The organism is Clostridium sp. CS001 (assembly GCF_020443565.1).
GTDB lineage: Bacteria > Bacillota > Clostridia > Clostridiales > Clostridiaceae > Clostridium_AD.
On the sequence record NZ_JAIZZN010000016.1, the window covers coordinates 1 to 57,671 of the forward strand.

A 57,671-nucleotide genomic window follows, 5' to 3' on the forward strand; every position below is an offset into this window, starting at 1 on the left:
TCAGATTCCACGTCACCATGGACACCCTTGTCTTAAGCTATGCACTTGGCACTATTAACCCGTGCTGGGGACTTTCACCCTTTAGATTGCGCCCATGCTGGGCGCACAATATCAAAATCCTGTTAACAAAAAAAGTTAACAGGATTAATATCTTACAACTTATTACTATACAGTTTTTAAATTTCTTATATATACCCTAAATGAAAGTTATTCTAAAAATCTAAATACGCCAATAAATGCCATTATCGTAATATTACCCTTACTGATTTTAGCCTGACCTTCAATTTTAAAGAAAGTAAAATATGAAAGCAAACTTGGAGCTAAAGATACAAACATATATATCAGTGGAATAATAAAATAGCTATCTGAAACGGTAATACTAGACACCCAAGGTATAAGGGATGATCCCACATTGTCAGGCCTTTTTTAAATTACACTCCACATAGTCATTATGTATAAGAGCTTAAAGTAATGTCACTAAGCATCCTAGCATTCCTTTTGCACTTTCAACAGAATGTTTTTTAATTTCTTCATTAAGTTTATCTTTATTGTCTTTATATTTATCTTTAATTGATCGCATTTTTGTAGAAAGCATATGTTTGAGCGTAAGCGAGTTTATATTTTTTAGCAACTGCAATTAAAATAAATTTTAGAATTCCTTGGCAACGTGAAGCATTCCTTCAATACATACTTTTGTTATAGCATAATATAAGAAAAACCACTCAGACTTTAATTGAAATTACTTTGCCACCACAGTATTGTCTTTATAAGCATAGTCAAATTTTAAGTTTCCACTCTTAGTGGTATAAATATCTTTAACGTTTTCTTTTTTACAAATAACTGTATTAACTATATAAACAGGTATACAGGGCAATCCTTTTGCTAATATTTGCTGTGCTTCGTTATAAATTTTTATTTTATTTTCACTATCTTTTTCTTTTAATGCTCTCTCAATAGTTTTATCATAATCTAAATTCTTATATCCATAAATATTATATTTGGAATTTGCTGTCCACCGACTAAAAAACTTATAGATATCTTCGTATTCTTCATCAATTCTCGAAAATGCTATATCGTACTTACCCTTGCGTAACACTTCACTAAGTTCATCTTTTTTATAGCCAGTACAAACTATATTTATATCTAAATAATCATTTAAATCTAAATATCCTTTTACGTTTTTAGACATTTCATCTAAGTTTTCCTTAAGATTTTTAGATATTTCCTTGGCAATTTTATTGTCTAAATTTTTACTTTCATACACCATTACTATTTCTTGCTTCTTTTCACGATTATTGATCTTCAGATATTTGTTTAAATATTCTATACCCTTATTTCTATTACCATATACATCAAAAATAAGTTTACTATTACTATCAACTGTGCTGAAAGGCAAATAGTTTATAGCTGGAACAGCTAAGTCTTTTGATATGGTTTGTATAATAAATTCCTTTGATATTATCGCATTAATTACATTTCTAAAATTATTATCTTCTACAGGTCCTTTGGAATTCAGGTTAAAATTTAGATAATACATACTTTGCGTAGGTATTGCTATTGTCTTCTTTTCCATGCTAAGAGAAATGCCCTCGCTTATTGGAGGATTTACAAATACATCAACTTTTGAGTCTTCACTATACTCAGTGGTTTCAAAGTTTGCTAAGGTTTTTTCTTCATCCTTTATGGAGGTAAATAACATTTCATCGCTGACAATTTCATTTTTACGCCAATACTTTTTATTTTTTAATAAAGATATTTCCCCCTCTTTATTTATATCTTTTATAGTAAATGGACCGCTATATGCAATTTCTCTGTAATCATCTTTCCAATTTTTCATATCACTATTACATTTTCTTAAGGTAAGAATTGGGCTACTAAGAGTGTTTAAAAAGTAGTCATTTGGACTATTTAGCCTTATCTCTAAAGTCAAATCATCCTTTGCTACAATAGCAACTTTTTCAAAACCTATCTTCCCCATATTGAAATCCTTAGCTCCAAATATACAATACAACTGTTCTACGAATATATTTTCTTTTTCCGATAAAATGCTGTAAAAAAACCTTACAAAATCTATGGCTTTTATTTCTGTTCCATCACTATAATGAATGTCTTTTCTTAATTTAAAGGTATATTCAATTCCATCTTCTGTAACTTCAAATGTTTCTGCCATAGCAGGTACTATCTGTCCATTCTTATCTTCACGTACTAAGCCTTCAAACAAAGCCAATAACAAATCTTTTTCCCTAATATTATTATTGCTTAACATCAGTAAGTCTTCTGGTAATTCCCCTAAGTTATAAACTAAGTATTTCCTGGAGGTTGAAGGTTTTACTTTTTTTTCGACACATCCAGTACCTAACATTATTATAAAAACTAATATTAAACATAATATCTTTTTCATTTTTGGCCTCCAATCCATTCCCTGTATAATAAAAGTATTAACCCTTTGTATATTTAATAATCAACAATATAATAAACTCCATACTTCTTATTTATGTTAACTTTTTTTGTTTTAATTATGTTATAATATAACTATTCATTTACAGTATTATGTATTTAAGAGGTATTTAGGAGGAATTTTTTATGTTAAATTTGACTATTCAAATAATTGCTATACTCTCCATGTTAACTTTTATGTTTACCTCAATATGGGGCTTCATTTTATTAATTAAAATATATAACCAGTTAAGATATAAGAATTATTTAATGGAAAAACTCACACAAAACACCTATAGATTAACCCTAAATAATGATAATAGAGAGCCTGCCAAAAATGATACAAAAGCTCAAAGTATTTATAATCCTAATGAAAAAGAAACTCTCGAAGCATAAAAGGACGTCAATTGACGTCCTTTTATTTATCATATATTTATAATGTTCTCTTTAGAATTTCAAATCAAATTTCTTGTTTAAAGTTCGTTTGCAACGCAGGTCGGAGAAATTTCCTATCCTTTTTTTATACTATTGTGATTACATCATTTCTTCAAATTCTTTTTCTGTTAAAATCTTAATCCCTAAAGTAACCGCTTTATCATATTTTGATCCAGCCTCACTACCTACTAACACGTAGTCTGTTTTTTTACTAACACTGCCAGCTATTTTAACTCCTAGCGCCTCTAACTTGTCTTTTATTTCTGTTCTACTATACCCCTCAAGGGTCCCCGTCACAACCATAGTTTTATTCATAAATAGATTTTCTTGTACTTGCATTTCTTCATAAATAGGATTAACCCCAAGTTCTAGTAATTCCGAAATGCTTGCAATCACTTTATCTTGTTTAAAAAACTCTATTATGCTAGCTGCTACAATGTCTCCTATATCCGGAACCTTTATTAAATCTTCATAAATGGCATTCTCAATATTATCTATATTTTTGAAGCTATGAGCCAAATCCTTCGCCGTTTTCTTTCCTACGTTAGGTATGCCTAGTGCATATATAAAGGAATCTAATGAGCAGTTTTTACTACCTTCCAATGAATCTATAAGGTTCTGCGCTTTCTTTTCTCCAAATCTTTCTAAATTTAAAAGTTGTTCTTTATTTAATCTATACAAATCTGGTATAGATTTTATATCTAATTTCTCAAATAATTGCTCTGCTGTTTTTTCACTAAACCCCTCTATGTTCATAGCTTCTCGGCTACCGTAATGTACAATGCTCTTAACCATTTGTGGCATGCAAGATAGTGTATTTTCACAAAAATAGTGTACTCCGTCTCTTATTACTTCACTTCCACAACTTGGACAAGTCTTAGGTACGACTATCTCGATTGCGTTTACTAAGGTGCTTTCTACTACACCCATTATTTCTGGGATAACATCATTAGATCTACGTACAAAAACATCGCAACCTATTTTTACTCCCTTTCTTAATATGTCATCCATGTTATTCAAAGTAGCTCTTTTAACAGTTACACCTGCAAGTTCCACAGGCTCTAGTATAGCTGTAGGTGCTACCCGTCCACTTCTTCCTACATTCCATTCCACAGCAATTAGGGTTGTAGTTGCTTCCTCTGCCTCAAATTTATAGGCAATAGCCCACTTAGGGAATTTCACTGTATACCCTAATATGTCTCTAGTTTTCATATCATTTATAGCTATAACTACTCCATCAATATCATAATCCAGTTCTGATCTTATAGATTCTATATACAAAATTTCTCTTTCAATCTCTTCTAGAGTTTTACATTCTACCAAATAATCATCCATAGGTATTCCCTGCACTTTTATAAAATTCATCATTTCAATGTAAGTTTTGAAGGGGGTCCCTTCATTGTAACCAACATCATAGAAAAAAGCTGAAAGATTCCTCTTTGCAGTTTCTTTTATATTTAAATTTCTAAGTGCCCCTGCTGCTCCATTTCTAAGATTTTTAAGTGGAATATCAGCATTGTCATTATACCTTTTAAATGCTTGTTTGGTCATAATAGCTTCTCCGTGAACTTCTATTATTGCAGAATTGTCAATTTGCAGCGGTAATGTCTGTATTGTTTTTGCTTGAGCAGTAATATCTTCACCTATTTCACCTGTTCCTCTAGTAGCCGCTTTAACTAAGTATCCTTGCTCGTTATAGGTAGCATTTACTGTAAGTCCATCAAACTTTTTAGTTAAAATATAAGTAAGTGGCTCTAGCTGTGACCCGTGATTTAAATTATATTCATTCATAACTTTTATATTTCTATTATGCCATTCTTTTATTTCCGCAAAACTTTGTGCTTTATCCAAACTCCACAGTTTAGCCTGATGAGTATATTTAGAGAATTCAGGCAGTACTCCATCTCCTATCCGTTGAGATGGCGACAAAGGAAGTATTTCATCTAGCTCTTTTTCTAGCGCTACAAGCTCATCGTATTTCTCATCATATTCTTTATCAGATACAGTGGGATTATCTGACACATAATATTCATTTGCATATATGTTAAGTTCTTCCACTAGTTCCTGCATTCTTTTAGCTTTATTATTGATATTCATAAACTACACCCTTTCCTAAAAATCACGCATTAATGATAATTATATTAAATAAAATAACTAGCATATTTACTAGTTATTTTATCCAACGTAATTTATAACATTTCTAAGGGTGATTTATCTAATATTAGTTTTTTTATTCCCATATTATCAAAGGCTATTGAAACCAAAGTATCGCCATTAGAATTTGAAATTGATACAATAGTACCTATCCCAAAATTACTATGTCTAACTTTTCTTCCTACTGTAGCTTCACTTTTTATATCACCCTGACTATTTATAGTGCTACTATTCATACTCTCCTGCCATGGATTACTTCCTTTTGAAGTAATTGATATATAGTCTTTTACAGAAGCTCTGCCTTCATTACTTATTGAACTTCTCAAACTATGAGGATTATTTTCTGCATCCATATTTTTATTTTTCTTTAATACCTGCACAGTCCTGTTTTTAACTCCTCCTATGTTTTCTTTTAAAGCTGGAGATATCTCACTTATAAAATCAGACGCTGCATAGGAAACATTTCTTCCAAATACCATTCTAGTTTCTGCAGAGGTTATGAAAAGCTTCTCTTCTGCCCTTGTTATAGCAACATAACATAAACGCCTTGATTCTTCCATTTCAGTAAAGTTGTTTAGAGAAGACATACCTGGGAATATTCCATTTTCCATGCCTACCATGAATACTACTGGAAATTCTAGACCCTTTGCACTATGCACCGTCATCATTGCTGCGGTATCGTTAGATTCTTCTGCGTCATCAGTACCTGAACCTAGACTTACTCCTTCTAGAAATGCTAGAAGTGACTTATCTTCTGAAGTTCTTTCAAATTCTACAGCATCTGATACCAGTTCTTTTATATTTTCAACTCTACTTTCATCCTCTGGCTCCTTAGAAGTTTCTAATTGCTTTAAATATCCCGTATCATCTAATATAGACTTAATTAATTGCGACACAGGTACCTCATCCTTTTTAGACATAAAGCTATTCATAAGGCTTACAAACTTGCTTATAGAAGATACATTTCTAGTAGTCATAGTAGGTATGTAATCTACATCTAAAATAGCACTATATAAACATTGATCTACACTAGCTGCAAACTGTTGAATTTTTTCAATAGTTGCATCACCTATATTCCTCTTAGGCACATTTATAATTCTTCTCAAAGCAATATCATCAAGGGGATTATTTATAAGCTTTAAATAGGCCATAATGTCTTTTATTTCTTTTCTGTCGTAGAACTTTAAGCCCCCAATTATTTTATATGGAATTAAGCTTTTTCTAAAGCTTTCCTCAAATATACGAGATTGAGAATTCATCCTATATAAAATTGCAAAATCCTTATAACTTTTATTTTCTTCCTTCATAATAGACTTAATTTGACTTGCTACAAAGTTTGCCTCATCTCTGTCTGTAAAGGCTCTATATAAATTTATTTTCTCTCCGCATTCCTTTTCAGTCCTTAATGCTTTATCTTTTCTTTGAGAATTATTTCTTATTACTTCATTTGCTGCATTAAGTATATTTCCATAAGACCTATAATTTTGCTCAAGCTTAACAACCTTCGCCTTAGGATAATCTTTTTCGAAGTCTAAGATGTTGGTAACATCCGCCCCTCTCCAAGCATAGATGCATTGGTCATCATCTCCAACCACACATATATTTTCCTTTTCATCCACTAAAAGCTTGATAAGCTCATACTGAGCTTTATTTGTATCTTGATACTCATCTACCATTATGTATCTAAACTTTCTATGATAGAATTCTAAAACTTCCTTATCATTTTTGAGTAGTTCTACTGCCTTAAAAATCAAGTCGTCAAAATCTAGTGCATTATTAGCTTTTAGTCTTTTTTGATAAAGAACATATATATCAGCAATTTTATTTTTTCTAAAATCACCTTCATTTTCTTTTTTGTACCTATCTGAAGAAATAAGTTCATTTTTAGCATTTGATATTTTATTTAAAATCTCGGAATCTGTTAAATCTTTTTCATTAATATTAAGTTCCTTCATGCATTGCTTTATCAAACTCTTTTGATCATAGCTATCATAAATAGTAAAGTTTTTATTATATCCTAATTTATCTATTTCTCGCCTAAGTATCCTAACGCAACTAGAGTGAAATGTAGAAATCCACATATTATCTGCTACATTTCCTACTAAAGCACGCACTCTATCCTTCATTTCTCCAGCTGCTTTATTGGTAAAAGTTATAGCTAAAATTTGTGATGGATATATATTTAAATCTTCAATCATATGTGCAATTCTATAAGTTAGAACTCTAGTCTTCCCAGAACCTGCACCAGCTAGTATTAATAGTGGTCCGTCAACAGTTATTGCAGCCTCACACTGCTCTTTATTCAATAAATTCTTTAAATCCATGAAAACACCCCTTATACATTAAATCATCATCGACCATGCTGTTAAACATACCTATAATTATATCACAATGTGTATGAACTTAAACAACTTTAAAAATAGAGACGGCTAATTAACCTCCCCCATTTAATATTAGTCAAATTGAGTAAAGATATATTAACCGTCCCTTATATAGATGCAAAAATTATTATACTTACACCTTTATTTCTTAACTTCTAAACGTCCGAGTATAAGTTTATACCCATCATTTCCATAGTTTAATGCCCTATTAATCCTACTTATTGTGGCTGTACTTGCACCTGTAGTACTTGCTATGTCCAAATAAGTTCTCTTATCTGATAACATCTTTGCTACTTGAAGCCTTTGCTCTAAAGCCTTAATTTCATTTATAGTACAAATATCTTCAAAAAATTTGTAGCATTCTTCCTTCGTTTGCAAACTTAAAATACCATCAAAAAGATAATCCATATCTTCACTTTTTAATTTAGAACTATATTCACTCATTACCCTTCACCTCTAATAATCATAGATTACTTTAACCAATTTTATCATTTATATATCATTTATACTATCAAAACTTTTAAAACATATAAAAAAAACGCAGTTAATTTATATAAACTGCATTTAAAATAAAAATTTCTATTTAATTCATTAATGAACAATTATGTTATTTAATAAAGTTTAACGACATTTCAGTATGAAGTCGTTAATATTGCAGCACCGCAGGTGATGATTTAACTATTTAACTATGTTTAACATTACTGTGGTTATAACAAAACAAATTGCTGAAACTACTGTAACTCGTGCTAACATAGATTCAAAAGTTTTTGTTTTATTTTTCGCAAAAAAAGTATCAGAACTCCCTGCTATAAGACCACTTAATCCGTTTGATTTGCTAGGTTGCATCATAACTGAAACAATTATAGCAATTGAAGCTATAACCTGTAAAACCATTATAAAATTATGCATGTGTATACACCCCCTATTTATCGAGTACATGATTATTTTAGCATACTCTAAGATTCTTTACAATGAAATGCAAATAAAGTTTGAGAGTATAGCTTATAAAGCTATACTCTCATTTAAAATTAGTTATCTGTTAATGTTATAGAATGCTTTTAATCCTCTGTATTCAGCCATTTCCTCTAGTTCTTCTTCTATCCTTAGTAACTGATTGTACTTAGCCACTCTTTCACTTCTAGCTGGAGCACCAGTTTTAATTTGACCTGCATTCACAGCTACAACTAGGTCTGCTATAGAAGTATCTTCAGTTTCTCCTGATCTATGAGAAACTACTGCAGTATATCCTGCTCTTTCAGCCATTTCTATGGCATTTAATGTTTCAGTTAATGTACCTATTTGGTTTAATTTTATAAGAATTGAGTTTGCTGTTTTTCTTTCAATTCCCATTTTTAATCTATCAGTGTTAGTTACAAATAAGTCATCTCCAACTAATTGAACTCTATCACCTATTTTATCAGTTAAGTACTTCCAACCTGCCCAATCTTCTTCAGCCATTCCATCTTCAATAGAGATGATAGGATATTTGCTGGCAAGTTCTACATAGTAGTCAGCCATTTGTTCTGGAGTTAATATTCTTCCTTCTCCAGCTAAGTTATATTTTCCATCTTCAAAGAATTCAGAAGCTGCAGGGTCAAGAGCTATATAGATATCTTTTCCTGGAACATATCCAGCTTTTTCTATAGCTTCAATTATAATTTTTATAGCTTCTTCGTTTGATGATAAGTCTGGAGCAAATCCACCTTCATCACCAACCCCAGTTGATAAACCTTTAGCTTTTAATAAGCCTTTTAATGTATGATAAACTTCTGCACTCATTTGTAGAGCCTCTGCAAATGAAGTTGCTCCAACTGGCATAACCATAAACTCTTGTAAGTCTACATTGTTATCAGCATGGCTTCCACCATTTATAATGTTCATCATTGGAACTGGTAAAACTTTAGCGTTTACTCCTCCAATATATTGATACAATCCAAGTCCTAATGACTCAGCAGCAGCTCTAGCGCAAGCTAGTGATACTCCAAGCATTGCATTAGCCCCAAGTCTACTCTTGTTGTCTGTTCCATCAAGAGCTATCATTGCTTTATCTATAGCTATTTGATCATATACGTTCATTCCAACAATTTCTTCAGCTATTAGAGCATTTACATTTTCAACAGCTTTTAAAACTCCTTTGCCGCCATATACATCTTTGTCTCCATCTCTAAGTTCTACTGCTTCAAACATACCAGTAGATGCGCCTGATGGTACTGCTGCTCTTGCTACTGTTCCATCTTCTAAAGTAACTTCAACCTCTACAGTTGGAAATGCTCTTGAATCTAAAATTTGTCTTGCATAAACATCAATTATTTCAATAAAGTTTTTCATATTTTCATACCTCCAAAGTTTTATTATATTATTAGTGACTTGCCTGTCATTTCCTTAGGTGCCTCTAGCCCCATAGCCTCTAACATAGTAGGTGCTATATCAGCCAATATGCCGGTATCCTTTAGCCCTTTACCATGGTTTGAAACATATGTGAATGGAACTAGATTTGTAGTATGTGCTGTCATAGGTTCTCCTGAGGAGAAGTCAATCATTTGCTCAGCATTTCCATGATCTGCAGTTATAAATACAGTACCATCTTTCTCTAAAACACTCTTAACAATCTTTCCAAGACATTCATCCACAGTTTCTATAGCCTTTTTAGCAGCTTTAAAATCGCCTGTATGACCTACCATATCAGGGTTGGCAAAGTTAAGTATAATCATATCATAAAGATCTAAATCCAATCTTTTTAATAATTCTTCCGTAACTTCATAGGCACTCATTTCTGGTTTTAGATCATATGTAGCCACTTTGGGTGATGGAATAAGCGCTCTATCTTCATTTGCATTTGGAGCTTCTACTCCTCCATTAAAGAAGAAAGTAACATGAGCATACTTTTCAGTTTCAGCTATCCTTAACTGATTTTTACCCATTTTACTAACATATTCTCCTAAAGTGTTAGTGAAATTCTCTTGTGTATATGCTACATCAACATTTTCTATAGATACATCATATTGAGTAGTGCATACATAGGTTAAGTTCAAAGCTTCCCTTTTAAAGCCGTCAAATACTTTATCATTTATTGCCCTAGTAATTTCCCTAGCTCTGTCTGGTCTAAAATTAAAAAATATCACACTGTCACTATTGCTTATAGCTGCTACAGGTTTGCCTTGATCCATTATAACAGTAGGAAGCACAAACTCATCTGTCTTATTGTCATGGAAGGCACTTTTAACTGCCTCTATTGCTGATGTATTTTCTTCACCTTTAGATAAAACCATTGCATTGTATGCGAGTTCAACTCTTTCCCATCTCTTATCTCTATCCATAGCATAGTATCTACCACATACAGTAGCAATTTTTCCTACTCCAATTTCATGCATATATTCTTCAATCTCTGATATGTATTTTAGTGCTGAACCTGGTTGCACATCCCTACCATCTAAGAAAGCGTGCACATACACCTTTTTAGCACCCTTGTCACTGGCAAGCTTAATTAAAGCTTTTAAATGATCAATATGAGAGTGAACTCCTCCATCAGACAATAATCCTAAAAGATGTATTGAAGAATTTGCTTCTATTGCTTTATCTATTGCTTTATTAAAAGCGTGATTTTTAAAGAAGTCTCCTTCTTTTATTTCTTTAGTTATTCTTGTAAGCTCTTGGTATATAATTCTACCTGCACCTATATTTAAATGACCAACCTCAGAATTACCCATTTGCCCCTCTGGTAATCCTACATCAAGACCACTTGCTCTTAATTTTGTGTGTGGATATTTATCTGTTAAGATATCATAGTTTGGTTTGTTGGCTGCGTACACTGCATTTCCATCTAGATTGTTTGACAATCCAAATCCATCTAAAATCATTAGCATTACTGGTTTCTTTGACATCTTCGCTTCCTCCCACCCCTTATTTCTAATAATTAATATATATCTATATGTTAATAGTTTACTATTCCTGCAAAATCTTCTGCACTTAGACTAGCTCCCCCGATTAATCCACCATCTATATCTGATTTACCCATTTGTTCTTTTATTGTTGATGGTTTAACGGAGCCACCATATTGAATTCTAACCTTTTCTGCCACATCATGGCCAAATATATCTCCAACAGTTTTTCTTATAAATGCAATTGTTTCATTAGCCTGGTCTGCAGTTGCAGTTTTCCCTGTACCTATGGCCCAAATTGGTTCATAAGCAATAATAAGCTCTTCCACTTGCTCTCTTGTAAGTCCTTCTAAATCTAATTTCACTTGATTTTCTAAAACCTTTTCTGTAACATTTCCTTCTCTATCACTTAAGGATTCTCCTACGCAAAGTATAGGGATAATATTATGCTTATACGCAGCTTTAAGTTTTTTATTTACAGTTTCATCTGTTTCATTAAAATACTGTCTTCTTTCACTATGCCCGATTATAACATAGGTCACGCCCATTTCCTTTAACATTCCTGGTGCAACCTCACCTGTAAAAGCACCATTCTCTTCAAAATGCATATTTTGAGCCCCAACTTTTATGTTGCTTCCTTTAACTGCTTTTATTACTGCATCTAAACATAAAAACGTAGGACAAACTACAACCTCGCATTTTGCTTCTTTAACTAAAGGCTTAATCCCTTCGATTAAACTTACAGCTTCAGTTACAGTTTTATTCATCTTCCAGTTCCCTGCAATTATACCTTTTCTCATGAAAACTCCCCCTAGTATTAAGAATATTAATTGTTTCCAACCTTTTATTACTTTTGATTGGAAACAATTAATTTTTACTTTAAACTTAGATTAACATAACTTTAATTAATAATCATTAAGTTATTTATTTGTTAGAGCTTCAATTCCTGGTAGCAACTTACCTTCTAAAAATTCAAGAGAAGCTCCACCACCTGTAGATATATGTGTCATCTTATCTCCAAATCCTAATTGATTGACAGCCGCTGCACTATCTCCGCCACCTATTATAGTAGTTCCATCTACCTTAGACATTGCCTTAGCAACAGCTATTGTACCCTTAGCAAAGCTAGCAAATTCGAATACTCCCATTGGTCCATTCCAAATAATTGTTTTAGCAATACTAATAGCACCACTATATATTTCTGCTGTTTTTGGCCCAATATCAAGTCCCATATATCCATCTGGAATATTTTGATTATCTGTAACAACTGGCTCTGCCTCAGATGAAAATCTATCTGCAACAATATGATCCACTGGTAATAAGAATTTAACTCCTTTAGCCTCGGCTCTTTGCATCATATCTTTAGCATATTCCACCTTATCCTCTTCAACAAGTGAACTTCCCACAGAATAACCGCCAGCCTTTAAAAAGGTGTAAGCCATTCCTCCACCAATTATTAAAGTGTCTACCTTTTGAAGTAAATTAGCAATAACATCTATTTTATCTGAAACCTTAGCTCCACCTAAAATTGCTACAAAAGGTCTAACCGGATGCTCTACTGCTTCTCCTAAGAATTTTAATTCCTTTTGAATTAAGTAGCCACATACTGAAGTTTCAACAAACTGCGTTACACCAACTGTAGAGCAATGAGCTCTGTGAGCTGTTCCAAAAGCATCATTTACAAAGATATCTGCAAGAGAAGCTAATTCTTTTGAGTAGTTTTCTTTATTCTTAGTTTCTTCTTTTCTATATCTTGTATTTTCTAATAATAAAACGTCTCCATCTTTCATTTGCTCTATGCTTGACTTTACATTATCACTAACTACATTTGGATCTGCCGCAAAAACTACTTGTTTTCCAAGCATTTCGCTTAATCTCTTAGCAACTGGTGCTAAAGAAAATTCAGACTTTGGCTCTCCATCTGGTTTTCCAAGGTGCGAACACAAAATAACCTTTGCTCCATTCTTAACCAAGTAATTTATCGTTGGCATAGCGCCTTCTAATCTATTTACATCTGTGATCATATCGCCTTTTAATGGTACGTTAAAATCACATCTTACCAAAACCCTTTTACCTTTAACCTCAATATCTTCAATTGTTTTTTTATTAAATTGCATACTCATTCTCCTCTCATAAGGTTTATAATACAAAATTTAATATGGTTTGTTAACTTCTATAGTCTTTCTGCAACATATTTAGTTAAGTCTGCTAATCTATTTGAGTATCCTGCTTCATTATCGTACCAAGCAACAACTTTAACCATGTTGTCTCCAATAACCATAGTTGATGGTGCATCAATTATAGATGATCTTTCGTCTCCTCTAAAGTCGATTGAAACTAATGGTTCTTCGCAAAATCCTAGAATTCCTTTCATTGAAGTTTCAGAAGCATTCTTAAGTGCTGCATTAACTTCTTCTAAAGTTACATTTCTTGAAAGTTCGCAAACTAAATCAGTACATGAAACTGTTGGAGTTGGCACTCTTAATGAAAATCCGTTTAACTTTCCTTTTAATTGTGGAAGCACTAATGCTACGGCTTTTGCTGCCCCTGTTGTAGTCGGAATCATTGATTCACAAGCTGCTCTAGCACGTCTCATATCACTATGAGGAGCATCTAATAATCTTTGATCTCCAGTGTATGAATGTATTGTAGTCATAAGTCCTTTAACTATTCCAAACTCTTCATCTAAAACTTTAGCAAATGGTGCTAAACAGTTTGTTGTACATGATGCATTTGATATTATGTTATGCTTTGTTGAATCATACTTTTCTTCGTTAACGCCTAAAACTATTGTTATATCTTCATTTTTTGCTGGTGCAGATATAATAACCTTTTTAACACTACCACCTATATGAGCATTGGCTTTAGTAGCATCTGTATAGAATCCTGTTGATTCTATTATTATTTCTGCTCCTAGTGAATTCCAATCAATATCTTTAGGATCTCTTTGCGCAAATATTTTAATCTCTTTTCCGTTAACAACTATTGAACTTTCTTTAGCCTCCACAGTTCCGTTGAATTTACCATAAAGTGAATCATATTTTAAAAGATGTGCTAATGTTGCAGCGTCCGTCAAATCATTGATTCCTACAACCTGTAATTCTGTTGAATAATTTGCAACTAATGCTTTAAATACATTTCTTCCTATTCTTCCAAATCCATTAATACCTACTTTTATCATCTTGATAAAACCTCCTAATTTTTCATAAAATAATTATATGTAAATATATAATATTTTCATTAATGAATTCATTATATAGTCTACTCTATTTTCTTTATAATATTTACTATTTCCTTTGCAGTTGCTTCATCAATTATTAAAACTCTACTTGAACCATTGATTTCCGTGGCAATAATGGCTCTAGCTTTATTCTTGCCCGCCGCTACTGCAATTAATGTTTTATTATTTCTAACATCTTCACTTCTTAGTCCAATAGTAGGTGTAGAATAAATTATTTCACCAGCTTCGTTATAATAATGTCCAAAAGCTTCTCCTACAGCACCTAACTTTTCAAGTTTCAATATCACATTTTCCGGTAGCCCACGTCTTTTGGCCATCTCCTTGGCTATCCCTATCCCATGTATGAGAATTTCAGCATTTCTAATCTTATAAATTATATCCTTTATGTCTTTTTCATTTGATATAGTTTCTAATGCTGTAGTACTCAAATTATCTGGTGCATGAAGTAATTCATATTTGCCACCCAGCTTCTCTGCTAATCTTACCACTAATGTATTAGCTTGAATTTCTGCATTCCCTGTCATACCGCCTCTAGCAGGAAGCACTAAGACATCTTTATACTTATTATTGCTACTGCTTGCGAAATTTTCTACTACTTCTTTAACTGTTGCTCCACCTGTTAATGCAATTACGCTATTACCTTTAATCATATCCATAGTGTAACTTGCAGCTGTCTTTCCAATCTCTTTAAGCACACTCTTATCAATTTCTACATCTCCAGGAACAATTATAACTTGATGAAGATTTAAATGTGTCTCAATAAATCTTTCAATTTGAGACAATCCCTTGATTTCATAAATAAATATTTTTAGTTTGTTTATAATCTCTTCTCCCTCAATTGTTACAAACATTCCTGCTGCATCAATTTCAATCAGGTTCTGAGATTTTAAAAAATCTATTTCATTTCTTACTATTCTTTCACTAAGACACATATCACTTGCTAAAATTCTTCGTCCTATAGGCTGATTATAATATATAGTTCTTAATATATTATAACGTTTTTGAAGAAGATCCATTAATTCAGGTACTATTTTTTGTTGCAACTTCAATATATTCTGCACTTCCATACCTCTCTGGACATCTTAAGTCCCACTGTTATTTTTTTGTTCCCACCTATATTATAAATGAAATGCTAACTTATTTAAATTAGTATTTCATTAAAAGTTGTTAACATTGTGTTAACATACCTATAAAGCCACTTTATGCCGTTTTTCCTTCTTAAAATCTCTTTCTTTTACTAGAGCTTTTAATTTGAAGTTCTTCTCTATATTTTGCTACAGTTCTCCTTGAAATATTCATTCCTTGTTCATTTAACTTATCGCATATAATTTGATCTGATATAGGTTTACTTTGATTTTCATTATCTACCATATCCTTAATAGATTTTTTTATATTAATTGTAGATACATCCGCACCGCCGGAAACAGATGCTATTCCATTTACAAATAAATCTTTTATCTTAATTATTTTACCGCCACTTACGCTAACATATTTTTCTCTAATTGCACGGCTTATAGTAGATTCATGCATTTCTAAGTTATTAGCAATTTTTTTTAGTGTCATTGGTCTTAAGTATTCTTCACCAAAATCGAAGTATTCTTTTTGAACCACCAAAATCTCTTCTAAAACCCTATAAACAGTATTTTTTCTTTGCTCAATACTTCTAATAAGAAACATGGCACTATTAATTTTATCTTTTACGTATTCTACAGCTTCTGGATCTTCTGCACTGGTAATAATCTCTTTATACAAACTGTTTATATTCAGCTTCGGAAGTACGTCTTCATTCATGGAAATAAAATATTGATTATTTAACTTGTTGATGTAAGCATCAGGAACTATATATTTAACGGTTTCACCAGTGTAGAATCCCCTTGATGGCTTAGGCTCTAATGCTTTTATAATATCTCCATACTTTTGAACCTGTGCTACTGTAATTTTTAATTCTTTAGCTATATCATTATATTTATTTTCAGCCAATAATCCCAAATAATTATCAATGATTTTGTAGATATTTTCATCCTTCACTTCCATATTACATAGTTGGATTCTTAAACATTCACTTAAATTCCTAGCTCCAATCCCCTGTGGTTCTAAAGATTGGAAAATTTTAAGAGCTATTTCAGCATTTTCATTTGATATATTAAGCTCCTGGCATATATCTGCTAAGCTTACAGATAGATAGCCTTTAGTATCTAAGTTCTCAACCATGTACTTACATATATGTAATACTTCATCACTTTCAATAATTTCACCTATTTGCTCCATTAGATAATCTTTTAAAGATTTTTCCTCTGCAATATAATAAAAAGGAGACACCTCTTCCTTTTCAATGTTCGCTCCATAATTCTTTTCCTTATAATTATCTGTATCAAGGTATTTAATTATCTCTTTATAATCCTTCGAATCACTGAAATCCTTTTCATTATCACTGTTATTCTTTTGATCTTGAATTTGTTTTTCTTCTAATACTGGGTTCTCCTGCATCTCTTTATTCACATATTGGCCCAGTTCATATGCAGACATTTGAAGAAGTTTAATAGACATTTGCATTTCTTGCGTCATTATTAATTTTTGTTCTTGTATCAAGTTTAAGCCAAAATTAATATTCACCTTTTCCCACCTCATCTAATCATTAAAGTTATTATAACATAAATTATGGCGAAAATTTAATTGAAAATAAAAAACCTCAGCATAAGCTGAGGTTTTTGCTATTGAAATACTATCTTGATCCTTTTTCATAAGGCTTACCACTAGCACGTGGCCCTACTGTTTTTCCAACAAACCCTGCTAATGCAAGCATAGTAAGTACGTATGGGATAACAGTGTATACCTCTGAAGGCAAATTCCAGCTAAGCTTTTGTGCAAAAATATTAAATGCACTACCAAAAGCAAACAACATGCTAGCACCAAATGCTCCAAGTGGATTCCAGTTCCCGAAGATAACCGCCGCTAGAGCAATGAATCCACGCCCTGCAACCATTCCCTCCCTGTAAAGTGGAGTTATTCCAAGGGATAATGCTGCACCACCAAGTCCAGCAAGCATTCCTGATAATATAACACACAAATATCTTATTTTATAAACACTTATTCCTAAAGTATCGGCAGCTTTAGGGTGTTCCCCTACAGCTCTAATTCTTAGTCCTAAAGGTGTTTTATAAAGTACGTATTGCATTACAATCACTAAAATGATTGCAAGTACTACAAACCAGTTTAAGTCAGCAACAAACTTTCCAAGTAATGGTATGTCTTTAACTCTTTGAGGTATGTCATAAGAAAGACCTTTTACTATATCTGTTTGACCACCTTTCCCACCAAATAACTTATATATTAAGAAACTAGCGAGAGCGGTAGAAAAAAGATTTATGGCCGTACCTGAAATTACTTGATCTGCACGTAAATGTATGCTGAGTACTGCATGTATTAAACCCAAAATCCCACCAGCTGCTACACCAAAGATTATTCCAACTATTGGGCTTCCAGTGGCATAACTTCCAAACACTGCAAAGAAAGCCCCTATTACCATCATACCTTCAAGACCAATATTAACAACACCTGATTTTTCAGAGATTATACCACCCAATGCTGCAAAAATTAGAGGCGTAGCTATTCTTAATGTTTGCGCTAGCAGCGTGATTAAAACATCACTATTCATTTGCAATCGCCTCCTTCTTTTTCTTTTCAGAGAAGTATTTAACAATGTAATCCGTAGCTACAAATATAATAATTATAGCTTGTATTAAATAAACTATATCTTTTGGTATTCCATTTAGTTGAAGAGTTCTAGCACTACTATTTAGTGTTCCAAATAATAAAGCTGAGGCTATGCATCCAATAGGATTGCTCTTTGCAAGCAGTGCAACTGCTATACCGTCAAACCCATAGGAAGGTAATACCATGAAATCTTTTACATTATGAAGAACCCCTGCAACGTGTGTCGCTCCACCAACTCCTGCTATTCCACCAGAAAGTAGCATAGCGAAAACGGTATTTTTAGCTACATTGATTCCACCATATTCTGCACCATGTGGGTTTATACCAACTGCTCTTATTTCATATCCCACAGTAGTCTTCCATAGTAACCAGAATATGAAAATGGCTACGGCTATGGCAAGAAATATACTAACATTGGCTCCACTACCACTAACAAATCTAGCTAACTTTGCACTCTCTTGTATAGTTGGTGTACTTGCTTTACCTGTAACTCCAAAGCTAGTTCTTAATATAATGAAATTAGCAAAAGCCATTGCTATATAATTCATCATAATTGTATTTATAACTTCATTAGTACCTACTTTAGCCTTTAAGTACCCGGGAATTCCTCCCCATATACCACCTGCTACAAGACCTGAAATGATCATTAGCCCTATATGAACTATTGGGCTTAAACCTGGAATTGTTCCGACTACTGCTGCTGCAATCATACCAAGTATAAATTGTCCACCAACACCTATGTTAAACAATCCACATTTAAACGCTACTGCATTTGCAACCCCTGTAAATATTAATGGCGTAACCTCTGAAATTGTAACAAATGTTACCCTTGTACTACCAAATCCGCCTTTATATATAAGTCCAAATAAATCGCCCAAAGCCGGAAAATACTGCAATACCGAGTACCCTTTTGCCCACATTACGAAGAACACAGCAACAAATATAGCAACAATTATAGAAAAGAAAGGAAAGGCAAGTGCTTTAAATGCATTTTTTATAATTCCAGATTTAAATCCTTTCTTTGCTATATCAATACTCTTACTATCTTTATCTTTTACTTTACTCATATTCCTTAACTCCTTTCGGTGTTTCCTTAAGAGTACCACCAGCCATAAGTATACCTAGTTTTTGCTCTGTGGCATCTTCCCTATCTAGTATATCTACCACTTTACCATCATACATTACCGCTATTCTATCTGATAATGCTAGTATTTCGTCAAGTTCTAAGGATACTAGTAGAACTGCACGCCCTCTATCACGTTCCCCAACTAATCTTTTATGAATATATTCAATTGCACCAACGTCAAGTCCTCTTGTAGGTTGTGCCGCTATTAATAATTCTGGATCTTTTGAAATTTCTCTGGCTACTATAAGCTTTTGTTGATTACCACCTGATAGTGATAATGCTGCTACATCTGCATTAGGAGTCCTAATATCAAATTCGCTAATAAGAGTATCACAATGCTTTCTAATTTCTTTATAGTTCATAACTATACCCTTACTAAAAGGCATCTTTTTATGGATTCCCATAATTGAGTTTTCAAATAAGGAATATTCTAATATAAGTCCCCTTTTATGTCTATCTTCTGGTATATGCCCAACTCCTGATGAAATAATCTGCCTTGGCGATTTCCCATATATATTTTTACCATCTAAAGTAATATTTCCACTTTTAGGTTTTCTAAGACCAGTTAGCACCTCTAAAAATTCAGTTTGACCATTACCATCAATACCAGCCACTCCAAGGATCTCACCGCCATGCACAGATAATGTCAAGTTATTTACAGCAGGCAACCCCCTATGATCACTGGCACAAAGATTCTCAATTTTTAGTATTTCTCCCCTAATTAAAGCAGGTTTTTTATCTACTGTTAAATTAACTTTTCTGCCTACCATAAGCTCTGCTAATTCGTCTATACTGGTTTCTTTGGTATTTACGGTTCCGGTTACCTTTCCACGTCTAATTATAGTAACTCTATCACTCATACTCATAACTTCTTTTAATTTATGAGTTATTAGTATTACAGATTTTCCTTCTTTCTCAAGGTTTTTAATTATAGTTCCTAGTTCCCCAATCTCTTGTGGTGTTAAAACTGCTGTAGGCTCATCTAATATTAAAATTTCAGCACCCCTATATAATGCCTTCAATATTTCTACTTTTTGTTGTTGACCAACAGAAATGTCTTCTATAACTGCATTTGGATCAATAGCAAATCCATATCTTTCAGAAATCTCTTTAACATCGTGGATTGCTTTAACCATATCAATTTTAATTCCTTTTTTAGGTTCAATACCTAGCACAATATTTTGTGTTACAGTAAAGTTATGTACAAGCATAAAATGCTGATGAACCATTCCTATTCCCAGTTTTATTGCATCATTTGGAGTAGTTATATTCACTAAGTTACCGCTTACATAAATCTCGCCCTTTTCTTGTTGGTACAGACCATAAAGAATATTCATAAGAGTTGTTTTTCCCGCACCATTTTCACCAAGAAGGACATGTGTTTCTCCCTTTAATAATTCGAAATCTACATTGTCATTGGCAATGGTTCCTGGAAAGACTTTTGTTATGCCTTTCATCTCAATTACCTTTTCCATTTTCTTTCCTCCTTAAATCATCTTCTGCGAAGCTGCAATATTAACAACTTTGGAAGCAGATTTAGACTGCCACCAAAGTAACCTTTCTGGGCTAGGCACCTGCCACTTATAGAAGATGTCAGACTTGAAGCTTCCAAAATGTTGTTAAAAAGATTAAATCATCACCTGTGTAGGTGGAGGATTTCTTTTTGAATACTTCTAAACTATCATTATTCTTAGAAAGAGCTAGATGTATTACATCTAGCTCACATTGTATACTTAAATCGTTAATAATAAATTTATGGAAAGTTTAAACTTTTCACAAAATATTATTTTACTTCAAATGTCATAACATCTGCTCTATTTGCTGGAACAACTATTGTTCCTGCTATAACTTTTTCTTCATATTTTTTAACTTCTTCTAAAACATCTTTTGGGACATTTTTATCAGATGTTGCAGCTATTCCTACGCCTTGCTCTTTTAATCCAAGTACTATAGATACGCCACCTTTAAATTCTTTATTAACTACAGCTTTAGCTTCGTTATAAGTTGCTGTGTCAACTCTCTTCATCATACTTGAAAGTATAACATCAGCATATTCTGGTACTGTTAAAGATTGGTCCATATCAACTCCAATAGCCCAAACTGTTTTTCCACCATCTTTTAATTCTTTAGCTGCTTTAAATAAACCAATACCAACTCCGCCTGCTGCATGATAAACTATGTCGCAACCATCTTGATATAAAGATTTAGCTAACTCATATCCTTTTGCTGAATCATCAAAACTATCTGCATATTTTACAGTTGTACCTGTACTTTTACCATCTGTACTTATTAATCCTTTTGCTGCTTCTGGGTTAACTGCTTTAACACCAGCTGCAAAACCAGTTTCAAATCTATTTATTGCTTCAAAATCTTTTCCACCAATAAATCCAACTTTATTAGTTTTAGTCATTTTTCCAGCAATAACTCCCATTAAGAAAGAACCTTCCTGCTCTTTAAAAGTAATTGATGCTACGTTTGGCAAATCAACAACTGAATCTATAATTGCAAAATTTTTGTCAGTATGATTTTTAGCAACCTCTGTAGTTGCATCTGCCATTTGGAATCCAATTGCAAAAGTTAAATTTGAACCTTCTTCAATTAATGATTCTAAATTTGCTGTATAGTCTTCTTTCTTTTTAGATTCTATAGACTTGTAAGCATATCCGAATTCTTCCTTACCCTTTTTAACTCCGTCGTCTGCTGATTGATTGAATGACTTGTCATTTAATCCACCTTCATCTGTAGAAAGACCAATAGTGATATCACTTTTCGCTGCTTCCTTCTTCGTTCCACAACCTACGAACAATGTTGCAACTACAGCTACTGCCGTAAGTATTGCAACTACCTTTTTCTTATTCATAATAATTCCTCCCCATAAGTAATTAATTAAATACCTTCACTAATATATTGCTTAGCAAGTATTTATTCTACAAAAGATTTAAAAATCCTTTTTTAATTTAAATTTTTTTTAATTCTTTGCAGATTTTAAATCTTTATTCATTTGTCAAATAACGATTTCATTTAATAGTATATGACAGTTTCATTTTTATATGTGATATGAAATAGATTATATATGAATTCCTTCTTATTAGCAACTAGTTGTTAACATGAAAAACATATTTATATTTTACTAGTTTTTTTTATTCCTAAAACAAACCCCCGCAAGCAATCTAGCGAGGGTTTTGTTTTAAACTTACATTTATTAATATTTATAAGCTTCTTTAGAATTAGCCCATAAATTCAGCTTTTTTAAGAATCTCAATAGCTTTGTCAGAAACATCTTCTGGTACTAAAACTATTGGTCCTGTACATCCCATACCACTTTCAGAATAAATGCCTTCTTTCCATAATGCTTTACATGCATTCTCTAGTTCAAGTATATCTATTCCAGCAATTGAGAATGTAACCACTTTTTTAGGAGGCATTTTCACTTCTTCTTCCTCTGCCGGTTTTTCTGCTTTTTTAATAACTTTATTTATAGCATCTTTTAAACCTAATTTATTAGCTCTAGTAAATTCAGCTTTTGCTAAGCCCAAAACATTATTTTCTGCACAAATTGCGCAGTATTTTAATGCTTCTGCTATTAATGGTGCCCCTGAAGCTCTTGAAACTATGTTTACAAGTTTATTATAGTTTTCTCCAATACCAGGACCGTAACCCGCACCTACTGTTTCGTAGTTACCTCCTGTAGTGAAAGAAGCAAAAGTTTTAACTAAAATGTTACCAGTTAATGAATCACAAACCATAACATCTGGTGTTCCTGCAAGAAGGTCATTACCTCTCATAACAGCACCACCGCCAGATCTTAAAGAATCTGCAAACTTAAAATCATAGCCATTAGTTTGTACTTCTTTTAATATTCTCTCAACTTGTCTTGCTCCATCTAAATTAAGTATTCCAACAGTTGGATTTTTAATTCCGCTAGCTTTAGCTACTGCAATACCAGATATTGCATTAAGTACCATACCTTCTACTCTGTTTGTAGATGTAGTTCCTGTAGTTGTAGCTATTATCATATCTGTACCTTTAGCTGGTGTTACTATCTTTCCAACTGTAGATACTCCTATTGGAAAATCAAAATGTTGAGTTACACATCCACTTAAATTACCACTCTCTAGTAACTCAGTCATTATTTTATGGCCTTCTTCAGCAGTTTCAACTTCAATTATTTCAAAGTCTACATCCACTTTTGGTCCTATTAGAACAATTTCAAAATCATCATATTTACTTTTAGCTATTTCTGCTGCCTTTACCATTTCCTCTATACCATGCTCTGAACCGAATAAAGTTAATCCAATTCTAACGCTTTTTTGGAACTTTCCGCTTTTTATGCCGTTAGCTATGTCATTAAATACTTCAGCAATCATTTGTTTAACTCCATTTTCACTCATATCTACACCCCTTTTCTAAGCGACTAATTTAAATCTTATTTGTTCATTAAGAAATCTGCAAAATCTTTCATTGCATCGCCAACCATGGACTTAACTTCTTCTTTGCTTATTCCTGATTGATTTTCTATTGTTCCTGTATTCTTTTCAACTAAGATTGAAATTCCGTCAAATAGATTAGTCATTCTTCCCAAGAATAAACTTCCTTTACCAACTATCATGAAGTTCTTTAAAACTCCTGATTTTATGTGATCTATTCCGTGACCAACAATAGGTACTCCTGATGGTATATGACCTTGAGTTGGTGCAAATCCTGGATATCCATGTTGTTTTATAAATTCAGGTAATTCTTTTCTGTCTAATTGTCCTTTTTTAACTGCGAGTGCTCCAATCATTTTATAATTTTGTGTTGGTACATCTCCAGCTCCTGCAGGCTCAGTTATATCTGGTGTCTGCATTTCTGGTGCAAATTTATCTATGTCTGTAATTTTGAGTCCTGCTTCTGTTAATGGGTCAAGTACTAGAGCTTCCAACACTGCTTGTGGTGCTGCTCCATGTCCTATTGTATGTCTTCCTATTATGTCAGTTCTTAAAATTGGGCTAACTCCATCATTTTCTGATACAAGAATAGCAAATCCACCCAAACAATCTTCAAGTATAGGTAATCCCTTTTTAGAATGATCTTTACCATTCATACCTAGTTTTGCAGTAGCTCCACCTGCAACAACTACTACATGTTTAAATATACCTGATTTAACTAATGCAGCAGCATTTACTATTGCATGAGTTGGCGCAGCACAAAACCCTCTAACATCTAATCCTGTTGCTCCTGAAAGTCCCATAACTTCTCCTATAGATTTAGCTATATTCCCGCCACCTCTTTGGTTCATATCTCCTATAGCTTCTTCAGAACATTCTAATATGTATCCAATATCTTCTATAGGTACGTCTAAGTTACTCACTAAGTGAAGTCCAGCAAGCACTCCAGATGCTTTAACTGCTAAGTTTTCTAACATGTAATGTGCTGATAGGTTAGGGTCAAATTCATGAGCACGTCTTACGCAACCTACTAGGTTAGTTCCCTCATATAATCCTTCTGCTCCACTATTTTCAACAAGATTTTTAATTTTCTCAATATCGTCTCCAACTAATTTTTCTACTTTACTAGCTAATAGTGGGTGTTTTGATAATTTTTCTTTTACTATTTCTACAAAAGAATTCTCTAATAAAACAAGATCAAATACGTCTGATATTTTCATTAAACCATAAAACTCATCTTGTGGCATAATTTCACCAAACTTACCAAATCTATTTGAATTCTCAATATTTTTACCGTACCAAGGTCTTGGCATTTCAGCTAATTCCTCTGGAGTTATATTTCCTATATATGTTTGGTTTGGAGCATACGCTACAACCTCTTCAAATCCCCTTAAATGGTTTTTCATTTCTTTTAAATATTCAGAATCTGGATTTGCTTCTCTTTCCACCGTTTGTGTAGTTCCATTGTGTATTGTCATATCTGGTGTGTTTACTAAAATATAAGATGCTTTTTTTATAACTGGAAAATTCATAATTTGTATCCTCCTTATTTGCCTTTATGAGCACAAAATATTTATTATTTATGTGCATTAATTTAACTATGAAAATTAAATGCACAATCCACAATATAAACTTTTCTAACTAAATTTAATTTTATATTTCTATATAAATTAAGCTAAATTGTATATTGTGCATTGTGCATTACATATTGTTCATTACTCTTCATACCTTATATAAATGGATTAGGGAACCTAAAAGTCCCCTAATCCACTTATTATTTCCAAGTTTAAAATTAGTCTTCAAATACCTTTTGACCATCTACAGGTGTTTGTAGAGCCATTAATGCTTTTTCTACTAATTTTCTTCTTAATGCATACTCATCTTCTTTAGTTAACGCTGGGTCACCAAGAGGATATGGAATAGCAACTGTAGGTATAATTCTATTTGCACCAACTGTTACTGAAACCGGTGTAATAGTACACATATGAACTACAGGTAATCCTGCTCTTTCTATTTCTTTAACTAACGTTGCACCGCAACGAGTACAAGTTCCTCATGTAGATGTTAATATAACTGCAGTAACACCATCAGCGATTAATTCTCTAGCAGTATCTTCACCAAATTTCTTAGATGACGCAACTGCTGTACCATTACCTACTGTTGAGTAGAAATATCTGTGCAATGAACCTATTTTTCCTTCTTTTTCTAAATCTCTTAGAACATCTACTGGAATAACTCTATCTGGATCTTGATTAGCATATACTGGATCGTGTCCACCATGCGCTGTTTCATGAGTTTCAGAAGTTAAATCCATTATTCCTTCTATGTCGTATTTACCGATTTTAGAAGCACTTGAAGATTCAATGTGATCTGGGTTTCCTTTTGGTACTATTCCACCAGATGTAACTATTGCTATTTTAGCCTTAGTCATATCAAGTACAGGTGCCATTGGCTCAACTCTATCAAAGCTAGGCATTTTGAATTCTGTTACAAATTCTTCTCCCTTTAACTTCTTAACAAGCATGTCAACTGCTCTTTTAGAACCTCTTTCAGTAGCGAAGTAGTTCTTTCTTATACCTCTTTCGATATAATTTTCTTCACTTGGCATTCCTATTTCTTCACCTTTAGCTAATTTTAAAGCTAAAGCTGCCATTTTAGGTAGTGCCTCTCTCATACCAACTGCGCTATTTCTAGTTGAAATTATATGCACATATTTTTTATACATATCAGCACCTGGATTTTCTACATACATTCCAGTCATTACTGGTATGTTTAATTCTTCTTTTACTGCTGTAGCTATAGCACCACAAGCGATACCATATCTTCCTGCATTAAACGCTGGTCCAGCTATAAATAAATCAGGATTGTATTTTTTCACCATCTCTATTATTTCAGCTTTAGCTTCGTCTATGTTTTCTGCAAAATACGAGTCACCACAGATTATAGTAGCAACTATTTCTGCTCCATCTTTTGTAAGTAGACCGTTTAGTCCCAATCCTGGTCCTACAAAGCCTTCTCTAACTTCAGGTTTAATATCTGCTTTTTCTTCTCCGCCTATTCCAGCGTAAAATTGGTTTATATAATGTACGATTTTTAACAAGTATTTCTCCCCCCTTCTAATGGGAATTGACAATTCTTTGTCTAGACTCAAAATAACCTAGTTTAAATTGACAATCGTATAGTATTTATACTAATGCATATCACTTAATTTAACTCTATTGAATGTTATTAAACACTATATTTAGAGAATTGATCTCTAACTGATTTTACTTCTCCAATTATTTCATCTACTTCTAAAACCATTTCCATCATCCCACATTGCTCATCATATACTGACGCATCACATGCATCTTTGATTTCTGGTTCGATTACGTGGTATACTGCAAGGCCTAAAGCAATTCCAGCTAAAGGTCCAGCGAATGTTGGGTCTCCTGCTGCTACTGTTTCTGCTGAAAGTCCTGATGCTTCTGCTTCAGCTCCTCCAATAACTACTACCATGTTTTCAGCGCCATACTTTTCAGTAAGGTCTTTTACTCTTTGTTGGATCTCCAGATCCATAGCTCCTGCAGCCGTTCAGACAAAGCACTCTGTTGATGCAAATACTACCTCTGCTCCAGCAGATTTTACACAAGCCTCTATTGCAGGACCAGGTATACCGTCTCTATCTCCTATAGCAATAACTTTCTTTCCTTCTAACATTTTCATCTTCCTTTCGTGTTTATATTTTCATTATTTCCTAGTTGGTTTAATTTAATTCTAATTCTATATAATTATCATCAAAATAAACTTAATTAACTATATTAGTATCCTTTAGCTGTTAAGTAGTTAAATCCTACTTCACTAGTTGCACCAGTTATAACTTGGATTTCAGCATAGATAGATCCATCTTCTCCAAGACTTCCCATGTGTCCACCAGCTATGATATCAGCAACTTCAAGATGACCAATTACTTTCTTCATTGGAGGTAATGTAATTACTTCGTTAGCATTTCCACCAGTTACAACTGCATCACCATGAGGTGTTGAGTCAGCAAGTGATTGAGAGCTTCCATCTTGACCTGCATATTCATCAGTTAAAAGTACAGTTTTAACTCCTTTTGCAGTTATCTTATTACAATTCATAACAAGATCCGCATCTGGATTACCAAAACCTTCTTCTGAAATTATAGCAGCATCAGCTCCCATAAATTCAACTAACTTTGCAACCATACTTGAAGATCTTTCTTTATCTGCTAAGTATACATTTTCATTTGTTATTATACATCCAAGGAAGTTGAAATCCTTACCATGTCTTTCATATAAATCTTCTATTATCGGATGATTCATATGCACATAGCTTGGGTTTTTGTCACAAGCAGAAACACAGTTACCACTTACAACTGCTCCATCAAATATTTCTGTTGGGTACATAATTGTAGGTATTATTTTCTTAGCATCTACTCCATAAACATAAGTATCATGTAATAATCCTTGTGTTTGAAGCATGTATACATATACTACCTTTGGTAGCTCTGGATATTGCTTAACTTGCTCAAGTAATGGTAACGTTTCAAAAGTTTTCACTTCATCCGGCTCAACATCTTTTCCAGCAAGTCCTAGATAAACTGCAGCTTTAAATCCTACCATTCTTACAGCTTCTTCATGATTGTGTTGCAGAATGCCTTCTTTTGGCTCACAAGTAATTACTAAGTTGTTTGTTTTTGAGAAAGGTGTATATTTAGCTCCTTCTCCGCACATATCAACTATTCCTTCTTGGAATCCAACGATTTTACCAGTAGTTATAACAGCTGCTCCTTTAAGAACGTGAGTTCTCCCTGAACCTACTGTTTCAACCTTACTTATAAATCCTGGGAATATTCCACCAGTACCACTAACTTTAACTCTTGGTTCTATTACGTCTTTTACTGGAATTATTCTAACCTCTTCACCTGGTCTTGCTATATCAAATTTAATACTTGCAAGTCTTTCATCACCAGCAACCTCTTTTAATAATTCCTCTTGATTAACGTAAAGAACTCCACCCTCAACCTTTGTTTCTAGTCCAAACTGAATATCTTTAATAAATATTTTCCCAATTTCTAGACGCAAAACATTCACCTCCTATGATATATGAGTATATATATCTAATAACTTATAGATTTTTTACTATAAGCTTTAGTACCAAATTATAATGTGTTATAGTAATCTTTTATAAAATTTTCTACATCGTCTAATGAAGATATCTTATCTGGTGTTATTGTAGCAGCTTTTTCTCCACCTTTATATATAATCATTGTTGGAAGTCCTAAAACTCTTTGAGCTATAGCTGTTCTTCTTGCTCCACCAATGTTTAAGCTAGCAAATTTTATTTTGTCTGAGAATTTTTCTTCAAGACCGTGTACTCCAGGCATAAGTTCTATACAAATTTCACACTTATCGCCCCAAAAATCAACAAATACCGGTTTTTCTGATTCTAATACTTCTGCATCAAAATTGTCTTTGTTTAATTCTACCATTACTCATTACCTCCTGTTTTTTTCATTTTGTACATAAAGATTATTAATCTTTATGCCTCTTACGATTTAAATTATTGTCATTTGATTAATATTATAATCAAATTGACTACTTTATATTAATTTAAAACAAATATATGTTTTAATATAAACTAATTAAATTTTGCCTCAATGTAATGTTCAGCATGAGTAGCTGCTATTGCACCATCTGCCGCTGCTGTAATTACTTGTCTTAATAACTTCTCTCTTATATCTCCTGCTGCATATACTCCTGGTATATTGGTTCTCATTTCTTCATCAGTGATAATATCTCCTCTGTCGTTCATAGTAATCTTTCCTTTAAACAATTCTGAAATTGGAAGATATCCTACAAATACAAAACATCCATCTACTTTCAAATCACTAACTTCGCCAGTTTTAACATTTTTAAGCACTAAACCTTCTAATATCTCTTCACCCTTAGCTTCTTCAACTACTGTATCCCAAACAAACTTTATCTTTGGGTTTTTGAAAGCTTTTTCTTGAAGTGATTTAGCTGCTCTTAGTTCATCTCTTCTGTGTATTATTGTAACAGTTTCACCAAACTTAGCTAAGTATATAGCTTCAGTTATAGCTGAATCCCCACCACCTAGTACTGCAATGTCTAAATCTGTAAAGAAGTCAGCATCACAAGTTGCACAGTAAGAAACACCTTTTCCTCTTAGTTCTATTTCATTTTTGAATCCACCAAGTCTTGGATAAGCTCCTGTAGCAATTATAATTGTTTTAGCCTTATAAGTTTCTTTTTTACATTTGATAACTTTGATATCACCATCAAGTTCAACTTCAACAACTTCATCTTTAACAAATTCTGTTCCAAATTCTTCTGCTTGGTTTTTCATTCTTTTACTTAATGATGTTCCAGTACATTCTTCAATTGATCCTGGGTAATTTTCTAATTCATCAGTTGTAGTCGCTTGTCCACCAAACTTTGCTCTTTCAATTATTAAGGTACTCATTCTTGATCTCGCTGCATAAAGTCCAGCAGATAATCCCGCAGGACCTCCACCAATAATTATCGTGTCATAAATATGTTCCATAATTAAAACCTCCTCATATTTTCATGTCTTGTCTAATTTATTGCATGATATATTAAATCAGAATCTATAAGTTGAAAGTCTAATAATATTTTTTCATTCCACTGTGGCGTTTTAAAATCATTTAAAAACTTTTCCGTGGTCATAATGCTTTCTTCTATTATAGATAACGATTGAAAATCAACTTTTTCTAGTTTTTCTTTAGATATGCAAATAGTTCTATATGGTGTTTCATTTGGCTTTATACTACTCATTAAAGGATGAGTTAATAATTTATGACCTTCGTGAATATTATCTCTAACTTTCTTTAAAATATCCATCATAGTTCCTTCAATAAATATTATCTTGTACTTGCTTTCAAATTGTTCTTTTGACATTGGATTATTAGTTACAATTATTAATGGTTCTATCAATTATAAGCCTCCTTTTCTACTTTAAGGAACAAGACAATCATTGATTGTTTTCTCTTGTATCTAGTTAAGGCATATTTTATAATAACAAAAAACAGAGTATAAAAGTCCCTTATGCCTTTATACTCTGTCTCTTAACCTGAGAGATTTACTCCGTCGGTGCTATTCGCTTTCCAGAGGTATGTCCATTTTTGGTACTTTTGCCTGAGAGATTCACATTGTATGGGCTACAATACTTACTCCTACGGCTATCTTAAACTAGTTAAATCTTTTCCTACAATTATCAAGATTTAAACCATTATATTTTAAGATCATCTCCCTAAAACATCATCCATTACCATATTAAATTTATTAATTATTTATATTATATATTGTTAATCATATATCTACATTATATACTATATTTTTCACTGTAACCATACTTTTTCGAATATTGATTATTTTATTTATCTATAGCAGTGATACATATATCAAATAGTTCGTTATTTTTTTATCACTACCATTTTCGAATAAACAACTTTAGGAAAATAAAAATAAGATAATACTATAATTGCAATTTCTAATATATACTTTGTATGAGCACTACAGCCTTGAGCCTTAGTAAAAAGCAATAACTCTAATATATTTATGTGAATGTAGCTTAATAATCTTCAACATAAAAAATGCCGCAAGCTCCTTCACCAGAATGTGTTCCTACAACGCATCCAACTTCACACTCTATAAATTCCATTTCCCTCTCATTCATATGACTTCTTAATTTTTCTAGAATGCTTTTATCATTAGCTTGTAGTAGTATGCTTGTTTCTCCCTCTTTAATACCAGTTTTATCAACATTCTTTAAAATAGTCTTTATTGATTTCTGAGTTCCACGTACTTTGTCTATTACCGCCATTTCTCCATCTTTTATAGTTAAAATTAACTTTATGTCAAGAATTCCACCTATTGCTCCAACAGTTTTAGAAAGCCTACCACCTTTTACTAAGTTGTCTAATGAATCAAAAGCAAGCGCACTTTTTATGTGTGGTATTATTTCTTTAATTTTTTCTTCTATTTCAAATATGTTGTTTCCTTCTTCATTTAGTTTCGCTGCCTTTAAAACTAATAGCCCAAGGCCAGATGTAACATTATAACTATCTATTGTTATAATATCTTCTGTTTCTAGCATGTCTTTTGCTATACAGGCTGATTGATAGGTTCCGCTCATTTTTGAAGATAAATGAATAGATACTATTTTATAACCTTCATCTAAATACTTTTTATAACATTCATAGAACCTGTGTGGAATTACTTGTGTTGTAGTGGGAAATTCCTCCGTGCTTTTCATTTTGTATAAATATTCTTGTAACGTTATATCTTCGCCATCCCTATAAGTTTCATCATCTACTTTCACAAGTAAGGGCAAAACTTCTATATTATATCTTTCAATAATATCTTTGTTTAAATCGCAGGTACTATCTGTTATAATCTTAATCTTTTGCATTTAAGCCTCCTTACTTCCTTTTGGGATATATATAATTTAATGGCTAAGACTTTTATCTCATATCTGGAAATCCTATTTGTCTAAGAACCTCATATGTCATAATAGCTACTGTATTAGAAAGATTAAGTGATCTAGTTGAACTACTTACCATTGGTACTCTTATGCATCTTTCTGGATCACTATCTCGAACACTATCTGGAAGTCCTGAAGATTCTCGTCCAAATATTATAAAATCACCTTTTTTATACTTTACGTCTGAATAAAACTTTGAACTTTTTGTTGTAGAATAATAAAAGGTATCATCTTTATACTTCTCCCTAAGTGCTTCATAGGATTCATGAATTTCTACATCTAAATAAGGCCAGTAATCAAGCCCTGCTCTTTTAAGTTGTTTCTCATCTAAACTAAATCCTAGTGGCTTTATAAGGTGAAGCTTGCAGTCAGTTAGTACGCATGTTCTTCCTATATTCCCAGTGTTTTGTGGAATCTCGGGTTGAAATAAAACAATATTTAAATTCACAATTTTCCTCCTTGCCATCTTAACAATACAAAACAATTGATACTTGTATTGTTTCATGGAATAAATACTTAAAATAATATTACCTCAATTGTTGCAAATAGTAAAGATACAGGAAGTTAACACTTCTCCTTGCGCTCTCAATTTATAACAATTTCTCTATAATTTCAGCTCTTTTATATGAACTGTTTATTATTTCTTTTGGGTACCCCATATATTCTAAAAGCTTAATTGCATTTCTTGTTTTAGAGATCCCCTTTTTTATTTTATAATCGAAGCTTAAGCCACTACTAGTGTCAACATTTTCACTGAAATAATAAAAATCATAATTCTCTTTTAAGATGTCAGTAAGCTCCCTATCATGGGTAGCTACTATAGAAATAGTTTTACCATTATTCAGATATGTTAATATTTCTGCTGACATAGCAATTCTTTCTATTGGATTTGTCCCCCTAAATATTTCGTCTATAGGACAAAATACAGGAACATTCTTTTCTAAAGCTTTAATGATTCTAAGAATTGCTTCTACCTCTGCCATAAAGAAACTCTTTCCTTTTGTTAAGTCATCATTGGGGCTGATTGAGGAAACTATGTTAAAAAATGGTGCTTTGTACTCTTTAGCCAAAACAAAATAAAAACTTTGAGCCAAAATTATATTTACCCCCAGCATTCTTAAGAAAGTAGACTTCCCAGCCATATTTGTACCTGTAAGGACAATTCCATGATTTTCTATATTTATTGAATTCGAAACTGGGTTATCAATAATAGGATGAATTCCATCAGTTATATTTAAAGCAATTTCCTTTATAAACTTAGGTTTAACACATTGATGATTTAAATTATGTTTATATGCCGAAATAGAAATTAGCGCTTCTAATTCACCAACTGTATAGTAAAGATCCATTAAAACTTCTTTTTCATGTTTGATCTTATCAGATATAGCATAATATGCACTTTCTTCTAATAGAAAAATTACGGAAAGCGACTCAAATAATCCACCCCACATATTTACAACTCCTATTAATCTTGTGCCTCTTTCTATATCCTTTACTGATTTAAGTATCGCTGTTATTTTATTCTTATAATAAATAATTTCTTTATCATTTATACTAACTATTTTTCTAGCTGCCTTTATATTTTTTCTTAAATAAAATATACCATTAGACTTAATATCCTTTACTTCTCTAGTATTTATAAGCATATTAATAGAACTTAATGCAACTATTCCTAACATAAATTTCACATTTACAAATATTGAAAGAAGAATTGCTACTAATGGTAATACCTTACCAAGAAAAGTATATATGTAGTATTTAGCTTTATTTATAGTAAGGTCATTCTCCATCATATCCAAAAAGCAATTTTTAGAATCAGTATTTAAATCAAAAAAGATACATTGAAGATTTTCCCTAAGCTTACTGTTATCTTTAAATACCTGTATTAGTTTTCCTCTTTCTTTTAACTTTTCTTCCTCCATTAAAGGGTTTCTAAGCATTGAATATAAAGCCGCTTCCCCCGGACTGCTATATGTTCTATCTAGCTTTGTATACACCTTATTCATATCTAAATCGTCCCAAGTTTGATTGTCTAAAGTGTAATCACTTTTTTTACTCATATCAAATAACTTCTTAATCCTGTCAAAATTTCTTACTTTATCTATATCCCCGCTATAATCATTTCTTATTGATCTCAAAAACCTTCTGCTCATAGTTAATTACCCCTTAAGTTATTTAAAGTTATATCCTTATCTCTATTACATTATACCAACTTACGTGGATTATACCCAGTGTTTATTATGGGTTCTGTTTCCGTACTCCAAACCACATAACAATTGTAGGAATAAACGAAGATACTAAAAATACATATGCATTATTAATTTCAGATTCATATATTAGAAAAAAAGAATATCCATTATACATATTATAACGCTCCCACAAATGAGAGTTTAATAAAATATTGCTCGGACCTATCCTATCACCATTAAATGCAACTGCCCAAAGTACTATTCCTACTATTCCAGTTAAGCTAACCGATAATAAATTTTTATATTTGCTTCCTTGATTAGTTAAGCGTTTTCCTGCCAACGAATAGTATAAGTAAACTGCTACAACAATAATAATAACAGATATAAACATCATACTATAATGATATTTATTCGCAGCCTCCTCAGATGCCCACTTTGGTTGTCCCATAATGAAGAAAAAAAATATAATCAAAGAAGGTATACTTATTGCTATATGTATCAAAAGTGACTTCAGATTATTTTTAATCAAAAATTTCGCCCCTTTATTCCATATTATGAAATTTTATTTTATAAACATAGATAATATCCATAAAGTTAATCCAATCACTCCCAATAGTTTTACAAATGATACATTTTTATATTTTATTATCCGCATTTTACTTTTCATATTTTCACCCCTTTTTTTATTATACTCTTCTGCTTCTTGCTTATTTACAACCTATAAAATTATACACAATACACTATTTACGTTTACTTTGCTAAGGTTTGATTGAAGAATTTAAAGACTATATATTTTTTCTTGTATTATGATAACAAAAGTATATATTGAGCAGAATTCTTTCCCTTCGCCTTAGTAATTCTTAATTCATTTTATTTGTAGATACGTTAATAAAAGTACTCTTAAATACCATCTCTATCTCTACTGATATCGTTCCTGAATGCACATAATGTAGGTTTGAAATTTCTCCGCAGTGACTTGCAATACGAAGCGAAGGGACTATTGAAATTTCAAACTTACCCCATTATACTTCTAACACAAACTTTTCAATAACCCTTGCTACCCCGTCACAATTATTACTTTCAGTAATATATTGTGCAGCCGCCTTTACCTCTTCATCTGCATTTCCCATAGCAACTCCAAGTCCCGCAAACTTAATCATAGACAAGTCGTTTTCACTATCCCCTATACAAATGATCTGTTCCCTAGTTATTCCATAAAAATTCGCTAAAATTTCAACTGCATTTCCCTTTGAAACACACTTATTCATTGCCTCAAAATTATTAAAGCGAGAACTTACTACTTCAAACTCATCCATATTCCTTAGCGATGCCTTTATTTCCTTTATTTTTTCTATGTTTTCATCTACTCCTATACCTTTGAAAATTTCATTTTCATAAGTCTTAAACACCTCATCCCAATCTTTCACCACCACTATTTTAACTTGCTTATCCTTTGGCAGTGTTTTATTGACTTCTACATAGAAGGAAGAGGAATATACCAATTTCTCTGTAAAAACAGTATCACTGGTATAATAGTGAGGATATATATCATGTTTCCTAAACATAGCTAGAAGTTTCTTGCATTTTTCCACTCCTAAAGTAGCTTTATAAACTACCTCACCTTTGTCCTTCTCCATAATAAAAGCACCATTGGAAGCTATTACTGGTGACTTTACTCCCAAAATCTCCGAGAAAAAATCAGCTGAGGTAAAGATTCTTCCCGTACACACTGCAATTCTCACTCCTTTTTCATAAGCAAGCCTTATAGCTTTAATATTTTCCTCACTAACAATCTTTTTATCATTTAGCAAAGTACCATCCATATCTATACATATTAATTTGTATTCCATATATTTTTCTCCTCTTCTTAAGTTTTTTAGTTTAGTATATGTTACTTTAAAATACACTTTCCTACCTAATTGGTACTTAGTTTACTCATTTTCACCTAGGTATTTATTTAGCAAATACCCAGTTCTTCCTTGATATTGTTTTAAGTATTCTTCTAAAAATTTATAGTATTCTTTATTATTTAGTGATGCTACTGAATGTCTGCCATAGAATTCTTCATAAGCCCCCTGAACTAAGATTTCCATTGTTGCTCTCAATGTAGAGTCTTGTATTCCTTGCACAAACTCTAAGTCACCTTGATATTCTGCTTTAACTATATTAATAGTAGCTAATCTATAGAGGTAATAATTATATAGTGGTGCTATTTCCTTACATTCAAATAACTTATTTTGCTTTTTTACCACCTGCATGATTCTAATTAAAATAAATAATATAATTGTAGTTAATATCTTTATCTCATTAATTTGCTTATCTGAAAGTAATTTTGACTTAACTATATCACTTTTATTTGCTAGCTCTATGTCTTCTTTTTCATCTTTGGGTTTACGGATTTTATTTGTCTCCACCTCACCACTAGTGACAAAGTTTTTTTGAGCTTCGCGAAGTTCTTCTAATTTCCTTTGTAATTCTTCTGATGCGGTGGGCGATGCATCCGCTACGGTCCACATATTTGAATATGCTGAAGTTCCAAGCAATACTTCACACCAAGCATGAGCATCAGCGTTAGTCACACTATATAATGCGCCTCTTTCCTCTCTCTTGATTGGAGTTTTAAATCCCTCTACATACCTTGCTGGCACTCCTGCAATTCTACACATTACTGTCATTGCTGTATTAAAATAAGTACAATATCCCTTTTTCTCCTTAAATAAAAAATAATCAATGAATTCATCACCTTCAGGCACTACAGCAACCTGCATATCATAAACATAATTTTTAGTTAAGTAATTCTTAATATCCAGTACCTTCCCTATGCTATTTTGAGAGTTTTTTGTTATTTCGTAAACTAAGTCATATATCCTATCTGAAATATTTTCTGGAACTTGCAAATACTCACTATATTCTTTTACCATTTCAATATCTTCACCTTTTGTAGCTTCAAATCTATCTTCCTTACTAGCAACACCATGTAAAATTCTAGGTTTTGGCTGCAATAAATAATCCATCGGCACCCGGTCTTCAGTTCTTAAGAATTCACCTTCTACTAAAACCCTTTCTACGCTCTTCTTTTCAAATTCTCGCACATTTTCAATAGTATCCATTAGGTTTTCATATTCATAAAAGTCTACATTATATTCTTTTAAAACTAATTTCCCACTTAAAACTGTTGGAATTTCATCGCAAAACAATGTTCCTTCCACCCCCGATACAGCAAATGTATTGTTAGGTACAAATATTGTATTGGTTTTGAATTTTGTGTAAGGGTATATGGTGATTGTATTTTCCCTTCTATTCATAACCTCTCCATGCTCTATATTGCCTATATATTTACCACTTAGTGTTTTAGAATAATTCTCATTAGCTTTACTCCACTTACCGCCATCATAAAAATCATTAACATTACCCTTTAGATAATACGGCTTATCACTTTTCACTTTAAAAACTTCCTGATAATTTATAGAAATAGGACCACCTAATTTTTTTTCATTACCTTTATAACCGGAATTAGACAAATCATATTTACCTTTACTATCTGGGAATGTTTCAGATGCAAACTCATTGTTGAAATAATTATTAAAGGAAGTAAAGCCTTTCCCTTTATATTCCTGTGGTAATATAACTGTTAATTTAGCAATTATCAATGACACTGCAACTCCATAAATTAAAATATAGCTAAAGTTTAAAGATATCTTTACTCCTTGATCCTTGTATTCCCTAATCTTTTTTATGTAGGCCATAATAATAAACGTAAATAAAGAGATAAAAATATATGCAAATAGATAATCTTTAACCACTGCATAAGAACTAGAAAACCATAGTGAAATAACCACTGCAAGAGATATCATTAATATGAATTTCTTAGCAAATCTAAATGTTATCCACAAAATCAAAGTAGTAATTAAAGGAATTATTAACATAACTATGATTTTATATTGATAAAAATAAGTAATATCTCCTTTGTATATAAGATCATTTAAAACAATAATATTGTTCACAACGTAGTTGTGGAACATTCTATTTACAGCTTCTGCTTTCTTAATATATAAAACAGACCCCGCACTACATATTCCAATTGTAAAAAAAAATCTATAAGCTCCTTTTCTAAGTACATAATTATAAAACCAATAAATTAAAATACCTATTAAAAATAATAAACCGGTAAGTTTATAATCAAAATTCTTAATTTTCATACCTTTTTCTAAAAGTATTAAAATAAAATTAAAATTTATGCAGATTAGAACTATATATATGAGTTTTTCCTTTATCCACCTCACTTCTTCACCTTCCCTCTATGATTTCCTTAAAACGAATGCATTCTATTCCTAGATTTTTAAGAAGATTAATATTTTCAGATTCATGTAAGGAATTTCCATGGTAAAACAAATTGATCTTATATCCCATTTTCTTTAAATTCATAAGGGTATCCCTTAAGTTATCATCTATAGTTATACTTATAACTCCTATCCAATTTCCCTTAGGTATGTGTCTTAAATTTAGTTTTATAAAGTTAGAAAAATCCGTGGTAGCATCACTTTTAGACTTTAAAAAGTACTCCATAACTCCTGTAAAGTCATCTTTAAATTCCACTTCTATATTCTTTTGTTCTTTGGCATGTATAAATAATCTGGTTTTAATTCTAGCATTCATCATGTACTTAGTTAAAGATACAGAAAAATCAACCATATCTTCCTCTATAATTTCACTTACATCATTACGCAAATTATTGTTATGCATATTAACGAGTAGATTACATTCCTTCCCAGAAATTGAATCAAAATTCTTTACATACATCTCTCCGTGTTTAGCGCTTAATTTCCAATGTACTTTTTTAAGATTGTCCCCTACATTATACTTTCTTATGTCCTTAATTAATGTAAAATCATCAATTCCGCTTTTGCTATTAATGAGATTTTCATAACTATGGCGTCCAGTTAAGTTTACATCACTTAAATCGTATACTTTTGGATATACTATTATCTTTAGTTTATTATAAATATTTTTTCTAGATTTAAAAATATTAAACAAGTCATTGGTTTCAATTGATATATGTCCAAAATCATAAACTCCTCTTTTTTTAAAAAAAATTTTGGTAGTAATCCACTTGTTATTGTTAAGTCCTAAAAAAACCAAATCACCTTGATAGCCATCTATTAACTGAGAAAGCACCTTACTTTTAACGTAAACATATGGGATTGGTATTAATCCTAAATTTTCTACTATAATTGAAATACTTGTACTATCAGAAACATTATAAAACCTACTGTCATATTTGAATTTAGCATGTATATTCTTGTTAGCTATATGCATATAACACATTCCCAGTACTATAGTAATTAAAACCATATAAAATATTGAATAGGGCAGATTACCTCCCGATACATAAGCAAATCCAAAAGCCACTATGCTCAGGAATACAATTTTTTTATTTACCTTAATCATACTACTTCACCTTAGGAACTTGAATTGTTCTTAAGATATCTGAAATCACTTGCTGTGTAGTATAATTGTTAGCCCTAGCTGATGAAGTTAAAGTAATTCTATGACTTAACACAATTGTCACATTTGTCTTTATATCTTCTGGTATAACATAATCACGTCCATTTATCATTGCAGTTGCTTGTGCCACTCTTTGTAGCGCTAAGGATGCCCTTATGCTTCCCCCTAGGAGTATAAAACTATTATTCCTAGTTGCACTAACTATTTTTACTATGTATTCATTTAATTCCTTCTCCACATGTATATCTCTTACTCTTTTCTGAAGGTAAATAATATCCTCATCCGTGGCAACCGGTTTTATTTCTTCAATAGGATTACTTTGTCTATATAAATCTAGTATGTCTACCTCAGCCTCTGAATGAGGATATCCTATATTTACTTTAATCATAAATCTATCTAGTTGTGCTTCTGGCAATGAGAAAGTCCCTTCGTATTCTATAGGATTCTCCGTTGCCAGAACTAAAAAAGGCTCTCTTAATTTATATGTAATTCCAGCCTCTGAAATTTGCTTTTCTTCCATTGCTTCAAGTAATGCAGACTGTGTTTTAGGCGATGTCCTATTTATCTCATCCGCTAGTATTATATTGGAAAATATAGGACCTTTGTTAAACTCAAATTCCTTGGTTTTTTGACTATATATAGATACTCCAAGAATATCTGAAGGTAAAAGATCAGGTGTAAATTGAATTCTACTATAAGACAAACTTAATGATTTTGCTAAGGCTTTTATAAGTGTGGTTTTTCCTACCCCAGGAACATCCTCAATTAAAATATGACCATTAGCTAATATTCCTTTTAGAATATTATAAATTTCAACTCGCTTCCCCAATATAACTTTCTCCATGTTACATGCAATTCTTTCAATTAATTCCACTTCCTTTATCATGATATATCCCCCTCATTATACTTTAGATTATTAACACCGTATCAGTATGATATTTTATAATATCATATTATTCATTATTTATCCATTAATTCAATTATTAACTTACTACTCCACTGCAATAATACGTTGCAATTTTCAAATTAAATCATCATTTAGATCACTTATAAAAGTATTGTAATAGTAAAAAAACATAACGCTAATTAAAGCGTTATGTTTTTTTATCATATTTATTATTGTACTGCTGGAACATTTGGAACTGGAGCTAATGTTTCCTTTTTCTTAGTACCCTCTTTTATAATACCATTTATAACCTTATAAGTATCATTGTTTATAACTTGAGTATTAATCAAAACACCATTTTCAAAGGTTTTCCTAGTAACTCTAACTTTATATCCCGTATAAGCCTTCTGAACGATTTCTATTTCACCTTCATACTTAGTTGGATCTGGTATCTTTTCTGTCTTTGGCTCAATACTTTCTAGTATTTCATTTGAAACTGTATAAGTTTTTTTAGCTAATGCAGAATTAGAATAAATATTAAAATAAAGATTCCTGTTTGATACATATCCTTCAATAAATATTGGATAAGTGTAGTTATTCTTAAACTTATAGTCAAGATTGCCATAATCAACTGTGGCATCCTGTCCTATTGGAATATAACCCGAAGGGAAGGTATGATGAGTTCTTTCTACTGATATAATATCAGTTCCAAGAATTGCATTATACAAAGTTGATGAAACTTGACATATTCCTCCACCAAGCCCCTGCTCTAATTTATCTCCAACTATTACACCTGCAGATTGATATCCTCTTTGCTGTGTTCTTTCCCCTACAATTCCATTAAAGCTAAATACATCTCCTGGCATAAGTAGTGTACCGTTTATACTTTTAGTAGATAACCCTATATTTATCGCTCTTCCCTCTGCTGAACTTTCAAAGTTCGTGCTAAAGCTTGATATTCTTTTATCTATTGTATTTAATGTAGCAGCTGTAACCTTGGGCTTCACTTCTTGTATTGCAGCCTCTATACTTACAGTAGCTTCTGAAAGAGAACCATTAATTTTACTTTTGATGTCAGCTTTTAATTTTTCTACTTCTAGTTGCTTTCCAACTACGTCATTAGTAACGTTAAATACCCCACTACTTACCATTGTTATAGTTGCATCTACAGCCTTTTTATTTGTGTCTTTTACTATTTGTTCTATTGTCTGATCAATATATTTATCATTGTATTCAAACTTTAACTCTATTTGCCTTTGAACAGGATTTTTTATAGCTTTATATTTTTCAAACATATTCATGTCTTTTCCATAGCTAACTGCTTCCTCTAAGGCTTCATTGATATTATATTTTGCGTCAAGTTTTGAATAATCCAAGGAATATTTCTTGTCTCCAGCCACTATATTGATCTTTTTCTTAATGATCTGACTTGAATACTTGTCCTTTATTATATCTTGAGCTTCTTCCTTAGTTTTACCTGTTAAATCTTCATTTCCTATTTTAACCTTAGGCAAAATAAGGGAACTCCATTGTTTCACTTTAACATAAGAGTAGCTAGTAAATGTAATGGTACCTAACAAAACTAAAACTCCTAGTACTATAATTGCTTTTTTCTTCATATAGAATCTCCTTTCTACTCAAAAATATTATACTACACAAGCGCTAATATTTCTATATGCTTTTATCCTTGTAACCTACTTGTAACTAATTCCTCAGCCTATGTTTATTGTAAGTATTACTACTTTCTTCTTCCCTACATAACACCTTTTGTTAACCATTAATAATCTTTTTATTTTAATTCCACCTCTTCTATGGTAAAATTATTCCAATACTAATTCATTTTTGAGGAGTGATAATATGACTTACAATGAAGAAATAATTAAAGGTTATTTAAAAGACATTCTATCAATATCAAGCCCTTCCGGTTATACTGAAAAAGTTATGGACTATATAAGGAAAGAACTTATCATTCTGAATGCACCACATTTTACTACTAATAAGGGTGCAGTTGTAGTTACTTTAAAGGGTAAAAATGATGATTATCAAAGAACACTTTCTGCTCATGTTGATACCCTGGGCGCAATGGTTAAAAAAATCAATGCCACTGGATCTTTAGGCCTTGAACCTATTGGTGGATTCATGATGAATTCAATCGAAGGTGAAAACTGCACCATAGAAACTATTGATGGTAATACTTTTACTGGAACTATACAAAGTATAAAACCTTCGGTACATATTAGTGGTGGCGAAGCCAGAGAACTTAAAAGAATTCCAGAAAATATGGAAGTAATTCTAGATGAAAAAATTTCTTCGAAAAAAGAAGTTGAAGAACTAGGAATAAGCGTTGGTGATTTTATTTGTTTTGATACAAGAACCCTCTTTACTGAAAAAGGTTTTATAAAATCTAGACATCTAGATGATAAGGCTAGTGCTTCCATTCTTCTATATGCTATAAAACACATAATCGAAAACAATATAGAACTTCCATATACCACCAATATATTTATTAGTAATTATGAAGAAGTTGGCCACGGTGCATCAGCTTCAATGCCAGAAAAAACAAAAGAATTTGTATCTATAGACATGGGTTGCCCAGGTCTTGATCAAAATTCATCTGAATACAGTGTTTGTATATGTGCTAAAGACTCATCTGGTCCCTATGATTTAGGACTTAGAAAAAAATTAGTAGACATATGCAAAAAAGAAAACATAGATTATAAAATAGATACTTATCCATTCTATGGTTCTGATGCTTCTGCTGCCCTTCGAGCTGGTTATGATATAAAAACAGCTTTAATTGGAGCTGGAATTTTTGCTTCCCATGGATACGAAAGAACTCATATGGATTCCATCTTGTGTACTTTAGATTTAATAATCAAATACTGCATTTCAGAATAACACACAGTAAAATAAACATTTAAGAAGGCTAAACAATTATTAATTGTTTAGCCTTCTTAAATCTAGCTAATCAAGTTATTCTAATTATCTAGATTAAACTTAATTAATTCAAATACTTGTGCCTCATTATCTTTTCTAATAGCATATACTTCTTTATTAGTAGTGGACCAAATACTTTCATAGTAGCTGTATTTCACATCAAAATTATCATCAATATTGCTATTTCTTACAACTTGTGCCCAAGATTCAATACTGCTATTTTTAACATTAGTCTCTTTATTCGTTAACATACGAGCACCCTCGGTTGTTAAATCAAACACCCATAAGCTAGAAAGTCTTTTCTCAGCACTTTTGTCATTTCCTTTATTGTTAACATTATAGTTTTGGGGTTCATTTTCTTCTTTTGCATAACTAATTAAGTTACCACTAGCTGCGAAAGCTGGATAGCTTCCATTATCAATAAACATTTTGACTTTGGTATCTAATGTTAAAACATATATTTTATTTTCAGCTTCGTAAACTAACTTTTTACCGTCTTTGGATACCATAGGATTTCTTCCGTCTACAATTTTAGTAGTCTCTTGTCCGCTACTATTAGTTAAATAAATTGCTCCATTTGTTTCTTCAATAGCTCCATTACCTAGAGTCACTTTTTCTGCTTTATAATAAATTATATCATTATTTAGTGTAAGATTAGGTTTATTGATTATATGAACCTTTTCATTATAAGCCACTAATTTTTTCTCTTTTGAAGTTTCTATATCTTCGACATATATACCGCCACTCTTCACACTAACTAATTTCTTTTCATCAAATGAATATCTAGAATCATAAGATTTTAGAGTTTCAGTAGCTTCTTCTTTTAAACCATTCATCTTGGGTACTTCTATCGGACCCTTTACCTCAGTTGAACCACTACTGTTTTTAACTGGATTAACTATTTTTTTATTTATATCACTATCACTTTCTACTAAATTTATATTTCCTGCATCTTTAGTAATATTATCGCCATTTTTCGCAATTAAACTATTAGTGTCGATATCCTTTCCTGTTTCTGGTATAATTACTTGTTTAATTTTATCATTTTTATTTACAACAGGTTGGTTAGATTGCAACAAGTTTTTGTCTTTGCTACTATTTATATTGGAATCCTTTTGACTAGCTATAGACATAACTACTTCTGGTGCTGCTTCATTTTTAGCGACTATGCTTTTACTTTGAATATCAATAGTCTTTAATATAGTTCCACTTACAAATACACAAATCACAAATCCTGAAGCAATTTTAAAATATCTATTTTGCTTAAAGTTATTTTTATGTTTAGTAGGCTCTGCAACATCCTTATATTCATCTCCAAAGATTAATCTGCTTTTTAGATCATTTTTAAATTCCTGATCGATAACAATCTTTGCTGCATCATTGCACAATAATTCTTCTACATATAAATCATTTCTTACCAATTACATCACCTCCTAAACTATGTTCATAACTTTTCTTAATTTTCTTAATAGCCCTTGAAATAGTTGACTTTACCGTGTTTTCTGTTATATTTACTGTTTCTGCAATTTCCCTAAATTTAAGACCACCATAAAATCTTAAATAAATCATTTTTTTTGTTTCTTCTGGTAATTGGTCAATTATCTTCTTTACCCCATTAAACTCATCCCTAATAACAATATCTTCATATCCAAAATCTTCATCCCCTCTATCTAAAAAGTTTTCGATTGGGATAACCTTACTATTTTTTCTATAAAAATCTATAATAGTGTTATGAGCTATTCTAAAAACCCAATTTTTACTCTCGCTTACCTCGGTAATCTTGTCTTTGTTTTCATATATTTTAGTAAATACAGTAGCAATTATGTCTTCTGCATTCCATTTATTTTTTACAGAAACAAAAATATACCTGTAAACACAATCGTAGTACATATCATACAATTGTTCAAACTTTTTTGTTGACATCAAACAGTAACCCCCATTACAACTTGTTATTAAAATACAACTTGTTACTTACAATTCTTAATAATTTATTAATGTTTTATTAATGTTTTATTAATAAGTAGCATTTGTTATTTAAAACACGTATCGATTAATATACGTAGTTTATTATATTTAGTTGCATACTTTACCATCTTTCTAGTAATATATATGTAAAATATATAGCAACATTTAACAATATTATAACATAGTTATAGTAATACTAATAATAATTAGCAAATAAAGTTACTTGTTATTATAATAATTATAATATCTTAATACTTTATACAAAAAAACTATCCTATAATTTCCTTGGTTAGAGGAAGATTACGGATAGTTTTAATTTAAAGTTTACACAGATGCTTTAATTTTAGTTATCTACAAAATTTATGTTTGCCAATTACCTTTATAAGAGGCCTCGACCATATCCACTTATTGGTGGTTTTTGCAGGATTATAATAGAATACTGCCCCTCCAGATGGATCCCATCCATTTAATGCATCTCTTGCAGCCTTTACGGAGCTTTCTTTCAATTCTGCATTTATCTGCCCATCAACTATAGCTGTGAATGCTCCTGGTTGATAAATTACGCCTGCTATTGTAGATGGAAACCTTGCATCATTTGTTCTATTTAAGATAACTGCACCAACAGCTACTTGCCCTTCATATGGTTCTCCTCTAGCCTCACCATTTATTAATCTAGCTACTAAATCTACATCCTTATTATTGGTCACATTTTGACTAGAAGCTGAGCCACTAGATTGTGGTTTACTAGGAGCTATACCCATAGCAGCCATTGTTTGCGTTCCTGCCATTCCATCTACCTTTAGCCCGTTGTTTTTTTGAAAGGACTTAACAGAAACATATGTAAGATACCCATATATACCATCAACATTATCCTTATAATATCCCCATTGTTTTAATTTAGTTTGAATTTTTTTTACTTCCTCACCTCTTGAGCCATATTTATAAACCTGTGCTGTAGCTTGCTTATTAGAAATATTAAAATAAATTTCACTTGTAAAGTACCCTATCAAAACTATCATGACCATAGCACTGAATCTTTTAAGTATAAGTAAATGCTTTTTATTCTTCACATTTTCCCTCCCTAGATAGGTACCATTAAGTAAACAATGATTAGTATACTTATTTTGTTATTTACTTAAATGCCCCTAAAAATATATATGTTTTATAATGGTGTTAGTTTGTGCTAAATCAAAAAAAAAATACACAGTGTTACCATAGTAACACTGTGTACTTTATATGATTCTTTTAAGCTTTCTTTTCCACCGTGGAGATAATAATTCCTCAATTATGTCATTCATAATTACGATTCCACATAGCTTTTCTTCCTCATCTAACACTGGTATAGAAATGAGGTCATATTTTAATGCCAATTCAATGGCATCTTCAATGTCCTGACAATCTTTTATTTTGATAACTGTATCATCCATAATATCTTTGAGTTTTTGCTCTGGTGATGATAATACTAGGTTCCTTAAGGAAATAAACCCTTGTAATCTTTTATCTTCATCTATAATATAAATATAGTGCATAACCTCGTCTTCAGGTTGAAGCTCCCTTAGAATTTCTATGGTTTCACTAGCCGTAATATTAACATTAAAGGATATAAAATCCTTGTTCATTATGCTTCCAACAACCTCTTCTTCATACTCCATGAGGCCCCTTATTTCTGCTTCATCCTCTTTATTGAAATTCAAAAGAATCTTTTCTGCATCAACTTCATTCATTTCATCTAAAATATCAGCAATTTCATCATTGGGCATTTCATCTAAAATCTCATGAGCCCGCATATTATTTATAGTGCTCAAAATTGATGCTTGAACTTCGGGCTGCAACTCCTCAAGGGTATCTGCTGCCAAATCTTTATCTAAGCTTTCAAAAATTTTATTTCGCGCCTCAGTATCTAATCCTTCTAAAATATCCGCAAGGTCTGCTGGGTGAAGTTTAGTTAATTTTCCATAGGGCTTTGTTAATTTTAAATTATCATCCACCATCTCTAAGGATTGAACACTTTCCCAAGTAATACTACTCTCTTGCGGTTTCTTACCTAATATGCTGTAAATAGCTCTTATTAAGCCGTTTAATTTATACTTTCTAGTAATTGCAATAATTCCAGACTCTACAGATACAACTCTTATCTCTCCACCTATTTTATTCATGGTTAAGTCATTAACTTTAACAACTTTCTTACCATTAACATCAACTATTTGCTTATTGAGTAAATGTTTTGATAAAAGATATGAGAATTTTCTAGGGATTATATCCTTAACCCCTCTTACCTTTATAGTTATACCTTTATCTTCTTTCAATATTTCAATATTCCTAAATTCATAATTGAAGATTTCTCTTCCATTTTTAATTTTATATCCAATAACTCTTGGATATCCTTGCTCAGTAGTAACATAAATATCGAATAGCTTGCCAATGCTATCCTCAAGTTCATCATACACATTTTGATTTAGTATTTCGCTTAAAAAAAACTCAGAAATTCTTTCCATAGATATTCCTCCATTTTTGCAGGGAAATATCAAAAATAGTTCTTAACTCGCTAACTTTAAGCTACTAAATTAAACTATGTCAATCTCTAATGTAAGAAATCCCCTGCATATTAGTATTCATTTTTAAAATAAACTTTGACCTTCTAATTTGAGGGTCACCTTCCATTTGTTTTCACCACCTGTAAATATTTTGATTGTATGTTATTTGAATTTTATATTTTAACTTTAATATAAAAAATACTCTCTCTATTAGTATATTATAAATACCTCAAAATGCAACCAAAAAACATTTACATATCTTTACGGTTCATATTTTTCAATAGTTATGTTAATATTATTAAATATAGTTAACAGAAGACAACTGATCTGTTAAGGAGGCTTATATGATATTAAACAAGCAATTTTTACCTATTAGCATGAATGATTTAAAAGAGAGGAATATATCTCAATTGGATTTTATAATAATTACAGGGGATGCTTATATTGATCATCCATCCTTTGGAACTGCCATAATTGGAAGAACCTTAGAGCAAGAGGGATTTACTGTAGGTATTATAGCTCAACCTAATTGGGACAATGTAGATGACTTTAGAAAACTAGGAAGACCTAAATACGGGTTTTTAATAAATTCTGGCAATATTGATTCTATGGTTAATCACTATACTACTTCAAAGAAAAAAAGACGCACCGACCTTTATTCCCCAGGTGGTGAAATGGGTCATAGGCCTGATAGAGCTGTAATCGTGTATTGCAATAGAGCAAGAGAAGCTTTTAAAAATATCCCAATTATAATTGGTGGTATAGAGGCAAGTCTTAGGCGTTTTGCCCATTATGATTATTGGGACAATAAGGTTAGACGAAGCTTATTAATTGATGCAAAAGCAGATTTGCTAATCTATGGTATGGGGGAAAAAACCATAATTGAAATAGCTAATCTTTTTAGATATGGTATGACTATAGATAAAATGACCTCTATAAAAGGAACTGTTTATGCTTCAAAAGAAATTGATGGACTTTCAAATTTCATAGAAGTACCTTCCTTTGAGGCCGTTTCAGCAGATAAAGATATTTATGCTGAGAGTTACAAGCTACAATCCATGGAACAAGATGATATAAGAGGAAATACTATAGTGCAAAAACATAATGATAGATATGTAGTACAAAATCCTCCCCAACTATCTTTAACACAAAAGGAGATGGATACAACTTATAACTTACCTTATACTAGAACATATCATCCTATATATGAGGATAAGGGCGGTATCCCCGCAATAAATGAAGTTGAATTTTCTATAACTAGCCATAGAGGTTGTTTTGGTAGCTGCTCCTTTTGCGCTTTAACTTTTCATCAAGGTAGAGTTATTCAAAACAGGAGCCAAAAATCTATTATAGATGAGGCAAGACTTTTAACTACTTTAAAGAACTTTAAAGGATACATACATGACATTGGAGGCCCTACAGCAAACTTTAGGCATAGAGCTTGCAAAATCCAAGAGACAGTAGGAGTATGCAAAGATAGACAATGTTTGCACCCAACTCCTTGTAAAAATCTTATTATTGATCACACTGAGTATCTAGATTTATTAAAAAAGGTTAGGGTGCTTCCAAATATTAAAAAGGTCTTTATTCGTTCTGGAATAAGATACGATTATCTAATATATGATAAAAATCCTAATTTTTTTGAAGAATTATGTGAACATCATATAAGTGGACAATTAAAAGTAGCGCCTGAGCACATTAGCGACAAAGTGCTGGACCAAATGGGTAAATCCAAAAAAGAAGTGTATGACCGTTTTGTAAAAAAATACTTTGAGATAAATAAAAAGTTAAATAAGAACCAGTTCTTAGTTCCGTATCTTATGTCAAGTCACCCCGGAAGTGACTTAAAGGAATCCATTAAATTATCAGAATATATAAAAGAAATGGGCTACACTCCAGAGCAAGTTCAAGACTTTTACCCAACACCAGGTAGCTTGTCAACTACTATATACTATACCGGAATCAACCCCTTTACTAAAGAGAAGGTTTACGTTCCAAATGATCAAAATGAAAAAAATATGCAAAGAGCTTTGCTTCAATTTAAAAATCCTGAAAACTATAATGTTGTAAAAACAGCTCTAATAAAAGCTCAAAGGGAAGACTTAATCGGTTTTGATAAAAAATCCTTGATCCCACCAAGACCTATGAAATTAACTACTTCTAAGTTTTCAAGAAATAGTAAAGGTAAAAAATAGAGAAGCATACATGGCTACTTATTAACTTGTAGTCATGTATGCTTTTCTATTTTTCATAGCATGTAACGCCAACCTGTATACGTATATATAACCATATTTCACTATATTTTAGACCCTAATATTGATATCCCATCTTTTTCGCATTCTATAAGCAATGGAAAATCTGGTCCTCTTTCACCATCTATATCAGTAACAATATCCTCAAAACATTCTATTTCTAATCTATTAGTTTTAAAATAAATAATCCCTTCTACATCCTCTAAATGTTCACTTCTTAGCATCTTAATAAATATATTTAGAATATTTTTCATAATTCCAGCTTTTATTATAATTACATCTAAAAGACCATCGTCTACTCTAGCCTTATATGCTAGTTTTAAATTCCCTGCTGTTTGTCCATTAAACACCAGCATTAAGTACATATCTCCATCAAAAGTAAACTCAGCCGAGTTAACTTTTATTTTAAGCTTTCTAAAGTTAGGTAATTGCTCTATGCCCTTTACATAATAAGCAAGTTTTCCTATAGCATTTTTTAAATTAGAATCTATTTTTTGTGAAATATCTGTGAATAATCCTGTGCTAGCTACATTTAAAAAATATTTATCGTTTATTGTTCCAATATCTATCTTTTTAACTTCGCTTTTCAATATTTGATTACATGCTTCTTCTACATCTTGAGGCATTCCTATATATCTTGCAAAATCATTTGCAGTTCCCGAAGGAAGAATTGCTATAGGTAAGTCAATCTTTTTTTCTTTTATTAAATTTACTACGTTATCAACGGTTCCATCTCCACCAGCAATTAAAATATATCTGTAACTTTCATCTAAATCAATAAATGCATCTTCTAACGGGATTTCGAAGCTCATTCTATGTGGAACAATTATATGTTCATATTTTTGATGAATCATAATTATCTTGTCTAAATCTGATGCTATGGTATTCTCTCCAGAGTTCGGATTGTAAATAAATTTAACTTTATACATCTTATTATCTCCTATTACCCCTTGATTTTAATAATTTATTTATGTATAGTATAACTCTTTAAAAATGAATCCACAAGATTGATATTATCCTGTGGATCTTATTTATGGATAATAAAACACTTATTTAGCTTTTAAATTATAATATCCTATATTCTAAGAATTAATTGTGGAAGGTACAGAAATCTCACTTAATGCATCCCCTGTCTCTTCTTTAAGCTTTGATTGAACTGCTAAGTCTCCTAATGAAACTATACCAATCAATTTATTACTTTGAACAATTGGTAATCTCCTTATTTGCCTTTCACCCATAATCCTTATGGCATCATCCACATTCATGTTTGAGTCACCTAGTACTGGATTCGAAGTCATAATCTCTCTAACCTTTTGTGTTTTTATATCTTTATTTTCTGCTATACATCTTAAAACTATATCCCTGTCAGTTATAATGCCTACTACTTTTTCTTCCAAACCCACCGGAATAGCTCCTATGTTATGTTCCTTCATAAGCTTAGCTGCATGCTGTGCTGTGTCATCTACAGATAAACTTATAACATCCTTAGTCATTATTTCAGAAATCTTCATTTTATAACCACTTCCTTCTTAGTTTTTAGGGTACATAGAAATTTATTAATTATTTTATCTTATCCTTACATAATGTTTTTTATCCTTCATACTTAAGTATTATTATAAATTGAGGTATAATAATAACTGTGCTTTAATATAACTATAAGTTAATATAATAGTAAATCTTATACTGCAATTTTATTATTTTAGGAGTGATGCTTAGTGAAGAAATCTTCTATCCCAAATGTTCTCACCTTTGGAAACTTACTTTTTGGTTTATTGTCTTTATTAATGACCTTTCAAGCTAACTATAAGCTTTCTGTTATCTTTATATTACTAGCTGGTATTATGGATAGGTACGACGGACAAGTAGCTCGTCTTCTTCAGGTATCCAGCGATTTAGGAAAGGAATTAGATTCATTAGCGGATTTAGTCTCCTTTGGAGTTGCACCATCATTGCTTATATTTAATTTATACGAGTTCGTTTCTTTAGGCTATTTAGGTTATGTTTGTTTCTTAGTTTTTCCTATGGCTGGTGCATATAGGCTGGCACGATATAATAATTCTAAATTTGAAAATGTATATACTGGGATTCCTATTACCCTGGCTGGGATGCTTATAGCTCTTTATGCTTTAATGACTTTAAATGGAACGCATAACTATCCACTGACTATTGCTATAATGCTTATCCTTTCCTATCTTATGATTAGTAAATTCCAAATAAAAAAGGTGTGAAAAATTTTTCATACCTTTTTTATTCTTTTAATTTTAAATCCTCTTCAATTTCTGTTTCTATATATTCTATTTTAAGTCTGCATCTAATAACTTCTGTTTTAATCCTGCAATAATCCATGTAATTGTAACTAGCCTCATCTAATACCTTTATTGTTTTATCTATAATATCCCCTAAGTCATCAGCTCTTTTTAGTGCATCCTTAACCTCACCTTTTTTCGATAGTGCAATTCCATTTAATTCATCCGCACTACCTATTAATAGTCTATAAGAGTTAACTAGTTTTGTTAAAATATCTGCTAAATTATTTACATCACTGTAATAATTCTGTATTACTCTCCTCTGTGTCAAATAATCACCTTTTAGTCTTAATATTGATTAATTATATTGTTATATAGCTTAAATTATGCTAACCCAATTTAAAATAAATAATAAACAGTACATATATTAGTTATCTTCCTGCTCCTAAACAATATAATAATATGCTAAAGTAATTATGATATAGGAAGTAATTAAAATGCTCCCTTCTAGCCAATAGGTCTTCCCATCCTGAAATACCAAAAATGACATACCTACTGCAATACCGCACATTATAATGTGGAAAACTGGAAATAATAAAGTCATATTTAAACCCATGAAACAGGAAAACATTACAAGCACAGGGGTAACAAATAGAGATATTTGAATACTTGACCCTATTGCCGTCTCAAGGCTCATATCTACTTTGTTTTGCATTGCACACATTATAGTTGATACATTCTCACCTATATTTCCTAAAAGGGGAATTAGTATTATTCCTATGAACTCTTGTGATACACTATAGTTTTTTGTAACATCTTTAATATTATAAATTAACTTATCGCTTATAAAGTAAAGTAGCACAGATATAAAAATTAAAGTTATTGCACTTTCAACAACTTCCTTATTTATTGTAATCCCTTTCTTCTTATGGGTATTTCTCTCGCTTATAATTTCTCTTTCATCTGATATAATATATTTTTCTTCTATTACAGTGTTTTTTTTATCTTCATTGCATTCACTAACAACAAATAAATTGTTATGGGTATATAATGAGAATATTAGCCCTAAGATATAAACTCCTATAAGCAAGAAGGCAACTTTCACGCTTATAGATATAAGTGCTGATTCTTTAACTATTGTGTATCTGTTTAACGTTGCTATAACTACCATTGAGGACATGGCAAGTAATAACATATTGAAATTTGTCCGTGCTATTATTTTATTAAAACTCTGCTCCTTAAACTTAAAACCACCAACAACTACAGCAATCCCAAGTCCTAGAAGCATATTACTTATAATTGATCCAATTAAAGCTGCTTGAACCATAGGTATCATGCCATACTTTATTGACCATATTCCCATCATTAACTCTGGTATGTTCCCAACTGTAGCCGCTAATAGCCCACCTTTTTTTTGTCCTATATAATCTGATATTTTAGTGGTTTGTGAGCCGAGTAAGATAGCTAGTGGAATTATAGCTATAGAATATATTATTGTATTTGCTAAACTTGAAGAAGTTCTTATAAACATTAAAGCTATTACAACTATTATAAAAATATATTTTTTTTTCATTTTATTCGCACCGTTACTCCTCCATTTAATTAATTTTCTTCCTTACTATTCTATTCCCTAGTGTTTTAAAGGTTACTAAAAAGAGAGGCATATCCAATTAGGATATACCTCTCTTAATTTGTAACAATATATATGACCTTTTACTTTATCTTCCTAAGATTTCTTTTGCTAATTGGAGCCCTGTAGGTGTAATAGCAAGACCACCCATAGCAGTCTCTCTAAGTTCACAAGGTAGTTGCTTACCTATTTCATACATAGCAAGTACAGTATCATCAAAAGGTATCCTACTAGTTACACCACTCATAGCCAAATCTGCTGTAGTTAAAGCACTTACTGCTCCAGACATATTCCGCTTAGCACAAGGTACTTCGACTAAACCTGCAATGGGATCGCATACTAGACCTAAAATATTTTTTATAACAATAGCAGCTGCATGCAGTGCCATAGAAGGAGTTCCACCCATCATTTCTACTACAGCTGCAGCTCCCATAGCCGCAGCTGAACCACATTCAGCTTGGCATCCGCCTTCTGCTCCTGCTAATGTTGCATTTTTAGCTATTATTATTCCTACACCTGAAGCAGTAAATAATGCATTAATTAACTCATCTTCAGTTTTATTTAACTTCTCTCCTGCTGTAATTATAGCTGCAGGAAGTATGCCACAAGACCCTGCTGTGGGTGATGCAACTATTTTACCCATGGCTGCATTCACTTCTGAGCAAGAAACCGCTCTAGCCATTGCCTTTACCATAAATTCGCCTGTAAGAGTATTCCCCGAACTAGCATATTTATTTAGTTTAATTGCATCCCCACCTATTAAACCACTCACTGACCTGGTTTCATTTATAAGTCCATATTCAGCAGCTTGTTGCATTACATTTAAGTTTTTTCTCATTCTTTCAATAATTTCTTCTCTTGAAAGTTCACTCTCTTCTACTTCACATCTTATTGTATATTCCCAAATTGGGATATTCTTCTCTTCGCATATCTTCAGCATCTCTATTCCTTTATTTGCAAACACATTGATCTCCTCCTTTGTTTGGGTTTCTATATTAAGACTGTTTAACTGGTTGTATTTCTCTTATGTCGTAGATATCTCCTAAAATCTTAATCTTATTTATTACATCCATCGGCACTATAGAATCTGTTTCAAATACCATAGCTGCTTTTAACCCTTTGCTATCCCTGTATACCTTCATTAAGGCTATATTAATATTTTCATCATACAATATGGTACTTACCTTTGAAATCATTCCTGGAATATCTCTATGATTAATTATAATTGTTGGGTACTTACCTGTAAACTCAACTGATTGCCCATCAACTTCAAAGATTATAATATTACCTCCTCCAATGGATGATCCAACAATTTCAACTACTTCTTTATTTCCTTTTGTTATTATAAATTTTACAGTATTGGGATGTACATCTCCCAAGTCTCCCTCTACAAACTCTATTAAGAGTCCCTGTTTTTGAGCAATATCAATGGAATCTTTAAGGTTATCATCCCAAGGGTCCATTCCTAGGATACCTGCAACTAATGCTTTATCTGTTCCGTGACCTTTATAAGTTTTAGCAAAGGAACCGTGTAGCACAAATTGCACCGCTTCAATGTCTTTTCCTGCAATTGATGCTGCAACTTTAGCAAGTCTTGCTGCCCCAGCTGTGTGAGAACTTGATGGCCCTATCATAATTGGCCCTAATATATCAAAAACACTGTAACTCTTCATTAGTTACCTCCTTATAATCTTTTGCATTAGTAAAAATAATTATTATTCATTTTAATTCATGTTTAACAATCTTGTTCTTATAATTCTATTATAGATTAAAAATAAAATTTGTCACTATGTAAGTATTGTTAACTTATTATTTATTTCAAATTCATCTATATCCGCATTGACAAATAATTATGAAGTTACTATGATAATATAGCATGGTAATTGTGAATTGAAAAAGTTCAGTGGTGTCATATGTAACTGGAGGTAATTATGGAAAACAAAAAAATAAAAACAAATATTTTAAGGCCTAAATTTGATAGTGATTTAGATACTATAGAATTATCCAAAGAAACTATTGAGGATGAAAGTATATTTTCTTTTGGAACTGTTAGTGATTGTTCTCTAGAGAACTATAACGCAGACAGGGTGACTTTTAAACAATTAATATTTAAAAAAGTTGTTTTTAATAAAATAAGTTTTAGACGTGTTGAAATGATGGATGTAAGATTTGAAAATTGCGATTTATCAAATGTAGATTTTAATGAAGCTTCATTACATAGAGTTGAATTTGATAACTGTAAAATCATTGGTATTAATTTAAACGAGGCTACCCTTAGGGATGTAATCTTTGAAAATTGCAATGGTGAATTTGCCTTTTTTAGTTATTCTAATTGTAAGCAAGTTGCATTTCTTCAATGTCAATTACGCTCTTCAGATTTTCAAAACTCCAAATTTTTAAAAGTTGAATTTCAAGAATCTAACCTTCTTCAGGCTCAAATGAACTTTACAAGTCTTAAAGGAATAGACTTTACTAGTTGCGATATTGAAGGTATAGGAGTAAATATTGCCGACGTTAGGGGTGCAAAAGTTACCGCTACCCAAGCAGTTTCTCTTTCTGCCATACTAGGTCTCATTATTAAATAAAATCAACTTCATACAATTAATAATCCTTATGCGCCAAAAGAAGTTTCTTCTTTAAGATTCCTTACAAAGTCACACAAGCTAGATTTCATACTCTTTTCACCATTTATAAAAGCAATAACCCTGAAGATGAAATCATGTATAATCGTGTCAGATAGCATCCTCTTTCACCTTAACAGTCTTTTATAGTATTAGTTTATTAATAATCATTAAGTTTCTCCGTAGTGACTTGCAATAATAAGCGTAAAAGCTGTTAAATTCGATTTAGAAATTCTTCTTTTGCGAATGTAAAACTTTCGTAAGACTGCCAGGACGGCAGTCTAGGGAACCCGAGGCAGGACGCCGAGTGTGACCGTTAAAAAGTTTTACATGCGCAAAGGATTAGAATTTCTTAATCAAATTTCCAGCTTCCAGCTATTATTGCAAGGCACGTAGGAGAAACTTAATGCTTTCACACTCTAGTACTTATAAAAACAACTTCCACCTGTAAATTCTCTGAGTATTGAATTATCCGGTACCAAATCTTTATCTACTTCTTTAAAGAAATTCAAGAAACTTCTTAATCTACTTGCCTCATAATATACTGGACTTTCTAGTCCAATTTTATTAAGCTCAGCCAACGCA

49 protein-coding genes and 1 riboswitch (1 of these 50 running past the window's edge) are annotated in these 57,671 nt (G+C 31.8%); of the genes, 5 read left to right on the plus strand and 44 right to left on the minus strand.

Going from position 1 to position 57,671, the window contains the following annotated elements; genetic code table 11:
* Positions 1 to 739: 739 nt before the first annotated feature.
* Complete coding sequence (locus LGK97_RS11635) at positions 740 to 2,401, minus strand: peptide ABC transporter substrate-binding protein (RefSeq protein WP_226259940.1); 1,662 nt, start codon at positions 2,399 to 2,401, stop codon at positions 740 to 742.
* A 182-nt stretch (positions 2,402 to 2,583) separates the two neighbouring features.
* Here LGK97_RS11635 and LGK97_RS11640 point away from each other — a divergent pair, with 182 nt between their 5' ends.
* A complete protein-coding gene (locus LGK97_RS11640) occupies positions 2,584 to 2,832 on the plus strand; it encodes a hypothetical protein (protein ID WP_226259941.1) in 249 nt (82 codons plus the stop codon).
* A 138-nt stretch (positions 2,833 to 2,970) separates the two neighbouring features.
* Here the strand turns inward: LGK97_RS11640 and ligA are convergent, their stop codons facing one another.
* The 32 genes from ligA to LGK97_RS11800 all read right to left on the minus strand — a co-directional run bounded on the left by ligA (position 2,971) and on the right by LGK97_RS11800 (position 42,520).
* Entirely contained in the window at positions 2,971 to 4,962 is a 1,992-nt protein-coding gene (ligA, locus tag LGK97_RS11645; protein WP_413228429.1) for an NAD-dependent DNA ligase LigA, read from the minus strand.
* 98 nt (positions 4,963 to 5,060) lie between these two features.
* Positions 5,061 to 7,349 (minus strand): DNA helicase PcrA, encoded by a 2,289-nt coding sequence (pcrA, locus tag LGK97_RS11650; RefSeq protein WP_226259943.1) that lies wholly within the window; start codon positions 7,347 to 7,349, stop codon positions 5,061 to 5,063.
* Between the two features lie 198 nt (positions 7,350 to 7,547).
* Positions 7,548 to 7,850, minus strand: coding sequence for a YerC/YecD family TrpR-related protein (locus tag LGK97_RS11655; protein ID WP_226259944.1), 303 nt, complete (start codon positions 7,848 to 7,850; stop codon positions 7,548 to 7,550).
* Positions 7,851 to 8,084: 234 nt separating this feature from the next.
* Positions 8,085 to 8,315, minus strand: coding sequence for a preprotein translocase subunit SecG (gene secG / locus LGK97_RS11660; RefSeq protein ID WP_226259945.1), 231 nt, complete (start codon positions 8,313 to 8,315; stop codon positions 8,085 to 8,087).
* A gap of 123 nt (positions 8,316 to 8,438) precedes the next feature.
* Positions 8,439 to 9,734, minus strand: coding sequence for a phosphopyruvate hydratase (gene eno, locus LGK97_RS11665; RefSeq protein WP_226259946.1), 1,296 nt, complete (start codon positions 9,732 to 9,734; stop codon positions 8,439 to 8,441).
* A gap of 23 nt (positions 9,735 to 9,757) precedes the next feature.
* Positions 9,758 to 11,287: a 2,3-bisphosphoglycerate-independent phosphoglycerate mutase gene (gpmI, locus tag LGK97_RS11670; protein ID WP_226259947.1), complete on the minus strand. Its 1,530-nt coding sequence runs from the start codon at positions 11,285 to 11,287 to the stop codon at positions 9,758 to 9,760.
* Between the two features lie 50 nt (positions 11,288 to 11,337).
* Entirely contained in the window at positions 11,338 to 12,084 is a 747-nt protein-coding gene (tpiA, locus tag LGK97_RS11675) for a triose-phosphate isomerase (protein WP_226259948.1), read from the minus strand.
* 120 nt (positions 12,085 to 12,204) lie between these two features.
* Positions 12,205 to 13,401, minus strand: a complete 1,197-nt coding sequence (locus LGK97_RS11680) for a phosphoglycerate kinase (protein ID WP_226259949.1) — start codon at positions 13,399 to 13,401, stop codon at positions 12,205 to 12,207.
* Positions 13,402 to 13,457: 56 nt separating this feature from the next.
* Entirely contained in the window at positions 13,458 to 14,465 is a 1,008-nt protein-coding gene (gene gap / locus LGK97_RS11685; protein ID WP_226259950.1) for a type I glyceraldehyde-3-phosphate dehydrogenase, read from the minus strand.
* A gap of 80 nt (positions 14,466 to 14,545) precedes the next feature.
* On the minus strand, positions 14,546 to 15,586 hold the full coding sequence (locus tag LGK97_RS11690; RefSeq protein ID WP_226259951.1) for a sugar-binding transcriptional regulator: 1,041 nt from the start codon (positions 15,584 to 15,586) through the stop codon (positions 14,546 to 14,548).
* 157 nt (positions 15,587 to 15,743) lie between these two features.
* The gene (gene rpoN, locus LGK97_RS11695; RefSeq protein ID WP_226260012.1) at positions 15,744 to 17,132 is read right to left on the minus strand and encodes an RNA polymerase factor sigma-54; all 1,389 of its coding nucleotides are present in this window, start codon (positions 17,130 to 17,132) and stop codon (positions 15,744 to 15,746) included.
* A 115-nt stretch (positions 17,133 to 17,247) separates the two neighbouring features.
* The gene (locus LGK97_RS11700; protein ID WP_226259952.1) at positions 17,248 to 18,180 is read right to left on the minus strand and encodes an ABC transporter permease; all 933 of its coding nucleotides are present in this window, start codon (positions 18,178 to 18,180) and stop codon (positions 17,248 to 17,250) included.
* Positions 18,173 to 19,306: an ABC transporter permease gene (locus LGK97_RS11705; protein ID WP_226259953.1), complete on the minus strand. Its 1,134-nt coding sequence runs from the start codon at positions 19,304 to 19,306 to the stop codon at positions 18,173 to 18,175. The genes LGK97_RS11700 and LGK97_RS11705 overlap by 8 nt, the downstream gene beginning before the upstream one ends.
* Positions 19,299 to 20,840 (minus strand): ABC transporter ATP-binding protein, encoded by a 1,542-nt coding sequence (locus LGK97_RS11710; RefSeq protein ID WP_226259954.1) that lies wholly within the window; start codon positions 20,838 to 20,840, stop codon positions 19,299 to 19,301. The genes LGK97_RS11705 and LGK97_RS11710 overlap by 8 nt, the downstream gene beginning before the upstream one ends.
* Before the next feature lie 308 nt (positions 20,841 to 21,148).
* Positions 21,149 to 22,225: a BMP family lipoprotein gene (locus tag LGK97_RS11715; protein WP_226259955.1), complete on the minus strand. Its 1,077-nt coding sequence runs from the start codon at positions 22,223 to 22,225 to the stop codon at positions 21,149 to 21,151.
* Between the two features lie 367 nt (positions 22,226 to 22,592).
* Positions 22,593 to 23,756 carry a glycine/sarcosine/betaine reductase complex component C subunit alpha gene (gene grdD / locus LGK97_RS11720; RefSeq protein WP_226259956.1) on the minus strand — a complete coding sequence of 388 codons (1,164 nt, stop codon included), beginning with the start codon at positions 23,754 to 23,756 and terminating at the stop codon, positions 22,593 to 22,595.
* Between the two features lie 35 nt (positions 23,757 to 23,791).
* The gene (gene grdC / locus LGK97_RS11725; RefSeq protein ID WP_226259957.1) at positions 23,792 to 25,324 is read right to left on the minus strand and encodes a glycine/sarcosine/betaine reductase complex component C subunit beta; all 1,533 of its coding nucleotides are present in this window, start codon (positions 25,322 to 25,324) and stop codon (positions 23,792 to 23,794) included.
* Positions 25,325 to 25,584: 260 nt separating this feature from the next.
* On the minus strand, positions 25,585 to 26,892 hold the full coding sequence (grdB, locus tag LGK97_RS11730; RefSeq protein ID WP_226259958.1) for a glycine reductase complex selenoprotein B: 1,308 nt from the start codon (positions 26,890 to 26,892) through the stop codon (positions 25,585 to 25,587).
* Positions 26,893 to 27,020: 128 nt separating this feature from the next.
* The gene (gene grdA, locus LGK97_RS11735) at positions 27,021 to 27,497 is read right to left on the minus strand and encodes a glycine/sarcosine/betaine reductase complex selenoprotein A (RefSeq protein ID WP_226259959.1); all 477 of its coding nucleotides are present in this window, start codon (positions 27,495 to 27,497) and stop codon (positions 27,021 to 27,023) included.
* Positions 27,498 to 27,592: 95 nt separating this feature from the next.
* On the minus strand, positions 27,593 to 28,879 hold the full coding sequence (locus LGK97_RS11740; RefSeq protein WP_226259960.1) for a glycine/sarcosine/betaine reductase component B subunit: 1,287 nt from the start codon (positions 28,877 to 28,879) through the stop codon (positions 27,593 to 27,595).
* Between the two features lie 77 nt (positions 28,880 to 28,956).
* Positions 28,957 to 29,286 (minus strand): thioredoxin family protein, encoded by a 330-nt coding sequence (locus tag LGK97_RS11745; RefSeq protein WP_226259961.1) that lies wholly within the window; start codon positions 29,284 to 29,286, stop codon positions 28,957 to 28,959.
* Positions 29,287 to 29,435: 149 nt separating this feature from the next.
* Positions 29,436 to 30,362, minus strand: a complete 927-nt coding sequence (gene trxB / locus LGK97_RS11750) for a thioredoxin-disulfide reductase (RefSeq protein WP_226259962.1) — start codon at positions 30,360 to 30,362, stop codon at positions 29,436 to 29,438.
* A gap of 32 nt (positions 30,363 to 30,394) precedes the next feature.
* A complete protein-coding gene (locus LGK97_RS11755) occupies positions 30,395 to 30,772 on the minus strand; it encodes a GrdX family protein (protein ID WP_226259963.1) in 378 nt (125 codons plus the stop codon).
* Between the two features lie 179 nt (positions 30,773 to 30,951).
* Positions 30,952 to 31,100, minus strand: a riboswitch (glycine riboswitch).
* 309 nt (positions 31,101 to 31,409) lie between these two features.
* On the minus strand, positions 31,410 to 32,249 hold the full coding sequence (locus LGK97_RS11760) for a DegV family protein (RefSeq protein WP_226259964.1): 840 nt from the start codon (positions 32,247 to 32,249) through the stop codon (positions 31,410 to 31,412).
* Between the two features lie 52 nt (positions 32,250 to 32,301).
* The gene (locus LGK97_RS11765) at positions 32,302 to 32,769 is read right to left on the minus strand and encodes a tRNA (cytidine(34)-2'-O)-methyltransferase (RefSeq protein WP_226259965.1); all 468 of its coding nucleotides are present in this window, start codon (positions 32,767 to 32,769) and stop codon (positions 32,302 to 32,304) included.
* Positions 32,770 to 32,911: 142 nt separating this feature from the next.
* On the minus strand, positions 32,912 to 34,474 hold the full coding sequence (locus tag LGK97_RS11770; protein WP_226259966.1) for a MutS-related protein: 1,563 nt from the start codon (positions 34,472 to 34,474) through the stop codon (positions 32,912 to 32,914).
* 85 nt (positions 34,475 to 34,559) lie between these two features.
* A complete protein-coding gene (locus LGK97_RS11775; protein ID WP_226259967.1) occupies positions 34,560 to 35,039 on the minus strand; it encodes a hypothetical protein in 480 nt (159 codons plus the stop codon).
* A 493-nt stretch (positions 35,040 to 35,532) separates the two neighbouring features.
* Entirely contained in the window at positions 35,533 to 36,360 is an 828-nt protein-coding gene (locus LGK97_RS11780; RefSeq protein WP_226259968.1) for a Cof-type HAD-IIB family hydrolase, read from the minus strand.
* Between the two features lie 81 nt (positions 36,361 to 36,441).
* Positions 36,442 to 38,793 carry a transglutaminase domain-containing protein gene (locus tag LGK97_RS19950; protein ID WP_226259969.1) on the minus strand — a complete coding sequence of 784 codons (2,352 nt, stop codon included), beginning with the start codon at positions 38,791 to 38,793 and terminating at the stop codon, positions 36,442 to 36,444.
* Between the two features lie 4 nt (positions 38,794 to 38,797).
* Positions 38,798 to 39,958, minus strand: coding sequence for a DUF58 domain-containing protein (locus LGK97_RS11790; RefSeq protein ID WP_226259970.1), 1,161 nt, complete (start codon positions 39,956 to 39,958; stop codon positions 38,798 to 38,800).
* A 1-nt stretch (position 39,959) separates the two neighbouring features.
* Complete coding sequence (locus LGK97_RS11795) at positions 39,960 to 40,901, minus strand: AAA family ATPase (RefSeq protein ID WP_226259971.1); 942 nt, start codon at positions 40,899 to 40,901, stop codon at positions 39,960 to 39,962.
* A 230-nt stretch (positions 40,902 to 41,131) separates the two neighbouring features.
* Complete coding sequence (locus LGK97_RS11800; protein WP_226259972.1) at positions 41,132 to 42,520, minus strand: VanW family protein; 1,389 nt, start codon at positions 42,518 to 42,520, stop codon at positions 41,132 to 41,134.
* A 238-nt stretch (positions 42,521 to 42,758) separates the two neighbouring features.
* On the opposite strand from LGK97_RS11800, the gene LGK97_RS11805 reads away from it, so the two are divergent.
* Positions 42,759 to 43,799 (plus strand): M42 family metallopeptidase, encoded by a 1,041-nt coding sequence (locus LGK97_RS11805; protein WP_226259973.1) that lies wholly within the window; start codon positions 42,759 to 42,761, stop codon positions 43,797 to 43,799.
* A gap of 80 nt (positions 43,800 to 43,879) precedes the next feature.
* On the opposite strand, the gene LGK97_RS11810 is transcribed toward LGK97_RS11805, so the two are convergent.
* The 4 genes from LGK97_RS11810 to LGK97_RS11825 all read right to left on the minus strand — a co-directional run bounded on the left by LGK97_RS11810 (position 43,880) and on the right by LGK97_RS11825 (position 48,298).
* Complete coding sequence (locus LGK97_RS11810) at positions 43,880 to 45,259, minus strand: hypothetical protein (RefSeq protein WP_226259974.1); 1,380 nt, start codon at positions 45,257 to 45,259, stop codon at positions 43,880 to 43,882.
* Positions 45,246 to 45,761, minus strand: a complete 516-nt coding sequence (locus tag LGK97_RS11815) for an RNA polymerase sigma factor (RefSeq protein WP_226260013.1) — start codon at positions 45,759 to 45,761, stop codon at positions 45,246 to 45,248. The genes LGK97_RS11810 and LGK97_RS11815 overlap by 14 nt, the downstream gene beginning before the upstream one ends.
* 389 nt (positions 45,762 to 46,150) lie before the next feature.
* Positions 46,151 to 46,828 carry a spore cortex-lytic enzyme gene (sleB, locus tag LGK97_RS11820; protein WP_264175027.1) on the minus strand — a complete coding sequence of 226 codons (678 nt, stop codon included), beginning with the start codon at positions 46,826 to 46,828 and terminating at the stop codon, positions 46,151 to 46,153.
* Positions 46,829 to 47,035: 207 nt separating this feature from the next.
* Positions 47,036 to 48,298, minus strand: coding sequence for a magnesium transporter (locus LGK97_RS11825; protein ID WP_226259976.1), 1,263 nt, complete (start codon positions 48,296 to 48,298; stop codon positions 47,036 to 47,038).
* Positions 48,299 to 48,684: 386 nt separating this feature from the next.
* Between LGK97_RS11825 and LGK97_RS11830 the strand changes: the two genes are divergently transcribed.
* Positions 48,685 to 50,532 carry a YgiQ family radical SAM protein gene (locus tag LGK97_RS11830; RefSeq protein ID WP_226260014.1) on the plus strand — a complete coding sequence of 616 codons (1,848 nt, stop codon included), beginning with the start codon at positions 48,685 to 48,687 and terminating at the stop codon, positions 50,530 to 50,532.
* A 101-nt stretch (positions 50,533 to 50,633) separates the two neighbouring features.
* Here LGK97_RS11830 and LGK97_RS11835 read toward each other — a convergent pair whose 3' ends face one another.
* Entirely contained in the window at positions 50,634 to 51,518 is an 885-nt protein-coding gene (locus tag LGK97_RS11835; protein WP_226259977.1) for a YegS/Rv2252/BmrU family lipid kinase, read from the minus strand.
* 153 nt (positions 51,519 to 51,671) lie between these two features.
* On the minus strand, positions 51,672 to 52,100 hold the full coding sequence (locus tag LGK97_RS11840; RefSeq protein ID WP_226259978.1) for a CBS domain-containing protein: 429 nt from the start codon (positions 52,098 to 52,100) through the stop codon (positions 51,672 to 51,674).
* A 204-nt stretch (positions 52,101 to 52,304) separates the two neighbouring features.
* Between LGK97_RS11840 and pssA the strand changes: the two genes are divergently transcribed.
* Entirely contained in the window at positions 52,305 to 52,817 is a 513-nt protein-coding gene (gene pssA, locus LGK97_RS11845; protein WP_226259979.1) for a CDP-diacylglycerol--serine O-phosphatidyltransferase, read from the plus strand.
* Positions 52,818 to 52,836: 19 nt separating this feature from the next.
* On the opposite strand, the gene LGK97_RS11850 is transcribed toward pssA, so the two are convergent.
* The 4 genes from LGK97_RS11850 to sdaAB form a co-directional block, all read right to left on the minus strand.
* Complete coding sequence (locus LGK97_RS11850; protein ID WP_226259980.1) at positions 52,837 to 53,166, minus strand: hypothetical protein; 330 nt, start codon at positions 53,164 to 53,166, stop codon at positions 52,837 to 52,839.
* A gap of 114 nt (positions 53,167 to 53,280) precedes the next feature.
* On the minus strand, positions 53,281 to 54,408 hold the full coding sequence (gene cax / locus LGK97_RS11855) for a calcium/proton exchanger (protein WP_226259981.1): 1,128 nt from the start codon (positions 54,406 to 54,408) through the stop codon (positions 53,281 to 53,283).
* Between the two features lie 145 nt (positions 54,409 to 54,553).
* Complete coding sequence (gene sdaAA / locus LGK97_RS11860) at positions 54,554 to 55,429, minus strand: L-serine ammonia-lyase, iron-sulfur-dependent, subunit alpha (protein WP_226259982.1); 876 nt, start codon at positions 55,427 to 55,429, stop codon at positions 54,554 to 54,556.
* Positions 55,430 to 55,460: 31 nt separating this feature from the next.
* On the minus strand, positions 55,461 to 56,138 hold the full coding sequence (sdaAB, locus tag LGK97_RS11865; RefSeq protein WP_226259983.1) for an L-serine ammonia-lyase, iron-sulfur-dependent subunit beta: 678 nt from the start codon (positions 56,136 to 56,138) through the stop codon (positions 55,461 to 55,463).
* A gap of 258 nt (positions 56,139 to 56,396) precedes the next feature.
* Between sdaAB and LGK97_RS11870 the strand changes: the two genes are divergently transcribed.
* Entirely contained in the window at positions 56,397 to 57,050 is a 654-nt protein-coding gene (locus tag LGK97_RS11870; protein ID WP_226259984.1) for a pentapeptide repeat-containing protein, read from the plus strand.
* Between the two features lie 455 nt (positions 57,051 to 57,505).
* Here LGK97_RS11870 and LGK97_RS11875 read toward each other — a convergent pair whose 3' ends face one another.
* Positions 57,506 to 57,671: the final stretch of a nucleoside kinase gene (locus LGK97_RS11875; protein WP_226259985.1), read on the minus strand. 1,493 nt of this gene lie beyond the right edge of the window; 166 of the gene's 1,659 nt are visible here — the last part of the coding sequence; the start codon falls outside the window, past its right edge — the gene reads right to left on this strand; the stop codon is at positions 57,506 to 57,508.

Excerpts from the sequence above, each read along its gene's own strand:
- LGK97_RS11635 (WP_226259940.1), bottom strand. The coding sequence starts at position 2,401 with ATGAAAAAGATATTATGTTTAATATTAGTTTTTATAATAATGTTAGGT.
- LGK97_RS11640 (WP_226259941.1), top strand. The coding sequence starts at position 2,584 with ATGTTAAATTTGACTATTCAAATAATTGCTATACTCTCCATGTTAACT.
- pcrA (WP_226259943.1), bottom strand. The coding sequence starts at position 7,349 with ATGGATTTAAAGAATTTATTGAATAAAGAGCAGTGTGAGGCTGCAATA.
- LGK97_RS11655 (WP_226259944.1), bottom strand. The coding sequence starts at position 7,850 with ATGAGTGAATATAGTTCTAAATTAAAAAGTGAAGATATGGATTATCTT.
- secG (WP_226259945.1), bottom strand. The coding sequence starts at position 8,315 with ATGCATAATTTTATAATGGTTTTACAGGTTATAGCTTCAATTGCTATA.
- eno (WP_226259946.1), bottom strand. The coding sequence starts at position 9,734 with ATGAAAAACTTTATTGAAATAATTGATGTTTATGCAAGACAAATTTTA.
- gpmI (WP_226259947.1), bottom strand. The coding sequence starts at position 11,287 with ATGTCAAAGAAACCAGTAATGCTAATGATTTTAGATGGATTTGGATTG.
- tpiA (WP_226259948.1), bottom strand. The coding sequence starts at position 12,084 with ATGAGAAAAGGTATAATTGCAGGGAACTGGAAGATGAATAAAACTGTA.
- LGK97_RS11680 (WP_226259949.1), bottom strand. The coding sequence starts at position 13,401 with ATGCAATTTAATAAAAAAACAATTGAAGATATTGAGGTTAAAGGTAAA.
- gap (WP_226259950.1), bottom strand. The coding sequence starts at position 14,465 with ATGATAAAAGTAGGTATTAATGGATTTGGAAGAATAGGAAGAAATGTA.
- LGK97_RS11700 (WP_226259952.1), bottom strand. The coding sequence starts at position 18,180 with ATGAATAGTGATGTTTTAATCACGCTGCTAGCGCAAACATTAAGAATA.
- LGK97_RS11705 (WP_226259953.1), bottom strand. The coding sequence starts at position 19,306 with ATGAGTAAAGTAAAAGATAAAGATAGTAAGAGTATTGATATAGCAAAG.
- LGK97_RS11710 (WP_226259954.1), bottom strand. The coding sequence starts at position 20,840 with ATGGAAAAGGTAATTGAGATGAAAGGCATAACAAAAGTCTTTCCAGGA.
- LGK97_RS11715 (WP_226259955.1), bottom strand. The coding sequence starts at position 22,225 with ATGAATAAGAAAAAGGTAGTTGCAATACTTACGGCAGTAGCTGTAGTT.
- grdD (WP_226259956.1), bottom strand. The coding sequence starts at position 23,756 with ATGAGTGAAAATGGAGTTAAACAAATGATTGCTGAAGTATTTAATGAC.
- grdC (WP_226259957.1), bottom strand. The coding sequence starts at position 25,324 with ATGAATTTTCCAGTTATAAAAAAAGCATCTTATATTTTAGTAAACACA.
- LGK97_RS11745 (WP_226259961.1), bottom strand. The coding sequence starts at position 29,286 with ATGGTAGAATTAAACAAAGACAATTTTGATGCAGAAGTATTAGAATCA.
- trxB (WP_226259962.1), bottom strand. The coding sequence starts at position 30,362 with ATGGAACATATTTATGACACGATAATTATTGGTGGAGGTCCTGCGGGA.
- LGK97_RS11760 (WP_226259964.1), bottom strand. The coding sequence starts at position 32,249 with ATGCAAAAGATTAAGATTATAACAGATAGTACCTGCGATTTAAACAAA.
- LGK97_RS11770 (WP_226259966.1), bottom strand. The coding sequence starts at position 34,474 with ATGAGCAGAAGGTTTTTGAGATCAATAAGAAATGATTATAGCGGGGAT.
- LGK97_RS11780 (WP_226259968.1), bottom strand. The coding sequence starts at position 36,360 with ATGGAATACAAATTAATATGTATAGATATGGATGGTACTTTGCTAAAT.
- LGK97_RS11790 (WP_226259970.1), bottom strand. The coding sequence starts at position 39,958 with ATGATTAAGGTAAATAAAAAAATTGTATTCCTGAGCATAGTGGCTTTT.
- LGK97_RS11795 (WP_226259971.1), bottom strand. The coding sequence starts at position 40,901 with ATGATAAAGGAAGTGGAATTAATTGAAAGAATTGCATGTAACATGGAG.
- LGK97_RS11800 (WP_226259972.1), bottom strand. The coding sequence starts at position 42,520 with ATGAAGAAAAAAGCAATTATAGTACTAGGAGTTTTAGTTTTGTTAGGT.
- LGK97_RS11805 (WP_226259973.1), top strand. The coding sequence starts at position 42,759 with ATGACTTACAATGAAGAAATAATTAAAGGTTATTTAAAAGACATTCTA.
- LGK97_RS11815 (WP_226260013.1), bottom strand. The coding sequence starts at position 45,761 with ATGTCAACAAAAAAGTTTGAACAATTGTATGATATGTACTACGATTGT.
- sleB (WP_264175027.1), bottom strand. The coding sequence starts at position 46,828 with ATGGTCATGATAGTTTTGATAGGGTACTTTACAAGTGAAATTTATTTT.
- LGK97_RS11825 (WP_226259976.1), bottom strand. The coding sequence starts at position 48,298 with ATGGAAAGAATTTCTGAGTTTTTTTTAAGCGAAATACTAAATCAAAAT.
- LGK97_RS11835 (WP_226259977.1), bottom strand. The coding sequence starts at position 51,518 with ATGTATAAAGTTAAATTTATTTACAATCCGAACTCTGGAGAGAATACC.
- LGK97_RS11840 (WP_226259978.1), bottom strand. The coding sequence starts at position 52,100 with ATGAAGATTTCTGAAATAATGACTAAGGATGTTATAAGTTTATCTGTA.
- cax (WP_226259981.1), bottom strand. The coding sequence starts at position 54,408 with ATGAAAAAAAAATATATTTTTATAATAGTTGTAATAGCTTTAATGTTT.
- sdaAB (WP_226259983.1), bottom strand. The coding sequence starts at position 56,138 with ATGAAGAGTTACAGTGTTTTTGATATATTAGGGCCAATTATGATAGGG.
- LGK97_RS11870 (WP_226259984.1), top strand. The coding sequence starts at position 56,397 with ATGGAAAACAAAAAAATAAAAACAAATATTTTAAGGCCTAAATTTGAT.